Raw genomic sequence first — 57,671 nt, forward strand, 5'->3', positions numbered from 1 at the left:
TACCAATTCCGCCACCTGGGCTTTCAGATAAGCTGTTATTGTAGCGTCAACTTAACCAAGATTTTGAGCCGTGAAAGAAAAAAACCAGAACAACCTACTTGAATTTGAAGGCGTGGTCTCCGGACACCGCGACGGCCACGGTTTTGTGGTGCGCGACGACGGCGAATCCGACCTGTATTTGCCGCCCAACGAGATGCGCGCCGTGCTGCACAAGGACCGCGTCAAGGCCCGCGTGGTGCGCTACGACCGCAAGGGCCGCCCCGAGGGCCGGGTGACGGAAATCGTGGAACGCTCCAGCGCCCCCATCATCGGGCGCCTGCTGCAGGAAAACGGCCTCTGGCTGGTGGCGCCCGAGGACAAACGCTACGGCCAGGACGTGCTGGTCAACAAGCAGGCGCTGGGCAACGCCCAGCCGGGCCAGGTGGTGGTGGTGGAGCTGACCGAGCCCCCCGCGCTGTACGGCCAGCCGGTGGGCCGCATCAAGGAGGTGCTGGGCGACATCGACGACCCCGGCATGGAGATCGAAATTGCGGTGCGCAAGTACGGCGTGCCGCACGAGTTCTCAGAAGCGGCGGTGGCCCAGGTGCGCGGCTTGCCCGACCACGTGCGCACCGCCGACTGGAAGCACCGCGTGGATCTGACCGACGTACCGCTGGTGACCATCGACGGCGAGGACGCGCGCGACTTTGACGACGCGGTGTATTGCGAACCCGCCAAGGTGGGGCGCGGCAAAGGCTGGCGCCTGCTGGTGGCGATTGCCGACGTGAGCCATTATGTGGAAACCGGCTCGGCCATCGACATCGACGCCTACGACCGCGCCACCAGTGTGTACTTTCCGCGCCGCGTCATTCCCATGCTGCCGGAGAAGCTCTCCAACGGCCTGTGCTCGCTCAACCCGGGCGTGGAGCGCCTGTGCATGGTATGCGACATGCTCATCAACGCCAAAGGCGAGATCCATGCCTACCAGTTCTACCCGGCGGTGATGTTCAGCCACGGGCGCTTGACATACACCGAGGTGGCGGCGATCCTGCAAAACACCCGTGGCTCCGAGGCCCAGCAGCGCCAGCCGCTGGTGCCGCATTTGTTGAACCTGCACGACGTGTACCGTGCCTTGCTGGCCGCACGTGAGCAACGCGGTGCGGTGGACTTTGAGACCACCGAGACCCAGATTGTGTGCGACGAGTCGGGCCGGATCGAGAAGATTGTTCCGCGCACCCGCAACGACGCGCACAAGCTGATCGAGGAAGCCATGCTGGCGGCCAACGTCTGTTCCGCCGAGTTCATTGCCCACGCCAAGCACCCGGGCCTGTTCCGGGTACACGAAGGCCCCACGCCGCTCAAGATCGAGATTCTGCGCCAGTACCTCAAGGCGCTGGCGGTGCCGTACACCGTGAGCGACGAGCCCGCGCCGTCGGAATTCCAGCACATTGCCGCCGCCACCGAAGGCCGCCCCGACGCGCCGCAAATCCACCAGATGCTGTTGCGCTCGATGCAGCAGGCGATCTACTCGCCGCACAACGCCGGGCACTTTGGCTTGGCGTTCGAGGCCTACACCCACTTCACCAGCCCGATCCGGCGTTACCCGGACTTGCTGGTACACCGCGTCATCAAGTGCATCCTGGGCGAGCGCCGCTACCAGTTGCCGGTGCTGCCCACGCCGGGCGAGGCGCACGCCAAGCTGGCCAAGCGCCTGGCCACGCGCAACGCGCCGCCGTCGCTGGACGAGAAGACCGGCAAGCCCAAGAAGGTGTCGGCCGACCTGCTGGCCTGGCAGGCCGCCGGGCTGCACTGCAGCGCCAACGAGCGCCGCGCCGATGAGGCCAGCCGCGATGTCGAATCCTGGCTCAAGTGCAAGTACATGCGCGAGCACCTGGGCGAGGAATTCACCGGCGTGGTCACTTCCGTCACCAGCTTCGGCCTGTTCGTGACGCTGGACAGCCTCTATGTGGAAGGCCTGATCCACATCACCGAACTGGGCGGCGAGTACTACCGCTTTGACGAGCCCCGCCAGGAGCTGCGCGGCGAGCGCACCGGCATCCGCTATGCGTTGGGCACCAAGGTCAAGGTGCAGGTGAGCCGGGTCGATCTGGACGGGCGCCGCATCGATTTCCGCCTGGTGTCGGACGACGACGACCTGCTGAACTACAAGCTGTTGCGCGATGTGGTTCGGCCATCGCCCCGCACCACCCCCGCCCCAGCAGGCGAGGCCGACAGCCGCCCGGCGCGCAAGACAGCGCGGCCCGCTGCCGCTGCTGGCAAGGCCAAGCCAGCAGCGCCCAAGGCCACTGCCGCCACCAAGCCGCGCCGCACCGCCACCGGTGCTGCCGCCGCCAAACCTCGCAAGGGCAAGCGTTGAGATGTTGATGTCTGTCTTGTTGTTTCTGGTCGATACCGCCTTCTTCTTTTTTGTGGGGGCGGCGCTGCTGCGCGCTTGGATGAACAGCCAGCGCCTGCGCATGACGCAGCAGCCGGGCCTGTTCGTGATGGCCATGACCGACTGGCTGGTGACGCCGCTGCGCAAGGCCCTGCCCCGGCGCTGGATGCAAGCCAACACCGACTGGGGCAGTCTGATGGCCGCGCTGCTGCTGGCGCTGCTCTACGCCACGGTGTGGTTTGCGCTGGTGGGCGGGTGGGCGCAAAGCCTGAACCCGCTGGCCTGGTTGTTCAGCCTGCCGTGGATTGCGGCCAAGTTCCTGCTGCGCACCGCGCTGCAGGGCGTGATGCTGCTGGCCATTGCGTACGCGGTGCTGTCGTGGGTGCAGCCGTTTTCGCCGATGCAGGGCACGCTGTCGCGGCTGATCGACCCGGTGCTGGGCCCGATACGCCGTGTGGTGCCGCAGATTGGCGGGGTTGACCTGTCGGTGCTGGTGCTGTTTGTGCTGCTGCAGATCGGGCTGATGCTGCTGGGTTGATTCGTTGGCTCAGCTGGGCTGTGGTGCGGGTCACGGTGGCGTGATGGCCGCCGCCAGCGCCCCGGCCCGCAGCGCCTGGCCCACTGGCCACTGGTCGGCCAGCCGACCGTGCTGGTACACCGCCTGTTGCAGGGCGTGCCACGCCTGCGCTTCTGCGCGTTCTGCGCAGGGCGGTATGTTGTCTTGCGCGTGCAGCAGGCTCCAGTGTGCGCCCACCATCCCGGCCAGCACATCGCCGGTGCCTGCCGTGCCCAGCAGGGCGTTGCCGCTGGGGTTGATGCGTGCGGTGTGGCTGGGGGCTGCCAGCACGGTGCCCGAGCCCTTGAGCGCCACCAGGCACTGGTAGCGTTCGGCGAGCGTGCGCGCGGCTTGTAGCCGGTCGCGTTGCACCGTGGCGCTGGTGGTATCGAGCAGCCGGGCCGCTTCCAGCGGATGTGGCGTCAAGATGGTGTGCTGGTGCCGCGACCGGCGCTGTTGCAGCATCTGTTGCCACGCGCCGTGGCGGGCTACCATGTTCAGTGCATCGGCGTCCAGCACCAGGCGCGGGCTGTGCGCCAGCAGCGGCGCCAGCACGTGCTGCACCGCTTCGCCGCCACCGCAGCCGCACACCGTGGTGGCGTGCTGCACCAGCTCCGACTGGGCCAGTGTGGTGGCATCACGCAGCATCAGTTCCGGGTACAGAACATCCACGGTGAGGCTGGACGTGCCTGCCGTGGCACCCAGCAGGCCCACGTACACCCGCCCCGCGCCGCTGTGCAGACTGGCACGCGCGGCCAGCAAGGCGGCCCCGGTCATGCCTTGGCCGTTGACGGCAACGTCCTGCCCGCCCAGCACCAGCACGTCGCCGTGCAGACCCTTGTGTCCACTGTGCTGCTGCTGGCGCTGAGCAGCGGTGCGCTGACAGGGCGGGTTCAGCCAGGCGTCCGGTGCGAGGCCGCCGCCTGGGTAGGGGGTTGTGCCCAGGTCGTCCAGCCAGATATCGCCCGCCGCGTCGCGGCCGCTGGCGCTGAACAGCCCGGGCTTGAGCGTCAGCAGCGACAAGGTGTGACGCGGTCCCTGCGGCAGCGCAGGGCAGTCGTGCGGCCAGTGCCCGGTGTCGGCGTCCAGGCCGCTGGGCAGATCGACGCACAGCACGGGCGCCTTCGTGCCTTGCAACCGTGCCAGCCAGCGCCCCATCGGATGCTCCGCCGACAAGGGCCGGGGCTGGCTGCCCACCCCCAGCAAGGCGTCAACCGCCAGGTCAAAGTGGGCGGGCGGGGCGTCGGCAAAGCGCACACCGGCGGCCTGCGCCGTTTCCCAGGCGAAGCGGGCGTCGGCGGGCAGGCGCTCGGGGTTGCCGTGCCAGGTGATGGTCACTTCAATGCCGTGCGAGGCGTGCAATGCGTGCCAGGCAGCCGCTGCCAGCAGGCCATCGCCGCCGTTGTTGCCCGGACCGCAGGCGACCCAGATGCGGCGCGCGTGCGGGTACAGCGCGCGGCCCAGCCGGAACACCGCTTGTGCGGCGCGCCGCATCAGGGCATGGGGCGCGCTGCGGGCCAGTGCTTGCTGTTCCAGCGCGCGGCTGCGTTCCACGCCATACAGGGGCCAGGCGGTGGCGGAGGAAAGGATGCGGTGCATGGTGTTTGGCCCTGGCGAGGGTGGTACAATCAAAGAGTTTTGCAAATTATCGGCCTGCATCGATGGCAAAACGCCATTCATCCGCAAACAAACCCCACACAGGTGTTGGTCGTGTGTGCACATATTGTGCAGCGCCAATCAGGGTTTGCTTTAAGTCCTAACCTCTGGAAAAAAATCATGTCCATTTCTATGCGCGAAATGCTGGAAGCCGGTGTCCACTTCGGTCACCAAACCCGCTTCTGGAACCCCAAGATGGCCCCGTACATCTTCGGTCACCGCAACAAGATCCACATCGTCAACCTCGAAAAGACGCTGCCGATGTTCGAGGAAGCCGCCAAGTTCGTGCGCCAGCTGACCTCCAACGGCGGTACCGTGCTGATGGTGGGCACCAAGCGCCAGTCGCGCGAGATCGTGGCCCAAGAAGCCGCCCGCGCTGGCGTGCCCTGCGTCGAGCAACGCTGGCTCGGCGGCATGCTGACCAACTTCAAGACCGTCAAGACCTCCATCAAGCGCCTGAAGGACATGCAAGCCCAGAAGGAAGCTGGCCTGGACAGCATGTCCAAGAAAGAACAGCTGACCTTCAGCCGCCAGATGGAAAAGCTGGAAAAAGACATCGGTGGCATCCAGGATATGGCCGCCCTGCCGGACGCCATCTTCGTGATCGACGTCGGCTACCACAAGATTGCCATCGCCGAAGCCAAGAAGCTGGGCATTCCGCTGATCGGCGTGGTCGACACCAACCACTCGCCCGAAGGCATTGACTACGTGATCCCGGGCAACGACGACTCCGCCAAGGCCGTGGCCCTGTACGCCCGTGGCATCGCCGATGCCATCATCGAAGGCCGCAACAGCGCCACCAACGACGTGGTCAAGGCCGTGCAAGCCGCCGCCGCTGGCGACGAGTTTGTCGAAGTCGAGAACACCGCCGCCTAAGCGGTAGCGCCGAGGCAAGAAGGGGCTGACAGGCCCCTTTTTTGTCACCCGGTTTTCACCCCATCCCCCCATTATTCAGAGTCAGACGACTCAAACGGAGAAAAAAATGGCTGCAATTACCGCGAAAATGGTTGCCGATCTGCGCGCCAAGACCGACGCCCCGATGATGGAATGCAAGAAGGCCCTGACCGAAGCCGACGGCAATATGGACAAGGCCGAAGAAATCCTGCGCGTCAAGCTCGGCAGCAAGGCCGGCAAGGCCGCCAGCCGCGTGACCGCCGAAGGTGTGGTCGCCAGCTTTGTGGACGGCACCACCGGCGCGCTGGTCGAAGTCAACTGCGAGACCGACTTCGTGTCCAAGAACGAGCTGTTCCTGGCCTTCTGCAACCACGTGGCCCAGCTGGTGGCCCAGCACAACCCGGCCGACGTGGCCGCGCTGTCCGAGCTGCCGCTGGCCATGGAAGGCTTTGGCCCGACCGTGGAAGAAGTGCGCAAGGGTCTGATTGGCAAGATTGGCGAGAACATGAGCATCCGCCGCTTTAAGCGTTACAGCGAGGGTGGCCATCTGGCCGTATACCTGCACGGTGTGCGCATTGGCGTGGTGGTGGAGTTTGATGGCGACCTGACCGCCGCCAAGGACACCGCTATGCACATCGCTGCCATGAAGCCGGTGGCCCTGTCCAGTGCCGATGTGCCCGCCGATCTGGTGGCCAAAGAGCGCGTGGTGGCCGAAGCCAAGGCTGCCGAGTCTGGCAAGCCGGCTGAAATCGCCACCAAAATGATCGAAGGTGCGGTGCAAAAGTACCTGAAGGAAGTCTCGCTGCTGGATCAAGTGTTTGTGAAGGCCGCCGACGGCAAACAAACCGTGGGCGCTTACCTGAAGTCGACCAACACCAACGTCAAGGGTTTCACCATGTTTATCGTGGGCGAAGGCATTGAGAAGAAGGTGGACGATTTTGCCGCTGAAGTGGCTGCCCAAGTGGCCGCTGCCCAAACCGCCTAACCGTTGTGGTTCAGAGCCGGACGGCTCTGAGTCGGTATTTTGCTACGGCCGGCCCCGCAAAGGGTCGGCCGTAGCCACACTCAAGCCTTAAAATCTTCCCACTCACTTTATGGATGTTCCTATGCCTGTTTACAAGCGTATTCTTCTCAAACTGTCGGGCGAAGCCCTCATGGGCGACGATGCTTTTGGCATCAACCGCGCCACCATTGTTCGCATGGTTGATGAAGTGGCGGAAGTGACGCGTTTGGGCGTGGAAGTGGCGGTGGTGATTGGTGGCGGTAACATTTTCCGTGGCGTGGCGGGTGGATCGGTCGGTATGGACCGCGCTACCGCCGACTACATGGGCATGTTGGCCACCGTGATGAACGCGTTGGCTTTGGGCGATGCGATGGAGAAAGCCGGGATCAAGGCCCGTGTGATGTCGGCCATTGCCATCGACCAAGTGGTGGAGCCGTATGTGCGCCCCAAGGCGCTGCAGTACCTGGAAGAAGGCAAGGTGGTGGTGTTTGCCGCCGGTACCGGCAACCCGTTCTTCACCACCGACACCGCCGCTGCGCTGCGCGGGGCCGAGATCGGCGCCGAGATGGTGCTCAAGGCCACCAAGGTCGATGGCGTCTACACCGCCGACCCCAAGAAAGACCCCAGCGCCACGCGCTACAACACCATCACCTTTGACGAGGCCATGGCGCGCCAGCTGGAGGTGATGGACGCCACCGCATTCGCCCTGTGCCGCGACCAGAACCTGCCGATCAAGGTGTTCAGCATCTTCAAGTCCGGTGCCCTGCGCCGTGTTGTGCTGGGCGAGGACGAGGGCACGCTGGTGCACCTCTGAGGCTTGTGGGCCCCGCCACCTTCTGATCGTATCTCTGAACCCCAAGGAAACCGTCATGGAATTTGCCGATATCAAAAAGAACGCCGAGCAAAAGATGCAGCAGTCGCTCGAGGCGCTGAAGAACGCGCTGGGCCGCGTGCGCACCGGGCGCGCCAACCCGGCCCTGCTGGACGTGGTGCATGTGGACTACTACGGCTCCATGGTGCCGCTGTCGCAGGTGGCCAACCTGTCGCTGCTGGACGCGCGCACCATTGGCGTGTCGCCGTGGGAAAAGGGTCTGGGTGCCAAGATCGAGAAGGCCATCCGCGAGTCCGACCTGGGCCTGAACCCGGCCAGCCAGGGCGACCTGATCCGCGTGCCGATTCCTGCCATGACCGAAGAGCGCCGCAAGGAGCTGACCAAGGTGGTGCGCGGCGAGGGCGAGAACGCCAAGATTGCGGTGCGCAACCTGCGCCGCGACGCCAACGAGCACGCCAAGAAGCTGCTCAAGGACAAGCTGATCTCGGAGGACGACGACCGCCGCTCGCAGGATGAGGTGCAAAAGCTCACCGACCGCATGATTGCCGAGATCGACAAGCTGATCGCGGCCAAAGAGCAGGATCTGATGGTGATCTGAGCCCAGGACGGCAGGGGTGGCGTGGGTGTCGCTTCTGCCGTCGGTGTTGTTACGTATTTTTCAGGGGTTGATTTGCCGCAAGTGACCGACGACTTTTCTGTTCCACACCACGTCGCCATTGTGATGGATGGTAATGGTCGTTGGGCCAAGCGGCGTTTTCTGCCCCGTCTGGTGGGGCACCGCCAGGGCGTGGAAGTGCTGCGCCAGGTGGTGCGCTGGGCACAGGATCGCGGTGTGCGGGTGCTGACGGTGTTCGCGTTTTCGTCCGAGAACTGGCGTCGTCCTCCCGACGAGGTGTCGGGTCTGATGGCGCTGGTGGTCAAGGCGCTGGGCCGCTATGTGCCTGAGATGCGCGACCACGGCGTGCGCATCCACTTTCCGGGGCAGCGCGCGACGCTAGCGCCTGAGGTGCAGCAGGCCCTGCACCTGGCCGAGGCCGACACCGCCCACAACGACCGCCTGGTGCTCAACATCTGCTTCAACTACGGCGGGCGCTGGGACGTGGTGCAAGCCGCGCAGGCACTGGTGGCGCGTGGCGAGCCCATCACCGAGGAAGGCTTGGCCCGGGCGCTGGCGCTGGCGCACGTGCCGGATCCGGATTTGCTGATCCGCACCGGTGGCGAGCAGCGCCTGAGCAACTTTCTGCTGTGGCAGGCGGCCTACGCCGAGCTGTTTTTCTCGGACAAGTGGTGGCCCGAATTTGATGCGGCCGAATTCGACCGCGCCCTGCTGGCCTACGCCCAGCGCGAACGCCGTTTCGGGCGCATTTCGGAACAGCTGTGATGCGGCCTCCACAGCCACAACCCAGGGTGCGCCCATGTTGAAGCAACGCGTGATCACCGCCGTCGGTTTGCTGGCGGTGTTTGTGCCCGCTCTGTTTTACCCCGATCCGGCGCCTTTTGGCGTGTTGACCTTGTGCCTGATGGCGGCCTCGGGCTGGGAGTGGGCGCGCCTCAATGGCTGCAGCACGCCCGTCGCACTGGCCTGGGGCGGGGCGTTGGGCGCTGCGCTGGCGGTCGCCTGGGGCTGGTGGGGTCTGTCGGTGCCAGTGCCGCAGGTGTGGCAGCTGGCTGCGGTGGTCTGGGTGATGGTGACGGCGCGGCTGCTGCGCCGTGGCGTGCCTGGTTGGCCTTCGGTGCCGCGCGGGGTGCGCCTGGGGGGGGGGCTTCTGTCGATTGGCCTGGCCTGGTGGGCGATGGCGCAGGCGATGGCACAGGGCGTGCTGCTGCTGCTGTCGATGCTGTGCCTGGTCTGGATGGCCGACAGCGCGGCCTACTTTGGCGGCAAGGCTTTCGGGCGCCGCAAGTTGGCCCCGACTATCAGCCCGGGCAAGAGCTGGGCCGGGGTCTACAGCGGCATGGCGGGGGTGCTGCTGCTGGGTGGCGCGTGGGCGTGGGCCGAGGCGCGCTGGGGCGTGCCGGGGGCGAGTTTGTTTGGCCGCCTGTGGGCGCAAGGCCCGTGGGTGTTTGTGGCCGGCTTGCTGGGCCTGACCGCCATGGGCGTTGCGGGGGACTTGCTGGAATCGCTGGTCAAGCGCAGCGCAGGCGTCAAGGATTCGAGCGCCCTGTTGCCAGGGCATGGCGGCGTTTTGGACCGGGTGGACGCCCTGTTGCCGGTGTTGCCGCTGGCCATGTGGCTCATCACACCCTGAACACGGAATTGGAATTGATGGTAAACATGAACGCTGTGGCCACTGCCACGCCCACGGTGCAGACCCTGACCGTGCTGGGGGCCACGGGCTCGATAGGCCAGAACACGCTGGACGTGGTGGCGCGCCACCCCGGGCGTTTTGCGGTGTTCGCGCTGACCGCCGCCACCCAGGTCGAGTTGCTGCAGCAGCAGTGCCTGCGCTTTGCGCCGCGTTACGCGGTGATGGCCGACCCCACCGCCGCCACCGCGCTGCGCGCTGCGCTCCAGCAGCACGGCAGCCGCACCGAGGTCCTCAGCGGTGCGCAGGCGGTGTGCGACGTGGCCGCTGCGCCCGAGGTGGACACCGTGATGGCGGCCATCGTGGGCGCGGCCGGCCTGCCGCCGTGCGTGGCGGCCGCGCGTGCGGGCAAGAAGCTGCTGCTGGCCAACAAGGAAGCCCTGGTGGTGGGCGGCGACTGGTTCATGGCGGCGGTGCGTGCCGGTGGCGCCACGCTGCTGCCCATCGACAGCGAGCACTCAGCGGTGTTCCAGTCGTTGCCGGAAGACCCGGCCACGTGGCAGCGTCGCGTTGAGAAAATCGTGCTGACCGCCTCCGGCGGGCCATTCCGCCAGCGCAACCCTGCCACGCTGGCCAGCGTTACGCCCGAGGAGGCCTGCGCGCACCCCAACTGGGTCATGGGGCGCAAGATCTCGGTCGATTCCGCCACCATGATGAACAAGGCGCTGGAGGTGATTGAGGCGCGCTATCTGTTTGGTCTGGCGCCAGCGCAGATTGAGGTGGTGATCCATCCGCAAAGCGTGATCCATTCCATGGTGCAGTACCGCGACCGCTCGGTGGTGGCACAGTTGGGCACGCCCGACATGCGGGTGCCGATCGCCTACGGCCTGAGCTGGCCGGAGCGCATGGAGTCTGGCGCGCAGGGGCTGGACTTTGCGACTCTGGGCGCGCTGACGTTCGAGGTGGCCGACCGCGCACGCTTTCCGGGCCTGTTCCTGGCGTGGGACGCGCTGAACGCCACGCCCGGCACCACGGCGGTGCTCAACGCCGCCAACGAGGTGGCGGTGGCCGCGTTCCTGGAGCGCCGCCTGCGCTTTGACCAGATCCCGCACGTGAACCAGGCCACGCTGGCGGCCTTTGTTCCGCCGGTGCCGCAGCAATTGGACGACTTGCTGGCCATCGATGCCGAAGCCCGCGCCGTGGCGCAGCAGCACGTGGCGCGCTGTGCGGCCTGAACCCGGAACGCCACCATGTTGACCACTTTGCTGGCGTTTGTCCTGGCGCTGGGGTTGCTGATTGCCATCCACGAGTACGGCCACTACCGGGTGGCGCGGGCTTGTGGCGTCAAGGTGCTGCGCTTTTCCATCGGTTTTGGCCAGCCGCTGTGGCGCTGGGTGTCGCCGCGCACGGGCACCGAATTTGTGCTGAGTGCGCTGCCGCTGGGCGGCTATGTGCGGATGCTGGACGAGCGCGAGGGGCCGGTGCCCGCCGCCGAGCGCCACCTGTCCTTCAATGCCCAGCCGTTGCGCGCACGTGCCGCCATTGTGGCGGCGGGGCCGCTGGCCAACCTGGGGCTGGCGGTGTTGCTGTACGCGGCCGTGTTCTGGCATGGCGTGGACGAGCCGCAGCCAGTGCTGTCGCAGCCGGTCGCGGCCTCGTTGGCCGAACGCGCGGGCCTGCGTGCGGGCGACTGGGTGCTGCGCCTGGAGCCCGTGCCCGACGCCACCGCTGGCACCGCCAGCGCGCCGGAGCCGGTGCGCTCCTTTGACGACCTGCGCTGGCACCTGACGCGCGCCGCGCTGGCGCAGCAGGATGTGCGGCTGTGGGTGGGCGACAGCGCCGACGCGCCGGGCCGCGAAGTGCTGCTGCCGCTGTCGCAGGTCGATGCCAGCCAGGCCGATGCGACCCTGTTCCGCCACATTGGCATCGTGGTGCCGTGGTCGGCCCCGGTGGTGGGTGAACTGTTGCCCGACGGCGCCGCCGCCCAGGCGGGCTTGCGCGAGGGCGACCGCGTGTTGCTGCTCGATGCCCAGCCGGTGCCCGACGCCCAGACCTTGCGCGCTCGCATCCGCGCAGCGGTCGATGCCCAGGGCCGCGCACTGACGCAGCAATGGACGCTGCAGCGTGGCCAGCAGCGTCTGGTGCTGGCGGTCACGCCACGCCCCGAACGTCAAGGTGAACAATGGACGGGCCGCGTCGGTGCCTACATCGGCGCCCCACCGGCCATGGTCACGGTGTCGGAAGATGCGCTGGGGGCGGTCTGGAAGGGCCTGCAGCGCACGTGGGAGGTGTCGCTGCTGTCGGTGCAGATGATGGTCAAGATGGTGCTGGGCGAGGCCTCGCTCAAGAACCTCAGCGGCCCGCTGACGATGGCCGACTACGCGGGCCAGTCGGCGCGGCTGGGGCTGACCGCCTACGTGCTGTTCGTGGCCCTCATCAGCGTCAGCCTGGGCGTGCTCAACCTGCTGCCGCTGCCGGTGCTCGATGGCGGGCACCTGATGTATTATCTTTGGGAGGGCGTCACCGGCAGGCCGGTGTCCCCGGTCTGGATGGAGCGCTTGCAGCGCGGTGGCACGGCGGCCTTGCTGGCCCTGATGTCCGTGGCCATTTTTAACGATATCGCCCGCTTGGTGGGTTGAAATCCCGTACTTCATGAAACAACATACATACCGTTTGCGTTCGGTGGCGTGGGGCGCTGTGCTGTCCACCCTGGTGGCGGCGTTGCCCGCGTGGGCGGTCGAGCCCTTTGCCGTGCGCGACATCCGGGTCGAGGGCCTGCAGCGGGTCGAGGCCGGCACCATCTTTGCCTCGCTGCCGTTGCGCGTGGGCGACACCTACAACGACGACAAGGGCGCCAGCGCCATCCGCTCGCTGTTCGGGCTGGGGCTGTTTTCCGACGTGCGGCTGCAGGTTGATGGCGACGTGCTGGTGGTGGTGGTCGAAGAGCGGCCCACCGTGGCCGATGTCAGCTTTTCCGGCATCAAGGAGTTCGATGCCGACATGCTGAAGAAAGCCCTGCGCGACGTCGGGCTGGCCGAGGGCCGGGCTTTTGACAAGGCGTTGGCCGACCGCGCCGAGCAGGAGCTCAAGCGCCAGTACCTGGGCCGCAGCCTGTACGCGGCGCAAGTCACCACCACCGTCACGCCGATCGAGCGCAACCGCGTCAACCTCAACTTCAGCGTGGCCGAGGGCGACGTGGCCAAGATCGAGGACATCCGCATCGTGGGCAACCAGGCCTTCAGCGAATCGACCTTGCGCGGTCTGTTTGATCTGGACACCGGCGGCTGGTTGAGCTGGTACACCAAGTCTGACCGCTACTCGCGCGCCAAGCTCAACGCCGACCTGGAAACGCTGCGTTCGTACTACCTGACGCGCGGCTACCTCGAATTCCGCATCGACTCGACCCAGGTCGCCATGTCGCCCAACAAGGACGCGATGTCGATCACGATCAATGTCCACGAGGGCCAGCGTTACGTGGTCTCCGGCGTCAGGCTCGAGGGCGACTATCTGGGCAAGGACGACGAGTTCAAGGCGCTGATCGCCATCCAGCCCGGCCAGGCCTACAACGCCGAGCAGGTGGCCGACACCACCAAGGCCTTCACCGAATACTTTGGCCGTTTTGGCTACGCCTTTGCGCGCGTGGAGGCGCTGCCGCTGCTCGACCGCGACCTGCGCACGGTGGAGTTCGTGCTGCGCGCCGAGCCCTCGCGCCGCGCCTATGTGCGCCGCATCAACCTGGCGGGCAACAACCGCACCCGCGACGAGGTGATCCGGCGCGAGTTCCGCCAGCTGGAATCGGCCTGGTACGACAGCGATCGCATCCGCCTCTCGCGCGACCGCGTGGACCGGCTGGGCTTCTTCACCGACGTGGCGATTGACACCGAGGAGGTGCCCGGCGCGCCGGATCAGGTGGACTTGAACCTGACGGTGGCCGAAAAGCCGACCGGCAACCTGTCGCTGGGCGCGGGCTACTCGCAGTCGGAAAAGCTGTCGCTGATCGCGGGTATCCGCCAGGAAAACGTGTTTGGCACCGGCAACTACCTGGGGCTGGACGTCAACACCAGCAAGTACAACCGCCAGTTCGTGCTCAGCACCACCGATCCGTACTTCACCCCGGACGGCATCTCGCGCACGCTGGATGTGTACTACCGCACCACGCGCCCGCTCGACGAGCAGGAGGGCGACTACCGCCTGGTCACGCCGGGGGCCAGCATCCGCTTTGGCGTGCCGTTCACCGAGACCGATACCGTGTTCTTCGGCCTGGGCGTGGAGCAGACCAAGATCGAGCCCGGCATTGGCATGCCGCTGCGCTACTACGACGAGATCGCCGAGTTTGGCGATTCCAGCCTGTCGGTGCCGCTGACCGTGGGCTGGGCGCGTGACACCCGCGACAGCGCGCTGGTGCCCACCCAGGGCCGCCTGCAGCGCGTCAACGGCGAATGGGGCGTGGGCGGCGACACGCGCTACCTGAAGGCCAGCTACCAGTTCCAGCAGTACATCCCCCTGAACAAGAAGTTCACGCTCGCCTTCAACGCCGAGGCCGGCTGGGGCAAGGGGCTGGGCGGCAAGCGCTTCCCGCTGTTCAAGAACTTCTACGGCGGCGGCCTGGGCTCGGTGCGCGGCTTCGAGCAGGGCACGCTGGGCGAGGCGTCGCCGCTGCAGGACGATCCGGGTACGTTGTCGTACGTGGGCGGCTCGCGCAAGCTGGTGTTCAACACCGAGGTGATTGCCCCGTTCCCCGGTGCGGGCAACGACCGCACGCTGCGCCTGTTCGGCTTCTTTGACGTCGGCAACGTGTACGCCGAAGGCGCTTCGCTCGATGCATCGCAGCTGCGCGCCTCGACCGGTCTGGGCATCAGCTGGATTTCGCCGATTGGCCCGCTTAGAATCGCGTATGCCCGTCCGGTGCGCGAGCAGCCGGGCGACAAGACCCAAAGTGTTCAATTCCAGATCGGAACGAGTTTTTGATGAAACCGATTCAACGTGTGTTTGTGCGTCAGCTGGCTGCGGCCCTGGTGCTGGGTTGTGCCACCGCCGTGTCGGTGGCGCAAGATTTCAAGATCGGGTTTGTCAACACCGACCGCATCTTCCGCGAGGCCGCGCTGGCCAAGACGGCACAGGGCAAGCTGGAGCAGGAGTTCTCCAAGCGTGAGCGCGAGGTGGGGGCGCTGGCCAGCCAGCTCAAGGCCGCCTCCGACAAGTTCGAGAAGGATGCGCCCACGCTGTCCGAAACCCAGCGCGCCAGCCGCCAGCGCCAGTTGGTGGAGCTGGATCGCGACTTCCAGCGCAAGCGCCGCGAGTTCCAGGAGGATCTGGGCCAGCGCAAGAACGAGGAGCTGCAGCAGGTGCTGGAGCGTGCCAACCGCGTCATCAAGCAGGTGGCCGAGAGCGAGAAATACGATCTGGTGATCCAGGAAGCCGTGTACATCAACCCCAAGCACGACATCACCAACAAAGTCATCAGCAGCCTCAACGGCGCCAAGTAATGCCTGTATTTTCCCGCCAACTGGGCGTGTGATGGTCACGTTGCACGCCATTTGCGCCGCCTTGGGCGGCGTTTTGCATGGTGACGGCACGCTGTCGGTGGCCAGGCTGGCCTCGCTGGAAGCGGCGGGGCCGCAGGCGCTGTCGTTCGTGGCGCAGGCCCGCTACGCCAGCCAGATCGCCACCACTCAGGCTGGGGCACTGGTGGTGCCGCCGGCGCTGGTGGAGGCCGCGCGGGCGCGTGGCGCCTGTATCGAGACGCCCGACCCCTACCTTTACTTTGCCCGCCTGACGCAGTGGTGGCGCGCGCAGCGCGACGCCGCCGAGGCGCCGCCCGCCACCCGCCAGCCACAGATCCACCCCACCGCCTGCATCGACGCTTCGGCGCAACTGGGCGCGGGCGTGGTGGTGGGGCCGTACGCGGTGCTGGAAGCGGGCGTGCAGGTGGGCGAGGGCGCCCGCATCGGCGCGCATACGGTGCTGGAGCGCCATGCCCGCGTCGGCGCGCACAGCCGCTTGGCACCGCGTGTCACGCTCGGACGCGATTGCGTGGTGGGCGAACGCTGCATCCTGCACAGCGGTGTCGTCATTGGCGCCGACGGTTTTGGCTTTGCGCCGCACCAAGGCGAGTGGATCAAGATCGAGCAGTTGGGCGCGGTGCGCATCGGCGACGAGGTGGAAATTGGCGCCAACACCTGCATCGACCGGGGCGCGCTGGAAGACACCGTGATCGAGCACGGCGTCAAGCTGGACAACCTGATCCAGATTGGCCACAACGTGCACATTGGCGCGCACACCGCGCTGGCCGGTTGCGTGGGCGTGGCGGGCAGCGCGCGCATTGGTGCCCATTGCACCGTTGGCGGCGGCGCGGTGGTGCTGGGGCATTTGAGCCTGGCCGATGGCGTACACATCTCCGCCGCCTCGGTGGTGATGCGCTCCATCCGCCAGCCGGGGCAGTACAGTGGCGTGTTCCCGCTCGACGACAACGCCAGCTGGGAAAAGAACGCCGCCACCTTGCGCCAGCTGCACACCTTGCGGCAACGCATCAAGACATTGGAAAGCAAATTACCATGATGGATATCCACGAAATTCTTAAAAAACTGCCGCATCGCTACCCCATCCTGCTGGTAGACCGTGTGCTGGAGGTGGAAAAAGGCAAGTCCATCAAGGCGCTCAAGAACATCAGCATCAACGAGCCGCAGTTCACCGGTCACTTTCCGCACCGCCCCGTGTTCCCGGGCGTGCTGATGCTGGAGGCGATGGCGCAGGCCGCCGCGTTGCTGGCGTTCGAGACCCTGGGCGTGACCCCGGACGACAAGACGGTGTACTACTTCGCCGGCATCGACGGTGCGCGCTTCAAGCGTCCGGTGGAGCCGGGCGACCAGCTGGTGATGGACGTGACGCTGGAGCGCATGAAGGCCGGCATCTTCAAGTTCAAGGCGGTGGCGCGCGTGGCCGGCGAGCTGGCCTGCGAGGCCGAGCTGATGTGCACCATGCGCACCATCGCCTGACCCACGGTACACAGGAGCATCTGGCGTGACCCACATCCATTCCACCGCGTTGGTGGATCCGCAGGCGCAGCTTGACCCCTCGGTCACGGTGGGGCCTTACACCGTCATCGGCCCGCACGTCAGGATTGGCGCGGGCACCACCGTGGGCGCGCATTGCGTGATCGAAGGCCGCACCACCATCGGGCGCGACAACCGCATCTTCCAGTTCAACTCGCTGGGCGCCATTCCGCAGGACAAGAAGTACGCGGGCGAGCCGTGCGAGCTGGTGATTGGCGACCGCAACACCATCCGCGAGTTCTGCACCTTCAACATCGGCACCCCGGGCGATGCGGGCGTGACCCGGGTGGGGGACGACAACTGGATCATGGCCTACGTCCATCTGGCGCACGATGTGCAGGTGGGCCACCACACCATCTTTGCCAACAACTCGCAGCTGGCGGGCCACGTGCACGTGGGCGACTGGGTGATTCTGGGCGGCTTTACCGTGGTACACCAGTTTGTGCGCATTGGTGCCCACGCCATGACGGCCATGTGCTCGCTGCTGTTTGCCGATGTGCCACCGTTCGTGATGACACAGGGCCAGCCCGCTGGTGCGCGTTCCATGAACTTCGAGGGCCTGAAGCGCCGTGGCTTCAACGCCGATCGCATCGCCGCCGTCAAGGCCATGCACAAGGCGCTGTACCGCGACAACCTGACGCTGGAGCAGGCGCAGGCCCGCATCCAGACCCTGCCCCAGCAGTACCCCGACAGCGCGCCCGATGTGGCCATGATGGCCGAATTTCTGGCCGGTCTGTCGCCGCAGCGCGGCATTGTGCGCTGAGGGCCGGTGCGCATGGACACGTTGCGCGTGGCGCTGGTGGCGGGCGAGGCCTCGGGCGACCTGCTGGCGGCGCGCCTGCTGCAAGGTCTGCAGCATCGCTGGCCCCAGGTGCAGGCGGCGGGCATCGGCGGGCCGCAACTGTGCGCGCGCGGCTTTGACGCCTGGTGGCCCAGCGACAAGCTGGCGGTGCGCGGCTACGTGGAAGTGCTGCGCCACTACCGCGAGATCGTCGGCATCCGGCGCCAGCTGTTGCAGCGCCTGCTGGCCGCGCCGCCCGACGTGTTCATTGGCGTGGATGCGCCGGACTTTAACCTGGAGCTGGAAGGCCAGTTGAAAGCCAGCGGCATCAAGACCGTGCATTTTGTGGCGCCGGCGGTGTGGGCGTGGCGGCCCGAGCGCGTGGACAAGATCCGCCGCTGCGTGGACCATGTGCTGTGCATCTTTCCGTTTGAGCCCGAATTGCTGGCGCAGCACGGCATTGCGGCCACCTACGTCGGGCACCCGCTGGCCGAACTGGTGCCCGAAGCTCCCGACCGCGCGGCGGCCCGGCAGGCGCTGGGTCTACCGAGCGAAGGGCGGCCCCTGGTGGCGCTGTTGCCTGGCAGCCGCGCCGCTGAAATCGCGCACCTGCTGCCGCGTTTTCTGGCGGCGGTGGCCGAGATGCGCCGCCAGCGCGCCGAACTCGACTTTGTGCTGCCTGCCGTGCCCGCGCTGCAGGCCGACATTGAGCGCGCAGTGCAGCAAGCCGGTCTGGCCGACGCGGTGCGCGTCGTGCGGGGCCAATCCCACACCGTGCTGGCCGCGTGTGACGTGACGCTGATTGCCAGTGGCACCGCCACGCTGGAGGCAGCCCTGTTCAAGCGCCCGATGGTGATTGCCTACCACATGAACTGGCTGTCGTGGCAGCTCACGCAGCGCAAGCGGCTGCAGCCGTGGGTCGGATTGCCCAACATCCTGGCGCGCGACTTTGTGGTGCCAGAGCTGCTGCAGGAACAAGCCACTCCCGCCGCGCTGGCACAGGCCACGCTGGCCTGGCTGGACGACAGCACCGCTGCCGACACGCGGCGCCACGACCTCGAACACTGTTTTACGGAGATGCACCACACGCTGCGGCGTGATTCCACGGTGCTGGCCACCCATGCCATCGAAACCCTGCTGGCCCACTGAACAGGTGCCACTGCCCTGGAGCCCCGAGCCGGTGCTGCTGGCCGGGGTGGACGAGGCCGGACGTGGCCCGCTGGCCGGGCCGGTGGTGGCCGCTGCCGTGATCCTGGACGACCTGCACCCGATTGCCGGGCTGGCCGACTCCAAGAAACTCAGCGCCGCGCGCCGCGAAGCGTTGTTCGACGAGATCCGCGCCAAGGCGCTGTGCTGCAGCATTGCCGAGGCGTCGGTGGCGGAAATCGACCGCCTCAACATCCTGCAGGCTACGCTGCTGGCCATGCAGCGCGCCGTGGCCGGCTTGCGCCTGCGCCCCAGCCTGGTGCAGGTCGATGGCAACCGGCTGCCGCTGCTCGGCATCCGCGCCGAGGCCATCGTCAAGGGCGATGCCAAGGTCGCGGCGATCTCGGCGGCGTCCATCCTGGCCAAGGTCACGCGCGACCGGGGTTTGCAAGCCTTGCACGCGCAGTACCCGCAATACGGTTTTGACCGCCACAAGGGCTATGGCACGGCGGCGCACCTGGCGGCGTTGCACACCCACGGCCCCTGCGAGGCGCACCGGCGCAGTTTTGCGCCCGTGGCACAAGCGGCCGCCCTTTTTACCGACGGACACCCATGACCGAAGTGATCACCTCCCGCGACAACCCGCTGGTCAAGCGCCTGCGCGCGCTGGCGCAAGACAGCGCCGCCTACCGCAAGCTGGGCCAGATCTGGCTGGAGGGCGACCACCTGTGCCGCGCCCTGCTGGCACGGGGCCGCTGGCCCGAGATGGTGGTGTGCGCGCAGTCGCAAACCGGCGTGGCCGAGGGCTGGCAGCTGCCGCCCAGCGTGCGCCGCGTGGTGCTGGCCGATGCGCTGATGCGCCAGCTCAGCGGGCTGGAATCGCCCGCGCTGGTGGGCTTTGTGCTGGCGCTGCCTTCCGTGCCGGTGGTGCAGGCGGGCGTGCCGACCGTGGTGCTGGACCGCTTGCAGGATCCGGGCAACGTGGGCTCCATCCTGCGCAGTGCCGCCGCATTCGGGTTCAGGCAGGTGCTGGCGCTCAAGGGCACGGCGGCGTTGTGGTCGCCCAAGGTGCTGCGTGCGGGCATGGGGGCGCATTTCGGGTTGCACCTGGTCGAAGGCTGTGCGCCCGAGGTGCTGGCCGAGTTGCACACACCGGTGCTGGCCACCAGCTCGCACCAGGGCAGCTACTTGCACCAAGGTGGCCTGCCCTGGCCCTGCGCCTGGCTGTTGGGGCACGAAGGGCAGGGCGTGGCGCCGCAGCTGCTGGTGCAGGCCACCCACACCGTGCGCATTGCCCAGCCCGGCGGCGAGGAATCGCTCAACGTGGCCGCCGCCGCCGCCGTTTGTCTGCACGCCAGCGCACTGCAAATGGGCACTGCGGGCCCTTGAAATCGGGCGCCCCCCGTTATAATCTGAAGGTTTACCCTAACCTTACGTGCCCGCTTGCGTTTCCGTTGTCACCACGGGCGCAAAAGCCACAGCTCGCCCGCTCCCGGGGCGAGTGCGGGCCCGTCCAAAACTGGAGAATCCCGTGTTTCCCGTCCCCGCACAAGCCATCCTCGCGCTCGCAGACGGCACGGTCTTTACTGGCGTTTCCATCGGCGCCACCGGCCAGACCGTGGGCGAAGTGGTGTTCAACACCTCGCTCACCGGCTACCAGGAAATCCTCACCGACCCCAGCTACCGCCAGCAGCTCGTCACCCTGACGTACCCGCACATCGGCAGCTATGGCATCAACGAGGAAGACGTGGAGGCAGATTGCATCCACGCCGCCGGCCTGATCATCAAAGACCTGCCCCTGTTGGCTTCCAACTTCCGCTCGACCCTGACGCTGAGCGACTATCTCAAACGCGAAGGCACCGTGGCCATTTCGGGGATCGACACCCGCAAGCTCACCCGCCTGCTGCGCGACCACGGTGCCCAGAACGGTGCCATCATCGGCCTGGCCGAGGGCCAAGCCATCACCGACGAGGTGAAGGCCCGCGCCATCGCCGCCGCCCAAGCCGCTCCCAGCATGAAGGGGCAGGATCTGGCCCAGGTCGTCACCACCGCCCAGAGCTACGCCTGGACGCAAACCGAGTGGAAGCTGGCGCGCGCCGACGGCACCCCCGGCTACGGCGAGCAGACCGCACCGCGCTTCCACGTCGTGGCCTACGACTTTGGTGTCAAGAAAAACATCCTGCGCATGCTGGCCGAACGCGGCTGCAAGCTGACCGTGGTGCCCGCCAAGACCCCGGCTGCCGACGTGCTGGCCATGAATCCGGACGGCGTGTTCCTCTCCAACGGCCCGGGCGACCCGCAGCCGTGCGACTACGCCATTGCCGCCACGCAAGCCATCATCGAGTCCGGCGTGCCCACTTTTGGCATCTGCCTGGGGCACCAGATCATGGCCCTGGCCTCCGGCGCCAAGACCTTCAAGATGGCCAACAGCCACCATGGCGCCAACCGCCCGGTGAAGGATCTGGACACTGGCCGCGTCAGCATCACCAGCCAGAACCATGGCTTTGCGGTGGAGCTCGACTCCCTGCCCGCCCATCTGCGCCCGACCCACATCAGCCTGTTCGACGGCACGCTGCAAGGGCTGGAACGCACCGACCGGCCCGCGTTCTGCTTCCAGGGCCACCCGGAAGCTTCGCCCGGCCCGCACGACATCGCTTACCTGTTTGACCGTTTCATCGCCTTGATGGAGAAGAAGTAAATGCCCAAGCGCACCGACATCAAGAGCATTCTGATCATCGGCGCTGGCCCGATTGTGATCGGCCAGGCTTGTGAGTTCGACTATTCGGGTGTGCAGGCCTGCAAGGCGCTGCGCGAGGAAGGCTACAAGGTCATCCTGATCAACAGCAACCCCGCCACGATCATGACCGACCCGGCCACCGCCGACGTGACCTACATCGAGCCCATCACCTGGCAGACGGTTGAGAAGATCATCGCCAAGGAGCGCCCGGACGCCATCCTGCCGACCATGGGCGGCCAGACCGCGCTCAACTGTGCGCTCGACCTGTGGCACCACGGCGTGCTGGAAAAGTACAGCGTCGAGCTGATTGGCGCCACGCCCGAGGCGATCGACAAGGCCGAGGACCGTCTGAAGTTCAAGGACGCCATGACCAAGATTGGTCTGGGTTCCGCGCGCTCCGGCATTGCCCACAGCATGGAAGAGGCCTGGGCGGTGCAAAAGCAGATGGGCTTCCCGACTGTGATCCGCCCCAGCTTCACGCTGGGTGGCACGGGCGGCGGCATTGCCTACAACCCGGAAGAGTTCGAGACCATCTGCAAGCGCGGCCTGGAAGCCTCGCCCACCAACGAGCTGCTGATCGAGGAATCGCTGCTGGGCTGGAAAGAGTACGAGATGGAGGTGGTGCGCGACAAGGCGGACAACTGCATCATCATCTGCTCGATCGAGAACCTGGATCCGATGGGCGTCCACACGGGCGACTCCATCACGGTGGCCCCGGCGCAAACGCTGACCGACAAGGAGTACCAGATCATGCGCAACGCCTCGCTGGCGGTGCTGCGTGAGATCGGTGTGGATACCGGCGGCTCCAACGTGCAGTTCTCCATCAACCCGAAAGACGGCCGCATGGTGGTGATTGAGATGAACCCGCGTGTGTCGCGTTCGTCAGCGCTGGCCTCCAAGGCCACCGGTTTCCCGATTGCCAAGGTGGCGGCCAAGCTGGCCGTGGGTTATACGTTGGACGAATTGAAGAACGAAATTACCGGTGGCGCGACCCCGGCTTCGTTTGAGCCTTCCATCGACTACGTGGTGACCAAGATCCCGCGTTTTGCGTTCGAAAAATTCCCGACCGCCGACAACCGCCTGACGACGCAAATGAAGTCGGTGGGCGAAGTGATGGCCATGGGCCGCACGTTCCAGGAGTCGTTCCAGAAAGCCCTGCGTGGCTTGGAAGTCGGCGTGGACGGCATGAACGAGAAAACCCAGGACCGCGAGATTCTGGAGCGCGAGCTGGGCGAGCCTGGCCCGGACCGCATTTGGTACGTGGGCGATGCGTTTGCCGCTGGCTGGTCGCTGGAGGAAGTCCACCAGTTCACCAAAATTGACCCGTGGTTTTTGGTGCAGATCGAGGAAATCGTCAAGATCGAGCTGCAACTGGACAAGCAAGCGGAAGAACAAGGTGAGGGGGCGTTGGCATCCTTGAGCGCCGACACGCTGCGCACGCTGAAGAAAAAAGGTTTCAGCGACCGCCGTTTGGCCAAGCTGCTCAAAACCACTGAAAAAGCCGTGCGCGACCAACGCCGCGCGCTGAACGTGCGTCCGGTCTACAAGCGCGTGGATACCTGCGCCGCCGAATTCGCCACCAACACCGCCTACATGTACTCGACCTACGAGGAAGAGTGCGAGGCGCAGCCGACGGACAAGAAAAAGATCATGGTGCTGGGTGGTGGCCCCAACCGTATCGGCCAAGGCATCGAGTTCGATTACTGCTGCGTCCACGCGGCGCTGGCCATGCGTGAGGACGGTTACGAGACCATCATGGTCAACTGCAACCCGGAAACCGTGTCCACCGACTACGACACCTCGGATCGCCTGTACTTTGAGCCGCTGACGCTGGAAGACGTGCTGGAAATCGTGGACAAGGAAAAGCCGGCGGGCGTGATCGTGCAGTACGGCGGTCAGACCCCCTTGAAGCTCGCGCTGGGCCTGGAAGCCGAAGGCGTGCCGATCATTGGCACCAGCCCGGACATGATTGACGCGGCCGAAGACCGCGAACGCTTCCAGAAGCTGTTGCACGCGCTGGGCCTGAAGCAACCGCCCAACGCCACCGCCCGCACCGAAGCCGAAGCACTGGAAAAAGCCGCCGAGCTGGGTTACCCGCTGGTGGTGCGCCCCAGTTATGTGCTGGGTGGTCGTGCGATGGAAATCGTACACGAGCAGCGCGACCTGGAACGCTACATGCGCGAGGCCGTGAAGGTGAGCAACGACAGCCCCGTGCTGCTGGACCGCTTCCTGAACGATGCCATCGAATGCGACGTGGATTGCCTGCGCGACAGCGACGGCCAGACCCTGATCGGTGGCGTGATGGAGCACATTGAGCAGGCGGGCGTGCACTCGGGCGACTCCGCGTGCTCGCTGCCGCCGTACAGCCTGAGCGCCGAGACCGTGGCCGAAATCAAGCGCCAGACCAAGGCCATGGCCGCGTCGTTGAACGTGGTGGGTCTGATGAACGTGCAGTTCGCGGTGCAAAAGCGCGACGGCCAGGACGTGATCTACGTGCTGGAAGTCAACCCGCGCGCCTCGCGCACGGTGCCGTTTGTGTCCAAGGCCACCGGCATCCAGCTGGCCAAGGTGGCGGCGCGCTGCATGGCGGGCCAGACGCTGGCGCAGCAGGGCATCACCGAAGAGGTGACGCCGCCGTACTACAGCGTCAAGGAAGCGGTGTTCCCGTTCGTCAAGTTCCCGGGCGTGGACACCATCCTCGGCCCGGAAATGAAATCGACCGGCGAAGTGATGGGCGTGGGCGCCACCTTTGGCGAGGCGTTCGTCAAGAGCCAGCTCGGCGCGGGCACCAAGCTGCCGCGCCCGACCGACGCCGTCAACCGCGTGTTCCTGTCGATCAAGCAAAACGACAAGCCGCGCGCGGTGGAAGTGGCACGCGAACTGGCGGCGATGGGCTTTGAGCTGGTGGCCACCCGTGGCACTGCCGCCGCCATCACCGCCGCCGGCATTGCCTGTGGCACCGTGAATAAGGTGGCCGAAGGCCGCCCCAACATCGTGGACATGATCAAGAACGGCGAGATCGCCATGGTCATCAACACGGTGGAAGAGCGCCGCAACGCCATCGCCGACTCGCGCTACATCCGCACCTCGGCGCTGCTCAACCGCGTGACCACCTTCACCACCATCGCCGGTGCCGAAGCGGCGGTGCAGGGCATGAAGCACCTGGACCAGCTGCCGGTGATCTCGGTGCAGGAGATGCACGCCCAACTGGCGGCCTGAGTCCTGCGGGGTTGTGCCGCGCTTGAGGCATAATCAACCCCAATCCCCACCGCCGACCGGCAACGCTCGGCGGTTTCTTTTTGTCTGGAGTACAACAACATGGCTACCATTCCTGTGACCAAACGCGGCGCGGAGCTGCTCAAGGACGAGCTGCAACGTCTCAAGACCGTCGAGCGCCCGGCGGTCATCAACGCGATTTCGGAGGCGCGCGCGCAAGGCGACCTGAGCGAGAACGCCGACTACGACGCGGCCAAGGAGCGCCAGGGCTTCATCGAGGGCCGCATTGCCGAAATCGAGAGCAAGCTGTCGATGGCGCAGGTGATTGACCCGGCGGCGCTGGACGCTGGCGGACGCGTGGTGTTTGGCGCCACGGTGGAGCTGGAAGAGGAAGCCAGCGGCGAGGCCGTGACGTACCAGATCGTGGGCGAGGACGAAGCCGATCTCAAGCTCGGTCGCATCAACATCTCCAGCCCGATTGCGCGCGCGCTGATCGGCAAGGAGGAGGGCGACGTGGCCGAGGTGCAGGCGCCGGGTGGGGTCAAGCGGTTCGAGATCGTGGCGGTGAGCTACATCTGATGCGCCCCGGCGGTGGGCGTTGGCCGTTGCTGGCCGCCTCGTTGTGGTGGGGCGGCATGACGGCGCTGAGTTTTGTGGCGGTGCCGGTGCTGTTCGCCCAGTTGGGCAGCCCGGCGGTGGCCGGGCCGGTGGCGGCCAAGTTGTTCCAGTTGCAAAGCTGGGCCAGCGTGGTGCTGGCGTTGGGTTTGCTGCTGTGGTGCCGTTTCAAGGCCGTGCCTGCGTTGTGGCAGACGCTTTTGCCATGGCTGCTGCTGGCGGCGCTGGCCGGATTGGTGCAGGAGTTTGGCGTGGCGCAGCGCATCCTGCACGCGCGCGCCGCGGGCAACAGCGTGGCCCTGTGGCACCGCATCGGCACCGGGCTGGTGCTGGTGCAGTGGCTGTGCGCGTTGCGGGTGTGGTGGCGGCTGGCCGCCGATCCACACTGCCGCAGTGTCTGAAAGCGCCTGACGCTGCGCCGCCGGTGCAGTGGTGGCGGCTCGGAAGCCGGCTGAACCGGGCGGGCCCGGTGTGGCTCAATCCGGGGCGCTGTCGTTGCCGTCGTTGTTGGTGTCTGGCCCGGGCGGGAACCACTGCGCCAGCGTGGCCCGGGCCTTGGCCACGTGTTCGTCCTTGATGTGCGCCGCCGTAACGGCCGCTGCCGCCACCAGCGCGCCCAGGTCGTCGCTGTAGCCCACGGCGGGCACCAGGTCGGGCACGGCATCGACCGGAAAAATGAAATAGCCCAGCGCCGTGAACAGCGTGGTCTTGGCCCACGCGGGGGTGTCGGGGTCGCGCGTGGCGTAGTACATCTTCAGCGCCGAGGCCAGCACGGTCTCGCCCGCCGCGCGCGCGTACGTCTTGACCTTGTGCCAGAAGCCGTCCTCGGAGTACGCGGCGCTGAACTTGTCTTGTGGCACGGGGCGCTCTCCGGGGTTTACGCCTGCGCGGCCAGGCTGCGTTCGGCGGATTCGAGCGTGTTGACCATCAGCATGGTGATGGTCATGGGGCCCACGCCGCCAGGCACGGGGGTGATGTAGCCCGCCACTTCTTTCACGCCGTCAAAGTCCACGTCGCCGCAGAGTTTGCCTTCGTCGTTGCGGTTCATGCCCACGTCCAGCACCACGGCGCCGGGCTTGACCATGTCGGCGGTCAGCACGTTGCGCTTGCCCACAGCGGCCACGATCACGTCGGCTTGCAGGGTCTGGGCCTTCAGGTCGGCGGTGCGCGAATGGCAGACGGTGACGGTGGCATCCTGTTGCAGCAGCATCATGGCCATGGGTTTGCCCACAATGTTGCTGCGCCCGATGACGACGGCGTGCTTGCCGCGCAGGTCGTAGCCGATGGATTCGAGCATCTTCATGCAGCCGTAGGGCGTGCAGGGCCAAAAGCCCGGCTGGCCCACCATCAGCGCGCCGGCGCTGGCCACGTGGAAGCCGTCCACGTCCTTGGCGGGGCTGATGGCTTCAATGACCTTGTGGGCGTCGATGTGTGCGGGCAGCGGCAGCTGCACCAGGATGCCGTGGATGGCCGGGTCGTTGTTGAGCGCCTCGACGCGGGCCAGCAGTTCGGCTTCGGTCAGGCTGGCGTCGTACTTTTCCAGCACGGAGTGCATGCCGGTGTCCTCGCAGGCCTTGACCTTGTTGCGCACGTACACCTGGCTGGCCGGGTTGTCGCCCACCAGCACCACGGCCAGACCGGGCGTCAGGCCCTGGGCCTTGAGGGCGGCCACACGTTCAGAAACCTGGGTGCGCAATTGGCGCGAGAGGGCGTTGCCGTCGATGAGTTGGGCGGTCATGGGGTAAAAAAGAGCAAAGAGGGAAAGAAGGGAGGAATCAAGCCTTGGCCGGTGCGGGGGCCAGCGCGACCTTGAGCAGGTCGGCCACGGTGTTGGCGTTGAGCTTTTCCATGATGTTGGCGCGGTGCGCCTCCACGGTCTTGATGCTGATGCCCAGGTCGTCGGCGATCTGCTTGTTCAGGCGCCCGGCCACGATGCGTTCCAGCACCTGGGTCTCGCGCGAGGTGAGCTTGGCCAGCAGCGCCTCGCGGCTGGCGGCCTGCTGGTGGACGGAGAAGGTCTCGTGCGCCTTGGCCAGCATGCGCTCCACCAGCCCCAGCAATTGCGCTTCGTCAAACGGCTTCTGGATGAAGTCGAGCGCGCCCTTTTTCATCGATTCGACCGCCATGGGCACGTCGCCGTGGCCGGTGATGAAGACGATGGGCAGCGGCGACTGGCGCTCCAGCAGGCGCTCTTGCAGCTCCATGCCGCTCATGCCGTCCATGCGGATGTCGGCGATCAGGCAGGCGACTTCGCGCGCCTCGTAGCGGCTCAAAAAGGCTTCGGCGGATTCAAAGGTGCGCACGCGGTAGTCCTGGCCTTCGAGCAACCATTGCAGGGAATCGCGTACCGCTTCATCGTCGTCCACGACGTACACAGTGCCTTTTTTCGGGGTCAAACTCATTGCGTTCCTTCGGGGGGGCAGGTGGGGTGCGAGGGGGCCGGCGTGGGCGCTGCGGCAGTGGCAGCGGGCACCGGCACGGGGATCCAGAAGCTGAACTCGCACCCGACGATCTCGTCGCCATTGTAGAGGTTGCGCGCCTGCAGCCGGCCGTGGTGCGACTCGACGATGGAGCGGCACAGCTTGAGCCCGATGCCCATGCCATTGGTCTTGGTGCTGTAGAAGGCCTCGTAGATGCGCTCGAGCATCTCGGCGGGCACGCCGGTGCCGCTGTCCTGCACGCAGAATTCCACCACCGGCAGGTGGTCGATGCACTTGGGCCCTACGACGCGCAACTCCATGCGGCGCTGCTGGCTGGGGCGCTGCGCCTGGGCGATGGCCTCGCCGCCGTTCTTGAGCAGGTTGATGAGCACCTGCTCGATCAGGATCGGATCGACCATGAGCGCGGGCAGGCGCGCCGCCACGTAGCTGTGCAGGCGCACCATGTGGCGGCGCAGCTCGATGTCGGCCAGCTCGGTGGCGTTGGCCACCATCTGCGCCACATCCGACAGGGTGGGGTTGGGCTCGCTGCGTTTGACGAAGGCGCGGATGCGCTGGATGATCTGGCCCGCGCGCTGTGCCTGGCGCGCGGTTTTTTCCAGTGCGGCCAGCAAGTCCTCCTCGGCCATCTGGTGCTTTTGCAGGCGCGAGATCATGCCGCTGCAGTAGTTGCTGATGGCGGTCAGCGGCTGGTTGAGCTCGTGCGCCACGCTGGAGGCCATCTCGCCCATGGTGATGAGGCGGCTGGCGTTCTGCGCGCGTTCGGCCTGGCGTGCGGCCTGCTCTTCGGCCTGGCGCCGCGCGGTGATGTCGGTGGCAATCACCATCTGGGCCAGGCGGCCATCGACCCAGGTCAGGTAGCGCGTGCGCACTTCGAGCCACTTGTCCAGGCCCGGCATCAGGATTTCGGCGTTACCGCTGCTGGCATCGAGCAGCGAGTCGGTGGGCAGGCCGACCAGGGCATCGACCTGGTCGTGGTTGTCGTGGGTGTCGGCGTGCGGGGGCAGCGCCGAGCCCAGATCGACCAGCGAGCGGTGACCTTCGCCGCCGGTGCCAAACCAGGCGCGGTACATCTTGCTGGCAAACAGCAGTTCGGTGCTGCCCAGCGGCGCCACCGAGATGGCGGCGTCCACGCTGTCGAGCACGGTGGTGAAGCGTTCGTAGGAGGCGCTCAGGGCCTCGCGGATGCGGCGCGGCTCGGTGATGTCGGTGATGGAGGACATCCAGCCCGCCTGCTGGCCGTCGGGCGCAATCAGCGGCGAGATGTACATGCGCGCGTAGAAGCGGCTGCCGTCCTTGCGCTGCACCGTCATCTCGAAGCCGCCGGGGCTGGGGCCTTCGCGCAGCTCGTTGCTCAGGCGCTGGCTCAGGGTGTCGTAGTCGGTCTCGGGCCAGTAGGGAAAAGGCGCACTCTGGCCCATCAGTTCTTCCTCGCTCCAGCCGGTCATGCGGCAAAAGGCGGGGTTGACGTAGGTGATGTGACCGTCCATGTCGAGCGTGCGCATGCCGGTGAGCATGGAGTTTTCCATCGCACGGCGGAAGTTGGTCTCGGCCACCAGCGCCTGCTGGGCCTCGATGCGCCGGCGGGTGTGGCGCCAGGTGCCCAGCAGCATCCAGACCGTCAAGGCGCTGAGTGCCCCCACCAGCCAGAAGAAGGCCTGGCCCATCTTGTCCTGTGCGGTGCGGTAGCTTTCGGCGCGCAGCAGCAGGCTGTCGCCCAAGGGCGAGACCGCCACCTCGTGCGCCTGTGGCTGGGCGGACCACGGCAGGCGCTGCGGGCTGTGGCGGTAGGTGCCCTGCAGGCTGCCTGCCACCACCTGGCGCTGGCGGTTGACCAACGCCACCGCGTAGCGCGCCATCACCTCGGGCGGTACGCCAAAGCGCAGCAGGCTGTCGATGCTGTATTCCACCATCAGTGCGCCCCGGAAGTGGTCGGTGTCGTGCAGCGGCACCCACAGCAGCAGGCGGTAGGTGTCCTGCTCGGCATCCTGCCCGTAGCGCGTGGGCTCGGAGTAGATGGGCTGGCGCATGTCGCGCGCCAGCGCAAAGCTGGCGGTCGCCTCGGGCGTGTTGAGCGCCTGTTCGCGCTCGCGCTGCAACTGCTCGGGCGCGCTGGTGGCGCTGTGGCTGGACTGTATTTCGCGTCGCGGTCCCAGCCACGAGATGGCCACCACCTCGGGGAACTGGCCCAGCAGCGACTCGGCCTGGAACATGAAGTCGTTGTCGGGGTGTGCGCTGTGGGCCAGGCTGCGCGCCATGCGCATGAGCTGCTCCTGGCGCTCCAGCAGGCGCAGGCGCAGGCGCTGCTGCGCGTACTCGACGTCGCGCGTCACGGTCTCGCGCTCGCGCTCGCGTTCTTCCAATGAGAAGTAGCTGATGGCGGCTACGATGGTGGCCAGGAACAGCAGTACCGACAGCAGCGGCCCCAGCGCCGCAAAGCGGTCCTGGCGCGACGGTGGCAAACGCCGCCACCAGCGGCTCCACCAGCTGGGACGGTGGTGGGTGGCAGGAGATTGCAAGGGGTTGTGTCTGGGCATGGGGGCCCGAGTCTAAATCCAAAGCGGCACGGCAGCGCACCAGGCCATTCCTTGTATTTCATAATAAGAAATGTTTGTGCATATCTTGAAAAATAAAAAAAACCGTGCGACACTCACGAATTGAAACGTTCTTTTACGTTTAACCTTACATCAGCCTTTCCCTTCAAACCTGCAACAAGGAGACAACCTAATGTCGGACAATCTGCAACAAACGGGCGCCACAGCATCGGATGTGGACACCCAGGAAACCCGCGAGTGGCTCGATGCCCTCAAGGCGGTGATTGAAAAAGAAGGCGGCGAGCGCGCCCACTTCCTGCTGGAGCAACTGCTGGAAGAAGCGCGCCAGAACAGCATCGACATGCCGTTCTCAGCCAACACCGCTTACGTCAACACCATTGAAACCAACGAAGAAGCGCGTTGCCCCGGTAACTTGGAAATTGAAGAGCGCCTGCGCGCCTACATGCGCTGGAACGCGATGGCGATGGTGGTGAAGGCCAATCGCCACAACCCCGAAGACGGGGGCGATTTGGGTGGCCACATTGGCTCCTTTGCCTCGCTGGCCACCATGTTTGGCACCGGTTTCAACCACTTCTGGCAAGCTGAGAGCGAGAGCCACGGTGGTGACTGCGTGTATTTCCAAGGACACGTTTCGCCCGGTATCTACGCCCGTGCCTATTTGGAAGGCCGCCTGACCGAAGAACAGCTGCTCAACTTCCGCCAAGAAGTGGACGGCAAGGGGCTGTCGAGCTACCCCCATCCCAAGCTGATGCCCGGTTTCTGGCAGTTCCCGACCGTGTCGATGGGCTTGGGCCCGCTGATGGCGATCTACCAAGCCCGTTTCCTCAAGTATTTGCACGCCCGTGGCATTGCCGACACCAGCAACCGCAAGGTCTGGGTGTTCTGCGGCGATGGCGAAATGGACGAGCCGGAAAGCCTGGGCGCGATTGGCTTGGCCGCACGCGAAGGTTTGGACAACCTGATCTTTGTGATCAACTGCAACCTGCAACGCCTGGATGGCCCGGTGCGCGGCAACGGCAAAATCGTGCAAGAGTTGGAAGGCGAGTTCCGTGGCGCTGGCTGGAACGTCATCAAGCTGCTGTGGAGCGGCGACTGGGATCCGCTGCTGGCCCGCGACAAAGACGGCGCGTTGCGCAAGCTGATGATGGACACGTTGGACGGCGATTACCAGTCCTTCAAAGCGTTTGATGGCGCTTACGTGCGCAAGAACTTCTTTGGCCGCGACCCGCGCACGCTGGAGATGGTGTCGCACATGAGTGACGACGACATCTGGAACCTGCGCCGTGGTGGCCACGATCCGCAAAAAGTGTTTGCCGCTTTCGACAAGGCCACCAAGCACCAAGGCCAGCCGACCGTGCTGTTGATCAAGACCGTCAAGGGCTACGGCATGGGCAAGGCCGGTGAAGCCAAGAACACCGTCCACCAGACCAAAAAACTGACCGACGAAGACATCAAGTACATCCGCGACCGCTTCAACATTCCGGTGCCTGACAGCGAACTGGCCAACATCCCGTTTTACAAGCCCGCCGACGACACCCCGGAGATGCAGTACCTGCACGAGCGTCGCAAAGCACTGGGCGGCTACCTGCCCAAACGCCGCGTCAAGGCCGACGAAAACTTTACCGTCCCGGCGTTGGAGAACTTCAAGGCCGTGTTGGAACCGACCGCCGAAGGCCGTGAGATCTCCACCACGCAAGCCTACGTGCGCTTCCTGACCCAGCTGCTGCGCGACCAAGCCATCGGCCCGCGCGTGGTGCCGATTCTGGTCGATGAAGCCCGCACCTTCGGCATGGAAGGTCTGTTCCGCCAGATCGGTATCTACAACCCCTTGGGTCAGCAGTACACCCCTGTGGACCGCGACCAGGTGATGTACTACAAGGAAGACAAGGCGGGCCAGATCCTGCAAGAAGGCATCAACGAAGCCGGTGGCATGAGCAGCTGGATTGCCGCCGCCACGTCGTACAGCACGAGCAACCGGATCATGATCCCGTTCTATGTGTACTACTCGATGTTCGGCTTCCAGCGCATTGGCGACTTGGCTTGGGCAGCGGGTGACATGCAGGCGCGTGGCTTCCTGCTGGGCGGCACTTCCGGGCGCACCACGCTCAACGGCGAAGGCCTGCAGCACGAAGATGGTCACAGCCAGATCCTGGCCAACACCATCCCCAACTGCGTCAGTTACGACCCGACCTTCGCGCACGAAGTGGGCGTGATCCTGCACCACGGCTTGAAGCGCATGGTCGAGCGCCAGGAAAACGTCTTCTACTACCTGACGCTGCTCAACGAGAACTACGCGATGCCCGGCCTGACCGCTGGCACCGAAGAGCAGATCATCAAGGGCATGTACCTGTGCAAGCCGGGCGCCGAAGGCGACAAGCGCGTGCAGCTGCTGGGCTCGGGCACCATCCTGCGCGAAAGCATTGCCGCTCAGGCCCTGCTGGCCACCGACTGGGGCGTGCAGGCCGACGTGTGGAGCTGCCCGTCGTTCAACGAACTGACCCGCGACGGCCAGGACGCCGACCGCTGGAACCTGCTGCACCCGCTGGAAACGCCCAAGGTGCCGTTCGTGGCGCAACAGCTGAACACCAGCACCGGCCCGGTGGTGGCATCGACCGACTACATGAAGGCCTACGCCGAACAGATCCGTCCGTTCATTCCGGCGGGCCGCACCTACAAGGTGCTGGGTACCGACGGCTTTGGCCGCTCCGACTTCCGCAGCAAGCTGCGCGAGCACTTCGAGATCAACCGCCACTACATTGTGCTGGCCGCACTCAAGTCGCTGGCCGACGAAGGCCAGCTGCCGCTGGCCAAGGTGGCCGAAGCGATTGCCAAGTACGGCATCAACACCGAAAAAGTGAACCCCCTGTACGCCTAATCCCCACGGAGACACAACATGGCATTGGTAGAAATCAAGGTTCCCGACATTGGCGACTTCGACGAAGTGGCCGTGATTGAGCTGCTGGTCAAGCCCGGCGACACGGTGGCGGCTGAGCAATCGCTCATCACCGTCGAGTCCGACAAGGCGTCGATGGAAATCCCGTCGTCCGCTGCGGGCGTGGTCAAGGAGCTCAAGGTCAAGCTGGGCGACAAGGTCAAGGAAGGTTCGGTGGTGTTGCTGCTCGAAGCCGAAGGTGGCGCCGCTGCAGCACCGGCCCCGGCCGCTGCTGCGCCTGCACCCGCCGCTGCTCCGGCAGCTGTTGCAGCCCCGGCTCCGGTGGCCGCTGTGGCAGCAACCGCTGGCCCGGTGGAAGTGCACGTGCCCGACATCGGTGACTTCAAGGACGTGGCCGTGATCGAGGTCTTCGTCAAGCCCGGCGACGCGATCAAGGTCGAGCAGTCCCTGATCACCGTGGAGTCCGACAAGGCGTCGATGGAGATCCCGTCCAGCCACGCTGGCGTGCTCAAGGAGCTCAAGGTCAAGGTCGGCGACAAGGTCAACATTGGTGACCTGTTGGCGATCCTGGAAGGCGCCGCTGGCGCTGTGGCACCTGTGGCCGCCGCACCTGCCGCATCCGCTGCTCCGGCGGTGGCTGCTCCGGCAGCTGTGACCCCGGTGGCTGCTGCCGTGGCCGCCGCACCGGCGCACAACCCCACCGCCACGCCGGCGCTGGGCCTGCCGCACGCTTCTCCGTCGGTGCGCAAGTTCGCCCGCGAACTGGGCGTGCCGCTGGACGAGCTCAAGGGCACCGGCCTCAAGGGCCGCATCACCGCCGAAGACATCCAGAACTTCACCAAGGCCGTCATGGGCGGCGCGGTGCAGACCAAGGCGATCGCGGCTGCGGCGCCCAAGGCGGCGGCGGGTGGTGGCGGTTCCGAGCTGGGCCTGATTCCGTGGCCCAAGGTGGACTTCGCCAAGTTCGGCCCGATCGAGCGCAAGGAGATGGGCCGCATCAAGAAGATCAGCGGTGCCAACCTGCTGCGCAACGCCGTGATGATCCCGGCCGTCACCAACTTTGACGATGCCGACATCACCGACCTCGAAGCCTTCCGCGTCTCCACCAACAAGGAAAACGAGAAGAGCGGTGTCAAGGTCACGATGCTGGCCTTCCTGATCAAAGCCTGTGTGGCCGCGCTCAAGAAGTTTCCCGAGTTCAACAGCTCGCTGGACGGCGACGCGCTGGTCTACAAGCAGTACTACCACATCGGTTTTGCCGCCGACACCCCCAACGGTCTGGTCGTGCCGGTGATCAAGGACGCCGACAAGAAGGGCGTGCTGCAGATCAGCCAGGAAATGGGCGAACTGGCCAAGAAGGCGCGCGACGGCAAGCTTGGCCCGGCCGACATGTCCGGCGCCACCTTCACCATTTCGTCGCTGGGCGGCATTGGTGGGCGTTACTTCACCCCCATCATCAACGCGCCTGAAGTGGCCATTTTGGGTGTGTGCAAGAGCGAAATGGCCCCCAAGTGGGATGGCAAGCAGTTTGTGCCGCGCCTGATGCTGCCGCTGTCGCTGACGTGGGACCACCGCGTGATCGACGGTGCCGCTGCCGCGCGCTTCAACGCTTTCCTGGGTCAGATTCTGGCGGACTTCCGCCGCGTGCTGCTCTGATGCGAGACAGGGCAGGGCGGCCTCTGCCGTCCTGCCCGCTACAGAATAGGAACAAAAATGGCACTGATTGATATCAAAGTCCCCGACATTGGCGACTTTTCTGAAGTGGCGGTGATTGAGCTGCTGGTCAAACCCGGCGACAGCATCAAGGCCGAACAAAGCCTGATCACCGTGGAATCCGACAAAGCTTCGATGGAAATCCCGTCGTCGCACGCCGGTGTGGTGAAGGAACTCAAGGTCGCGCTGGGCGACAAGGTCAGCGAAGGCACGGTGGTGCTGATGCTGGAAGCCGACGGTGCTGGCGCTGCTGCCCCCGCCGCCGCTCCCGCACCGGCCCCGGCAGCGGCGGCACCCGCTGCAGCCCCTGCAGCGCCGGTGGTGGCCCCGACCGCCGCCAGCTTCGGCGGCAACGCCGATGTGGAATGCGACCTGCTGGTGCTGGGCGCTGGCCCGGGCGGCTACTCCGCCGCTTTCCGCGCCGCCGACCTCGGCCTGAAAGTGGTGATTGTGGAACGTTATGCCACCCTGGGCGGCGTGTGCCTGAACGTGGGTTGCATCCCGTCGAAGGCGCTGTTGCACGTGGCCGCCGTGATGGACGAAGTCAGCCACATGGCCGATTTGGGCGTGGATTTTGGCGCTCCCAGCGTCAACATCGACAAGCTGCGCGGCCACAAGGAAAAGGTCATCACCAAGCTGACCGGTGGTTTGGCCGCTATGGCCAAGATGCGCAAAGTCACCATCGTACGCGGCCTGGGCCAGTTTGTGGGGGCCAACCACGTCGAGGTGGAAGAAACCACCGGCACCGGCCAAGACACAACCGGCAGCAAGAAAGTGGTGGCGTTCAAGCGTTGCATCATCGCGGCGGGTTCGCAAGCCGTGCGCCTGCCCTTCATGCCGAACGACCCGCGCGTGGTGGACTCCACCGGCGCGCTGGCGCTGCAAAGCGTGCCCAAGAAGATGCTGATTGTGGGTGGCGGCATCATCGGTCTGGAAATGGGCACCGTGTACAGCACGCTGGGCGCACGCCTGGACGTGGTCGAGATGATGGACGGCCTGATGCAGGGCGCAGACCGCGATTTGGTCAAGGTGTGGCAGAAGATGAACGCCAAGCGCTTCGACAATATCATGTTGAAGACCAAGACCGTGGGTGCCGAGGCCACGCCCGAAGGCATCAAGGTGCAGTTCGAGGGGCTGGACGGCACCAAGAGCGAAGGCGTGTACGACCTGGTGCTTCAAGCCGTGGGCCGCACGCCCAACGGCAAGAAAATCGCCGCCGACAAAGCGGGTGTGGCCGTGACCGACCGAGGCTTCATCAACGTCGATATCCAGATGCGCACCAACGTGCCGCACATCTTCGCCATTGGCGACATCGTGGGCCAGCCCATGCTGGCGCACAAGGCGGTGCACGAGGCCCATGTGGCGGCAGAAGTCATCGCCGGTGAGCTGCAGGGCAACAAGGAACTGGCTTCGGCCGCCTTCAACGCCCGTGTGATTCCGAGCGTGGCTTACACCGACCCCGAAGTGGCGTGGGTCGGCCTGACCGAAGACCAAGCCAAGGCGCAGGGCATCAAGGTCAAGAAGGGCCTGTTCCCGTGGACGGCTTCGGGCCGCGCCATTGCCAATGGCCGTGACGAAGGATTCACCAAGCTGTTGTTCGACGACAGTCCCGAAGCACATGGCCACGGCAAGATCCTGGGCGGCGGCATGGTGGGCACCCACGCGGGCGACATGATCGGCGAGATCGCGCTGGCCATTGAAATGGGCGCCGACGCGGTGGACATCGGCAAAACCATCCACCCGCACCCCACGCTGGGCGAAAGCATCGGCATGGCAGCGGAAGTGGCGCACGGCTCCTGCACCGACTTGCCGCCGGCGAAGAAGTAAGCCGACTCCAAGCCAAACCCACAAAGCCCGATCTGCCAACGGATCGGGCTTTGTGCTTTGCGCGATCAAATAACCGCCGCCGAATACTGTGTTTTTATACACAATGGACTTGTGAATATGGGTTGCTAGGTTCTAAAAAGGGCATAATGTCCGCTACAATTCCCAGAGAAACGAGGCAGGCAAAATGGCAACAAAACTCAGAACCGGTCCAGACATGGATATCGACGTGGTGCTGAAGTACCTCGCCATTGCCAGGCAGCACCACACCCAAGCCGAGATCGCCAAGTACCTCGAAGTCGACGTCAAGACCATCCGTCGCTGGGAGGCAGGCGAAAGCCAGCCCAAACCCTACACCGCCCACGCACTGCGTCAGCTCATTCTGCCGTTCGGTGCGCCCGATATCGGAAATGCCGCATTCAGATTCATCGATTTGTTCGCTGGCATTGGCGGCATCCGCGCCGCTTTCGAGGGCATTGGTGGCCAGTGCGTGTTCACCAGCGAGTGGGACAGCTACGCGCAGAAAACCTACGCCGAGAACTTCCACGACGGCCACCTGATCGCCGGTGACATCACCAAGGTCGAAGCTAGGGACGTGCCGGATCATGACGTGTTGCTGGCAGGCTTCCCCTGTCAGCCCTTCTCGATTGCAGGAGTGAGCAAGAAAAACGCGCTAGGCCGCGCTCATGGCTTCCACGACGAAACGCAGGGGACCCTGTTCTTCGATGTTTGCCGCATCATCGAAGCCAAACGTCCGCGCGCCTTCCTGCTGGAGAACGTCAAGAACCTCATGTCGCATGACAAGGGTCGCACTTTCGATGTGATCCGCCGCGCGCTGACCGACAACCTCGGCTACCAGATTCACTACCGCATCATCGACGGTGCCCACTTCACCCCCCAGCACCGCGAGCGGATCATCATTGTCGGCTTCCGCGACGAAGCCGCCGCAAGCGCCTTCAAGTTCGATGCCGTTCCGCTGCAGCCCAAGGGCAAGGTGGTGATGCGCCACATCTTGCACAAGACCGATGGTTCCGAGCCCCGTATCGAAGCCGACGGCGACAAGTATTTCAACCATGATCTAGCCTGTGTGCCGGCCAAATACACCCTGACCGACAAGCTCTGGGCTTATTTGCAGAGTTACGCCGCCAAACACAAGGCTGCAGGCAACGGCTTTGGTTTCGGGCTGGTGTATCCGGACAGCGTTTCGCGCACCCTCTCGGCCCGCTACTACAAGGACGGCTCCGAGATTCTGGTGTGGCAGGGCGAAGGGCAAAATCCGCGCCGCCTGACGCCGCGTGAGTGCGCGAGGCTGATGGGTTTTCCGGATACTTACCGGATTCCGGTGTCGGATACCAAGGCCTATGAGCAATTTTCGCAAGCCGCTGTCATGCCTATGATCGAAGCAGTCGCTAAACTGATGGCTCCGCATCTGACCGCGAAGGAGATGGCGCCGACGCTGCGCGTCGAGGAGCCGAGGATCATGGCGACATCGAAGAACTGGACGAGGGAACAGCTCAAGCTGGCGTTTCACCTGTATTGCCAACTGCCGTTCGGCAAGTTGCACAAGGGCAATCAGGAGATCATTCATCTCGCCAAGCTGATTGGTCGCACGCCTTCAGCTGTCGCCATGAAGCTCGTCAATTTCGCCAGTCTCGATCCGGCGATTACCTCGACAGGACGCAAGGGTTTGGATGGCGCGTCCAATCTGGATCGGGAAGTCTGGGCCGAGTTTCATGCCGACTGGGAAGGGCTAGCCGTCGAGTCCGAAATGCTCCGGCGCAGCTTTGATCATGTGCCCGCCGTCGATGAATCTGACGAGCTGCTTATACCGGAAGATTTCACCGGCGAGACGCGCAAGGTCGTCACGGAGCAGCGCATCAAGCAAAACTTCTTCCGCCGCGCGGTACTCAGTGGTTACGGCGGACGCTGCTGCATGTCCGGCGTTTCCGAACTGCGTCTGCTCATCGCCAGCCATATCGTTCCGTGGAGCAAAGACAAGCAGAATCGCCTGAATCCAAGCAACGGCCTGTGCTTGTCGGCGATCCACGACCGCGCTTTCGACAAAGGTCTGATCTCGGTATCTGACGATTTCAGGATCTTGGTTTCTCGTCCGCTACGGCTCAGCAAAGATGATTTCTTACAGCGCAGCCTGTGTGCGTTAGAGGGAACAGAGATTGCCTTGCCCGAGCGCTTTCAGCCTGAGCCTGCATTTCTTGCTCAGCATCGCGCTGATATTTTTCTCGGCGATTGAGCACCATGCAACAGCCCGTCGATTACAGCTTCGCCTTGAACCAGATTGCACGCGCTCAAGCCAGCATTCTGCTGGCTCAGACCGATGATTTGAGTGCTTGCCTGACTGAGTTCATCAAGCGTGGACTTAAAGAAATTCCGCCGGATTACCTGATGGCGTCGCACGAAGAGCATCAATTGCTTGCACGCCACACGCACGATGAAAGCCCCCGGCACCCCGGCATGTACCTCAAGTTGCTTCACGGACGACGCAGTACACACGAAGACATGAACGACTGGGGGCCTGATGGGCCGTGGATTGGGCCGCTTAAATGGTTTCATTGCACTTACCTGTCCACGATTGGGATTGGTTTTGAAGATGGCAGTGAAATCGCGCCGATGATGCCGGGCGGCGACTTGCCTTCTCCGATGTTTATTTCTGAAGGCTTGCTGTACTTCAACGGCATGTATTACGGGGATTGGGAGCTTCAAAAGCAAGGTGGTTTTGGCGTTTGATGCCGCTTTTCAGCGACTGGCTGGTTACGCCTTTGGCTAACCCGCCCCACGCCTACTGGCGGCATGTACTGCGAACAAGGGGTAAAAGCGTTCGTTACAAAATTCGGCTCTCCCACTGGAAACGATACGTTGTACTTCACCGGCACCCACCGCGCAGGTATGCGCAACGAAAAAACTGGGTTGAGCCTCGTCGTGCGCGGCTTCAACCTATCCCGAAAACTCATCGAGGATGTGAACGGGGCGGTGGAGCTTCAAACCGACGATGGCGACTGTGCAGCCGGGTGGTCGTTTGCCGACTTGATGATTGGCTGGAACAGGAAGCACGCACAAGCGGCGTACGTCTCGTATGAAAGCGAAAAATTGCTCGCGCCGGTCTACCGCTACTTCAGCCCGGCGCTCCTCGGAGAAGGCACGGACTTCAATCGCTATCTGAACGCGCTGGCAAGCGGCATCATCATCTTTGATCCCGGATCTAAGGTCATGAACGCCACTACCGATAAATCCACCGTCAAGGCACGCAGTCAGTTCAGGACTTCCACGCAGCACCTCGCGGCCTTGTACGAAAAATTCGGACCGGAGGCGTTTTGATCATGCTGCGCGCGATCCAGATGCGCACCAACGTGCCGCACATCTTCGCCATCGGCGACATCGTGGGCCAGCCCATGTTGGCGCACAAGGCGGTGCACGAGGCACACGTGGCGGCAGAAGTGATTGCCGGCGAACTGCAAGGCAACAAGGAACTGGCTTCGGCGGCGTTCGACGCCCGTGTGATTCCGAGCGTCGCTTACACCGATCCCGAAGTGGCGTGGGTTGGCCTGACCGAAGACCATCCCAAGGCGCAGGGCATCAAGGTCAAGAAGGGCTTGTTCCCGTGGACGGCCTCGGGTTGCGCCATTGCCAATGGCCGCGACGAAGGCTTCACCAAGCTGCTGTTCGACGACAGCCCCGAAGCACACGGCCACGGCAAGATCCTGGGCGGTGGCATGGTGGGCACCCACGCGGGCGACATGATCGGCGAGATCGCACTGGCCATTGAAATGGGTGCCGACGCGGTGGACATTGGCAAGACGATTCACCCGCACCCCACGCTGGGCGAAAGCATCGGCATGGCAGCGGAAGTGGCGCACGGCTCCTGCACCGACTTGCCCCCGAGCAAAAAGTAAGCGTGATGCGCTGATTTGGCCTTCGGGCCAATGAGCCAGCAAAAAGCCCGGAACGTGTGAAGCGTCCCGGGCTTTTGTCCGTTGAGAACGTGTGCGGTATTCAGCGCACCAACAGCACCGGCACCTTGCAATGGGCCAGCACCTGGGTGGCCACGGATCCCATCACCAGATTGGCCAGGGCGCTGTGGCCGTGCGATCCCATGACCACCAGATCAAACTGGCCCGCCGTGGCCTCCTGGGCGATCAACTCGCCAGCGGGGCCAGCTTGGTACTTCACCTCGGGCGTGATGCCGTGTTGTGCCAAGAACGCCACCGCCGGCGCAGCGACCTTGGCGGCCTCGTCGGCGTAATACCCGTGGGCCACCTCGGCCCCCACCGCCGCGCGCGCACGCGGGGGCAGAGCCAGCACGGCGGTGAACACGGTGAACTGGTTGTGGGGCCCGAACAGCTCCGGGTGCCCGGTCAGGTAGTCGAGCATCTTTTGCGTGAACGGACTGCCATCGACGGCCAGCAGGATTTTCATGGGGGGCTCCTCCAGTGGGTTGAACAACAGCAAATCGGGGCAGATCGGGCATCACGAGTTGGGCGGGGTCTTGACGCTCCACACCATGGTGATGGCCAGGATGCCCAGCACCACGCCCAGCGACACCGCCACCGGAATCTTGAAGATGTCGATCAGCATCATCTTGGTGCCGATGAACACCAGAATCACCGCCAGGCCGTAGTTGAGCAGGTGGAAGCGGCTGGCCGCAGCTTGCAGCAGGAAAAACATCGCGCGCAAGCCCAGGATGGCAAACACATTGCTGGTCAGCACAATGAACGGGTCTTGCGTGATGGCAAAGATGGCCGGGATCGAGTCCACCGCAAAGATCACGTCGGTCAGGCCCACCAGCGCCACCACCATCAGCAGCGGGGTGGCGATCTTCTTGCCGTTCTCCACCGTCCAGAACTTCTCGCCGTCGTAGTGCTGGCTCACGGGCAGCAGCTTGCGCAGCAGTCTCAGTGCCGGGTTGTCTTCCAGGTCGGATTCTTTGCCAGCGGCCCACCACATCTTGACGCCGGTGAGCACCAGGAAAGCGCCAAACAGGTACAGGATCCAGTGGAACTGTGCCAGCAGCCAGCCGCCCACCAGGATCATGACGGTGCGCAGCACGATAGCGCCCACCACACCGATCATCAGCACGCGCTTCTGGAACGTGGGCGGCACGGCAAAGTAGGTGAAGATGAGCAGGAACACGAAGATGTTGTCCACCGCCAGGCTCTTCTCGATCAGGTAGCCGGTGAGGAACTCCAGCGACTTCTCGTTGGCCAGCGCGGTGGAGCCGGTGGTGTCGCGCACGGCCCACCACAGCAGGCCGTTGAACATCAGGCTGAGGGCGACCCAGACCAGCGACCAGTTGATCGCCTCTTTGACGCCCACCACGTGGGAGCCCTGCTTGCTGAGCACCACAAAATCGACGAACAGCGAGGCCAGCACAATGCCAACAAACGCCAGCCACAGCCACAGGGGCGCAACGGTTTCCATACACAGATCCTTGGGTGAAAGGTGTTGTGAAACAACCGCAAGGTCTCGCACCGCGCAGCCTTTCAGGTCACTGCGCAGGGCAGATCCGGCGCCCAGCCGGGGCCAGGTCACGTATTGGCGGATGCTGCCACCAGCGCACCCCGGTGCAAGGGGGGCACACTGGCCTGCTACTCCCCTTGGGGGGAAGCCCGATTATCTGCCTGCAGCCCCCAGCGCCACAAGCCTGGGTGCTGATGAAAATTTCGGAAAAATCTGAAGATCGGCCTCGCACCAAAACAAAAAAGCCGCAGGCCCGTGGAGGCGCTGCGGCTTTTGCGGGGCCCTTGGCCCGGTACGTCTGGTGCGATCAGACTGGAATCAGCTTGACGCTGTAGCCCTGGCCGGTGGCCATCACCTCCAGCAGGCGGTCGATGTTGGGGTGCTTGCCCGGGTGGGCGCGCGCGTCGGTGGTGTGTTCGGCAAACAGCGCCAGGCCTTGCTCGGCGGCGGCCACGTTGATGCTGCCGTGCTGGGCGGCCAGGGCGTGGTACACCGCCAGCGAGCCAGCCTTGCCGGGCTGGTTCTCGATGGTAGCCACCAGCTCGCCGGCGGTGTTGCGCAGCTCCAGCGCGCTGAGTTGGCCGATGGAGGGGAGTTGCTTCAGATTGTCGGCAAAAGCCATGTTCAAGGCGTCTTTCTGATCAGGTGGAAAGGGATTGCAGCGCGTTATTGTGCCCGCTGCCGTGGCCCCGCAGGGGCTGGTGCGGGCGGTGCCGGGTTTTTTTGATGCAGGTCAAGTGCCGCTTGGCCGCCTTGCGGCACAGTCGGGAGCCTTGTTGTGCAGCCTTTCCGGAGACCCGCCTTGAGCCATGTGATTGACGACGATTTGTTGCAGCGTTTTGACGTGCCGGGGCCGCGCTACACCTCCTACCCCACCGCCGACCGCTTTGTCGAAGCCTTTGGCGAGGCCGATTACATCCAGGCGCTGCAACAGCGCCGCGCCGGGTCGATGGCGCTGCCCTTGTCGCTGTACGTCCACATCCCGTTCTGCGACTCGCTGTGCTACTACTGCGCCTGCAACAAGGTCATCACCAAGCACCACAGCAAGGCGGCGGAATACTTGCGCTACCTCTCGCATGAGCTGGACTTGCAGGTGGCGCACCTGGGCAGCGGGCAGAGTGTGTCGCAGCTGCACCTGGGTGGCGGCACGCCCACCTTTTTGAGCGACGAGGAGCTGGCCGACCTGATGGCCATGATCCGGCGCCACTTCCAGTTGGTGCCGGGCGGCGAGTATTCGGTCGAGGTCGATCCGCGCACCGTCACGCCGCAGCGGCTGGCGCACCTGTACCAGCTCGGGTTCAACCGCCTCAGCTTTGGCGTGCAGGACTTTGACCCCACGGTGCAAAAAGCCGTACACCGTGTGCAGCCCGCCGAGCAGGTGTTTGCGCTGGTGCAGGCCGCGCGCAACCTTGGTTTTGAATCCATCAACGTGGATCTGATCTACGGCCTGCCGCAGCAGACGCCCGAATCCTTCGCGCACACGCTGGAGCAGGTCAGCACGCTGCGGCCCGACCGCATCGCCCTGTACGCCTACGCCCACCTGCCCGCGCGCTTCAAGCCGCAGCGCCGCATTGTGACGGCGGAACTGCCTGCCGCTGCCGACAAGCTCAGCATGCTGACGCAGGCGCTCGACCGCTTTGACGACGCGGGTTACGTCTATGTGGGGATGGACCACTTTGCACTGCCCAACGACGCGCTGGCGGTGGCCAAGCGCCAGGGTCGCCTGCACCGCAACTTCCAGGGCTACAGCACGCAGCCCGATTGCGACTTGCTGGCGCTGGGCGTGTCGGCCATTGGCCGCGTGGGGGCCACTTACAGCCAGAACGCCAAGACGCTGGAGGAATACTACGACGCGCTCGATCAGGGCCGCCTGCCGATTGTGCGCGGACTGGCCATCAACCGCGACGACGTGCTGCGCCGCTCCGTCATCATGGCCATCATGTGCCAGGGCGAGGTCGATTTCGAGTCCATCGGGCTGGCGCACCTGATCGACTTCAAAAGCTACTTTGCGCGTGAGCTGGAGCAGCTGCAGCCGCTGCAGGAATGGGGCCTGGTGCGCTGCCACCCCGACAGCATCAAGGTCACGGCCAGTGGCTGGTACGTGGTGCGTGCGATTGCGATGGTGTTTGACCGCTACCTGCAGGCCGACCACGACCGGGCGCGCTTTTCCCGCATCATCTGAGCGCACCGCGTCAAAACCAGCGCGGGCAGCGCCGCCCAGGTGCCAGCACTGCTACAGTCTGGCCCCATGTTAGCTTCCATGACGGTATCGGCCCTGGTGATGGGCCTGGTGGGTGGCCCGCACTGCGTGGCCATGTGTGGCGCGGCGTGCGCCGGCATTGCCCGCGCCGGTGCCCCGCACAGCACGCTGGCGCTGCTCAAGTTCCAACTCAGCCGCTTGCTGGGCTACAGCCTGTTGGGGGCCGTGGCCGGTGGCACTGTGCAAGGCCTGGCCTGGATGGGCACGCAAACGGCGGTGCTGCGCCCGTTGTGGACCATGCTGCACGTGGCCGCGCTGCTGCTGGGCCTGGTGCTGGTGTGGCAGGCGCGCCAGCCCGCTTTTATCGAGGACTGGGGCCAGTGGCTGTGGCGCCGCGCCCGCCCGCTCATGCAAAAGCTGGGCCGCCAGGCGCCAGTGGTGCTGGGCGTGGGCTGGGCGCTGATGCCGTGTGGCCTGCTGTATTCCGCGTTGCTGGTGGCCTCGCTGTCGGCGGGGGCGCTCGATGGCGCGGTCATCATGGCGTCATTTGCGCTGGGCACGATGGTCTCATTGGCCGCTGCGCCTTGGCTGCTGTTGCGCCTGAACCAGGCGCGTTCTGGTGGCTGGGGCATACGGCTGGCGGGGCTGGCGCTGGTGGCCACCTCGGGCTGGGCGCTGTGGATGGGCGTCACCAACCCGACCGGCTTGTGGTGTGCTTGATTCCGTAGTATGAAATCAATATTTCACATCAAGAAAATCTGGATGTGGTGTGGCAGCCTGCAAGACCTGAATGCTGGCCAAAAACCTGTTGCCAAGCCCTTGTTTTGTAGATATAAAAATTCAAGTTGTTGATTTTCAAAAATAAAATAAATAGTCTTGTATAAGACATAAGATGTGTAAATAGTCTTCTATAAGACTTAAACTAGAGTCCAACAACACCGCAGTGGCCAGCACCTGCAGCCAGCCACCCGGTACCCCCGATTTCTGTGATTGAAACAAGGAGTTTCTGATGTCCCAAAACCTGACCCGTGAACAGCAAATTGCCGCCCTGGAAAAAGACTGGGCCGAAAACCCCCGCTGGAAGGGCGTCAAGCGTGGTTACAGCGCCGCCGACGTGGTGCGTCTGCGTGGCAGCCTGCAACCCGAGTACACCCTGGCCCAACGTGGTGCCAAGGTGCTGTGGGACAAGGTCAACGGTGGTGCCAAGAAGGGCTACGTGAACGCTTTTGGCGCTATCACTGCCGGTCAAGCCATGCAACAAGCCAAGGCAGGCCTGGAAGCCGTGTACCTGTCGGGCTGGCAAGTGGCCGCCGACGGCAACACCAGCGAGACCATGTACCCCGACCAGTCGTTGTACGCCTACGACTCGGTGCCGACCATGGTGCGCCGCATCAACAACACTTTCAAGCGCGCTGACGAAATCCAGTGGAGCCGTGGCATCAACCCCGGCGACGAAGGCTTCATCGACTACTTCCTGCCGATCGTGGCCGATGCTGAAGCCGGTTTCGGTGGTGTGCTCAACGCCTTCGAGCTGATGAAGAACATGATCGCCTCCGGTGCCGCTGGCGTTCACTTCGAAGACCAACTGGCCGCTGCCAAGAAGTGCGGCCACATGGGTGGCAAGGTGCTGGTTCCGACCCGTGAAGCCTGCGAAAAGCTGATCTCCGCCCGTTTTGCCGCCGACGTGATGGGCGTGCCCACCCTGATCCTGGCCCGCACCGACGCTGAAGCCGCCAACCTGATCACCTCCGACTACGACGAGAACGACAAGCCGTTCCTGACTGGCGAGCGCACCCAAGAAGGCTTCTTCCGCGTCCGCAACGGCCTGGAGCAATCCATCAGCCGTGGCGTGGCTTACGCTCCGTACGCCGACTTGGTGTGGTGCGAAACCGGCGTGCCGGACATCGGCTTTGCCCGCGAATTTGCCCAAGCCGTGCTGGCCGCTTGCCCCGGCAAGCTGCTGTCGTACAACTGCTCGCCTTCCTTCAACTGGAAGAAGAACCTCAACGACAGCCAAATCGCTTCCTTCCAGGAAGAACTGTCGGCACTGGGTTACAAGTACCAATTCATCACTTTGGCCGGTATCCACGTCAACTGGTACAACACCTTCAAGTTTGCCAAGGCCTACGCCGGCGGCGAAGGCATGAAGCACTACGTTGAAATGGTGCAAGAGCCCGAATTCGCGGCCCGCGAACAAGGCTACACCTTCGTGTCGCACCAACAAGAAGTCGGTACCGGCTACTTCGACGACGTGACCACCGTGATTCAGGGCGGTTCCTCTTCCGTCAAGGCCCTGACCGGTTCCACCGAAGAAGAACAGTTCCATTGATCGCCCGGGTGCCCTGCGGGGCACCGGTGTGATGCGTTGAACATACAGAAGGCCGTCTCTCCTGGGGGATGGCCTTTTGCTTTTTTTTGGGTTTTGGTTTTTTGGAGCAGTCACATGGACACCACGGCACCGTTGTTGCAGGCGCTGGCCCCTACGGGGCGTTTGCGTGCCGTCATCAATTTGGGCAACCCAATTTTGGCCGGGCGCGATGCGTCCAGCGGTGCGCCGGTGGGGGTATCGGTCGATTTGGCCACCGCGCTGGCGCAGCGTTTGGGCGTGCCTGCCGAGTTGTTGGTGGTCGAGAAAGCCGCCGATTCGGTGGCGGCCGTCACCGAAGGCCGCGCCGACATCGGCTTTTTTGCGGTCGATCCGGCGCGTGGGCAGGACATCGCCTTTACCGCACCCTACCTGCTGATCGAGGGCGCGTACATGGTGCGCCATGCCTCGCCGCTGCAGCACAACGACGAGGTGGATGCGCTCAACCACCGCGTTGTGGTCGGCCAGGGCAGCGCCTACGATTTGTTCCTGAGCCGCGCCTTGCAGCACGCCACCATCGTGCGGGCGCCGTCGTCCCCTGCCGTGGTGGAGGTGTTCTTGGCGCAAGGCTGCGAGGTGGCGGCCGGCGTCAAGCAGCAGCTGGAGGCCGACGCGCAACGCCTGCCGGGCCTGCGCGTGCTGCCCGGGCGCTTCATGGTGATCCAGCAGGCGATGGGCACCGCCAAGGCCGCGGGCACGCAAGCTGCGGCCTACGTGGCGGCGTTCGTCGAGGAGGCCAAGGCCTCGGGCTGGGTGGCGCAAGCCCTGCAGCGGCACGGCATCAGCGGGGCGTCGGTGGCGGGCGCGGCCTGAAAATTCCGGTCAGCCCGGCTGCGGGCAGAGCGGCGCTGGGTGGGGTTTTGGTTCAGAATGGTGGCCATTGCGTTCTGTGGCCGTTTCAGCGGCCTTGTTTGTTCCCATGAGCCTGCTTCACAAATTGACCGCCGCCGAGGTGGCACACTTGGCCCACCGCGCCGGGCACCACGCCTGTTGCGCGCAGTGCCAGCCTTACGCCAGCCCGGGCTGGGAATCCTTCCCCAGCACCGTCAGCGACGCCGCTCTGCGTCCCGTCGGCGCACTGTGGCTGGCGGGCGAAGACGAGCCCACTCTGGAAGAGCCTACCCGCGCGCCCGGGGTGGATGTGTGGTCGGCACTGGCGCCGGTGGACTTGGCGCTGCACCCGTACAACCGCTGCCAGGTGTGGGCCTGCCGCCAGTGCGGCAAGCCGTTCTTGCGCTACACCGAATACGGCGGCTACTACGAGGATCAGCGCATCCGCGAACTGCAACCCGAGCGCTTGGTGGGGGCGGCATGAGCATCTGGTTTCAACCTTGGGACTTGGCCGAGGCCAACCAGCGCGGCGCCAGTTTTGCCAATGGCCATCTGGGCATCGAATTGACCGAAGTGGGCGCCGATTGCTTGCAGGGCCGCATGCCGGTTGATGCCCGCACCCAGCAACCGGCGGGCATTCTGCACGGTGGCGCCTCCGTGCTGTTTGCCGAGACCCTGGCCTCGGTGGCGGCGCTGTACGTGGTGGACCGCACGCGCTTTGTGTGCGTGGGGCAGGAGATCAACGCCAACCACGTGCGCTCGGTGCGCAGCGGTTGGGTCACGGGCGTGGCGCGGCCTTTGCACCTGGGCCGCACCAGCCAGGTGTGGGATGTGCGCATCAGCGACGAGCAGGGGCGGCTGGTGTGCGTCTCGCGCGTGACGATGGCGGTGCTGGCGCGTTCAGCGCAATGATCGCAACACCGCGCGCACCGGGCTGGCATCCGCCGTCATCCACTTGAGCGGCAGCGCGATCAGCTCGTAATCGCCGGCGGGTATGTCGTCCAGGTACAGGTTCTCCAGCACGCGCAGGTCGCGCTGGCGGGCCACTTGGTGGCTGGGCAGCGCGGTGCTGTCGGCGGGATCGAGGCTGGCGCTGTCGGTGCCCACCAGGCGCACCCCGGCATCGGCCAGACGCTGCAGCAGCTCCGGCGCGAGCGCCACCAGGGCGTTATCCCAATGCCGCTGCGGCATGCGTTGGCAGGTGCGCACCAGCACGCGCGGAGGCAGTGGGCCTGCGCCACCTTGCAGCGCAGCCGCAACGTGCGCCCACTGCACCACCGGCCCCACCCCGATGGCGTGTACCACCCGGCACGGCCCGATGAACGGCTCCAGCGCCAGGGCGCCCACCGCCGCGCCGTCCAAGGCGTAATGCAGCGGGGCGTCGGCGTGTGCGCCCAGGTGCGTGCTGGCGCTGACGCAACCCACGTTCACCACACTGCCGCGCTGGCCGATCTGCGCGTCCCAGTGCTGGCGGTAGGGGCTGTCGCCCGGATAGACCGGGCTGCTGGCATCGACCGGGGGCGAGATGTCCCACAGGCGGGGCGTGGCGGGCAGTGTGGTGGTGTGCATGAACGTGTGGCAATGTGGATGGAACAGCGGCGGTGCCGTACCATGCGAACCCAACCCACAACCCAGATTGAGGCAGGAGCAGACATGGCCGCACAGTATTTTGATTTTGTCGTGATTGGTGGCGGCGTGGCCGGGGCCACCGCCGTCGAAACCTTGCGCAGCGAAGGTGCCACCGGCAGCATTGTGCTGCTGTCGGCAGAAAACCAGCTGCCCTACCAGCGTGGGCCGCTGTCCAAGGCCTTTTTGACCAGCAAGCACATGCCCCCGCCCAGCTTGGTGCTCAGCGCGGACAAGTACGAGGAACTGGCGGTGCAGACTTGGCTGAGCACCTGCGTCACGGCCATCGAGCCACAGCGCAAGCTGTTGCACACCGCGCCGCATGGCGAAATCGCCTACGGCAAGCTGCTGATTGCCACCGGCATCACGCCCCGGCGCCTCAACCTGCCCGGCGAGGGGCTGGCGCGCATCCACTGCCTGCACACCTTGCCCGACGACGAGGCCATCCGCAGCAGCGCCCAGAGCACGCAACACGCGGTGGTGGTGGGCGGCAGCTTCACCGGGCTGGAGGTGGCGGCATCGCTGTGCCAGCGCGGCATTGCCGTGACCGTGATCGAGCGCCAGGACCTGCTGCACAAGCTGCACACGCCCGACATTTCGGCCTTCTTCCGCCAGCGATTACAAGAGCAGGGCGTGGAGGTGCTGGTGGACGACGCACCCGCCGAATTCCTGGGCACCGAGCACGTGGAGGCCGTGCGCGCCTACGGCGGGCGCACCATTGCGTGCGACATGGTGGTGATCGGTGCCGGTTCCCTGCCCAAGATCGACTTCCTGGCCAGCAGCGGCATCGAGGTGCAGGACGGCATCGTGGTAGACCGCTTCTTGCAAACCAACCAGCCCGACGTGTTTGCGGCAGGCGACGTGGCCAACTTCTTCGACCCGGTGTTCAACCGCCGCCGCCGCATCGAGCACTGGGACAACGCCGTCAAGCAAGGGCGCCTGGCTGCGCGCAACATGTTGGGCCGCCACCTGCCGTACGACGAGGTCAGCTACTTCTACAGCCACATCTTCAACCTCAGCTTCAACCTGCTGGGGCTGATCGAGCCGCCCTACGAGCGCATCGACCGGGGCTCGCTGGCGTCGGGCTCCTTTGCGTCGTTCTACTTGCGCGACGATGTGCCGATGGCCCTGTTTGCGCTGGGCCGCCCGTCGGAGGAAACCCGCGCCATGGAAGACCTCATCAAGCACAAGGTCAACCTCAAGCGCAGCAAGCACCGCCTGCACGACCCCGACTTCCAGCTCACCGAGATCCCGACCCAGACCATCTTCATCCTGCAGGGCGGCGGCGCGCTGGGGGCGTTCGAGTACGGTGCCGTGCAGGCGCTGGACGAGGCCGGCATCCGCCCGGATGTGGTGGCGGGGGTGTCGATCGGGGCCTTCAACGGTGCCGTCATCGCCTCCCACCCCGAGCGCCCGGCGCAGGCGCTGCAGGCGTTCTGGGCCGACCTGGCCACGCAAACCCCCGACTGGCCCGACGACAACCTGCGGCGCTGGATGGTGTCGGCCCAGATCGCCTTGTACGGGGTGCAGAACTTCTTCCAGCCGCGCTGGCTCATGCCCGCGTACAGCCCCGAGCAATGGCCCCACCGCTGGACCAGCTTCTACGATACCAACGCCGCGCGCCAGTTGCTGCTCAAGCACGTGGACTTTGCGCGCCTCAAGACCAGCCCGATCCGGCTCATGGTCAGCGCGGTGGACATCGAAACCAGCGAGCTGGTGGTGTTCGACAGCTACGTGGACGAGCTCACGCCCGAGCACATCCTGGCCAGCGGCAGCCTGCCGCCGTCGTTTCCGTGGACCACCATCCACGGGCGCCACTACTGGGACGGTGGCATCGTCAGCAACTCGCCACTGGAGCGCGTGGTGGAACGCTGCGGCTCAGCGGGCAAACAAGTCTTTATCATCGACCTGTTCCCCGGCAAACGCACCGCTTTGCCGCAAAACTTGGCCGAAGTCATGGCCCGGCGCGATGAAATTGTCTATTCCGAACGCATCCGCAGCGACGTGCGCAGCCGCGACATGGTGCGCGACTTCCAGACGCTGGTGCAGGAAGTCATGAAAGAATTGCCCCCTGAGACCGCTGCGCGCGTGCGGCACGAGCCGCGCTTCATCCAAATGATGAGTGAACAAGCCCCCATGACCATCACCCGCATCGTGCGCGAGCACGCCGAAGAACAACCCGCTTCGGGCGACTACGATTTTTCCGCGCGCACCATCGCGCTGCTGGGCCGCTCGGGCTACGACATGGCGCGCAAGGCGTTGGGCCTGTAGGTTTTGTGGGAAAATCCGCCCACTGCACATCCACACAAGAGCGAGAAAGGCAACCTGGTTATGACACCGCGAACGGCCACCGAGGAGTTGGTCACGCCCCATTGAGGGGGCGGCAGTTCGCGCCTGCACCGTTTTTGCTTTCTGTTTGGTTTTTTCAGCGCGGCCCCGAGCCGCGTTTTTCGTTTCTGGACTTTATTCATGTTGAACATCACGCTCCCCGACGGCTCGCAACGTCAATTCCCTGGCCCGGTCACGGTGGCCGAAGTGGCCGCCTCCATTGGTGCTGGGCTGGCCAAGGCCGCGCTGGCGGGCAAGGTCGATGGCAAGGTGGTGGACACCTCGTACCGGATGGAACAGGATGCCGCTTTGGCCATCGTCACCGCCAAAGATGCCGATGGCTTGGATGTGATCCGCCATTCCACCGCCCACTTGCTGGCCTATGCGGTCAAGACCCTGTTCCCCGAAGCCCAAGTCACCATCGGCCCGGTCATCGACAACGGCTTTTACTACGACTTTTCGTACAAGCGTCCGTTCACGCCCGAAGACCTGACGGCCATCGAAAAGAAAATGACCGAACTGGCCAACAAGGACGAGCCGGTGGTGCGCCGTGTGCTGCCACGCGACGAGGCCGTGGCCTACTTCAAAGCACTGGGGGAGCACTACAAAGCCGAACTGATTGCCAGCATCCCCAGCAACGAGGACGTCAGCCTGTACCGCGAAGGTGATTTTGAAGACCTGTGCCGTGGCCCGCACGTGCCCAGCACCGGCAAGCTCAAGCACTTCAAGCTCATGAAAGTGGCCGGTGCCTACTGGCGTGGCGACCACCGCAACGAAATGCTGCAACGTGTCTATGGCACCGCCTGGGCCACCAAGGACGAGCTGCAACAGTACCTGACCCGGCTGGAAGAGGCCGAAAAGCGCGACCACCGCAAGCTGGGCCGCGAACTCGACCTGTTCCACATGGACGAACATGCCCCCGGCCTGGTGTTCTGGCACCCCAAGGGCTGGACGGTGTGGCAGGAAGTCGAGCAATACATGCGCCGTGTCTACCGCGACAACGGTTACCAGGAAGTCAAGGGCCCGCAGATCCTGGAAAAGACCCTGTGGGAAAAGACCGGCCACTGGGACAAGTACCGCGACAACATGTTTGTCACCGAATCGGAAAAGCGCGACTACGCCTTGAAGCCGATGAACTGCCCCGGCCACATCCTGATCTTCAAGCAAGGCATCAAGAGCTACCGCGACCTGCCGCTGCGCTACGGTGAATTTGGCCAATGCCACCGCAACGAGCCCTCTGGCGGCCTGCACGGCATCATGCGCGTGCGCGGTTTCACGCAAGACGACGGTCACATCTTCTGCACCGAAGACCAAATTTTGGCCGAATGCGACACCTTCACCAAGGTGCTCAAGCAGGTGTACGCCGACTTTGGTTTCTCCGACATTTTGTACAAAGTGTCCACCCGCCCGGCGGCGCGCATCGGTTCCGACGAGCTGTGGGACAAAGCCGAACAGGCACTGATGGACAGCCTGCGCCATTCGGGTTGCGAGTTCGTCATTTCTGAAGGCGATGGCGCGTTCTACGGCCCCAAGATCGAATACACCCTGAAAGATGCGATTGGCCGCGAATGGCAATGCGGCACCATTCAGGTGGACTTCAACCTCAGCGAACGCCTGGACGCGGAGTACGTGGCCGAAGATGGCAGCCGCCAGCGCCCGGTGATTCTGCACCGTGCTATCGTGGGCAGCTTGGAGCGTTTCATCGGTATTTTGATCGAGCAGCACGCCGGTGCCTTGCCCACGTGGCTGGCCCCGGTGCAGGTGTCGGTGCTCAACATCACCGACGCGCAGGCCGACTACTGTCGCGAAATTGTCGCAACGCTGCAACGCCAGGGTCTGCGGGTTCATCTGGATCTGCGCAACGAAAAAATCACGTATAAAATACGTGAGCAATCGCTGCAAAAGCCGCCTTACATCCTCGTGGTGGGCGACAAGGAAAAAGCATCCGGTGCTGTTGCCGTCCGCGCGCGGGGCAACCAAGACCTGGGTGTCATGTCGCTGCAGGACTTCGTCCAACGCATTCAGGCCGACGTGCAGGCTCGACGTTAAACACCTCGCGTGTTGACCGCCGCCCGTCGCCATGCAATCGCGCAAGGCGCTCGGCTGGCGGTTTTCGCTGCCTTGCAGCTGATTTTGACCAAAGGAAACTACCATCGCTACCAACTTTCGTGACCGCCGTCAGCGTGATGAGCGCGCTCACCGTTTGAACCGTGAAATCATGGCCCCCGAAGTGCGCCTGTCTGGCCCTGAAGGCGAAGCCATTGGCATTGTCAGCATCCAAGAAGCCCTGCGCATGGCCGGTGACTTGGACGTGGATTTGGTGGAAATTGCCGCCAACGCCAGCCCGCCGGTGTGCCGCCTGATCGACTACGGCAAGTTCAAATACGCTGAGCAGAAAAAAGCGGCGGAAGCCAAGTCCAAGCAAAAAGTCATCGAAGTCAAGGAAATCAAGTTCCGTCCTGGCACCGATGATGGCGACTACAACATCAAAATGCGCAACATTCGCCGCTTTCTGGAAGATGGCGACAAGTGCAAAATCACGTTGCGTTTCCGTGGCCGCGAAATCACCCACCAAGAGTTGGGGCTGGCGCTGCTCAACCGCATCCGCGACGAGCTGGCCGATTCGATCATGGTGGAGCAGTTCCCCAAGCTCGAAGGCCGCCAGATGATCATGATGATTGCACCGGGCCGCAAGAAAACCGGTGGCGGTGGCAACAAACCCGTTGCCGACGCTGGCGCAGAGCCCACAGCTGCGGCATAATCTCGGTTTCTTCAATGCACCCCTGCCTGTTTGGGTCGGGGTGCGTTGTTTTGGGGTGGTTGTTACGTACGCAGCCACACCGCGCCGCCCATGTGGGCGGCAGCGTTTGGGTCAACCTGACCCAGGCGCTACCCAAGTGGCTCGGGGCCAACAAGACTGCGATGGGGTTCGCAGCGCCTCACGAGCACAAATCATAAGGAGCAGTGACATGCCCAAGATGAAGACCAAGAGCAGTGCGAAGAAACGTTTTCGCGTTCGTCCGGGTGGTACCGTCAAGCGCGGTCAAGCCTTCAAGCGTCACATTCTGACCAAGAAGACCACCAAAAACAAACGCCACCTGCGTGGTGCAGTGAATGTGCATGAGACCAACATGGGTCACATGGCGCAAATGCTGCCCGGCATGGGCATTTAATCAACGACGAACCAGGAGAATACTATGCCTCGCGTCAAACGTGGTGTTACCGCACGTGCCCGTCACAAAAAAGTTCTGAAACTCGCCAAGGGCTTCCGTGGCCGCCGTGGCAATGTCTACCGCATCGCCAAGCAGGCGGTGATGAAGGCAGGCCAATACGCCTACCGTGACCGCCGTGCCAAGAAGCGCGTGTTCCGCCGCCTGTGGATCGCCCGTATCAACGCCGCTGCACGTGGCCTGGGCCTGACCTACAGCCAGTTCGCCAACGGCCTGAAGAAGGCTGCGATCCAGATCGACCGCAAGATGCTGGCCGATCTGGCTGTGCACGACGAAGCGGCTTTTGCCGCCATCGTGGCACAAGTCAAGGCCAAGCTGGCCGCTTGATGGCCGCCTGGTTGTTGTAACCAGACCTCCATCCGCCATACAAGGCCAGTGCTGCAAGGCTCTGGCCTTTTTCATTGGCATTCTTATTTGCATTCCAGCCCTTGTGGCTCCCGTTGGACCGCCAAGATGAACGACCTTGATGCCCTGGTCAGTGCTGCGCGCGAGTTGTTTGCGCAAGCCGCCACCCCCGCCGATCTGGAAAACGCCAAAGCCCAGTTTCTGGGCAAGAGCGGTCGTGTGACCGAACTGATGAAGGGCATGGCCGCCCTGAGCGTGGAAGACAAGAAAACCCGTGGCGCAGCGGTCAACGTGGCCAAGCAGGCCATTGAAGCGGCCTTGAACGAGCGCCGCGCCGCCTTGGCCGAGGCCGAGTTGCAGCGCCAGTTGCAGGCCGAGGCGTTGGACGTGACGTTGCCGGGTCGCCAGCGTGGTGTGGGCGGTTTGCACCCCGTGAGCCTGACGCTGGAGCGCATTGAGGCGATTTTTGGCTCGATGGGGTTTGAGGTGGCCGATGGCCCGGAAATCGAGTGCGATTGGTACAACTTTACCGCCCTGAACACGCCCGAAGACCACCCGGCGCGCTCCATGCACGACACGTTTTACGTGGAAGGCGGCAGCCCTGAAGCGCCCAACCTGCTGCGTACCCACACCAGTCCGATGCAAGTGCGCCATGCGGTGCAGCATGTGCAGCGCCACCGTGGTGCCAGCGAAGGCCTGTTTGCGGGCGAGATGCCCGAAATCCGCGTGATTGTGCCGGGCCGCACCTACCGCGTGGACAGCGATGCGACCCATTCGCCGATGTTCCACCAGTGCGAAGGCTTGTGGATAGGTGAGAACATCAGCTTCAAGGATCTGAAGTTCGTGTTCACGGATTTTTGCCGCACCTTTTTCGAATCGGACGATTTGGTGTTGCGGTTCCGCCCCAGTTTCTTCCCGTTCACAGAGCCGAGCGCGGAAATCGACATTGCGTTTGCCAGCGGGCCGCTGGCCGGGCGCTGGCTGGAGGTGGGTGGTTGTGGCCAAGTCCACCCAAACGTGGTGCGCAACATGGGCCTCGACCCCGAGCGCTACATTGGCTTTGCCTTTGGCATGGGGCCGGACCGCCTGACCATGCTGCGCTATGGTGTGAACGATTTGCGCCTGTTCTTTGACGGCGACATCCGTTTCCTGAGCCAATTCCGCTGATTGTTGCGCCACCGTTACTGGAGAGTTTTGTCATGCAATTTCCTGAGTCCTGGTTGCGAGAATTTTGCAACCCGCCGCTGAACACCCAGCAATTGGCCGATGCGTTGACGATGGCCGGTCTGGAAGTCGAAGAATATGTGCCGGTGGCCCCGCCGTTTGCCAAGATTGTGGTGGGCGCGATTGTGGCCGCCGAACAGCACCCCAACGCTGACCGCCTGCGCGTGTGTCAGGTGGATGCGGGGCAAGGCGAGCCGCTGCAAATTGTGTGCGGTGCGCCCAATGCGCGCGTCGGCATCAAGGTGCCCGCTGCTTTGGTGGGGGCCGAATTGCCGCCCGGCGACGACGGCAAACCGTTTGCCATCAAGGTGGGCAAGCTGCGCGGCGTGGAAAGCTACGGCATGTTGTGTTCGGCGCGTGAGCTCAAGTTGTCCAACGAGAACGCTGGCCTGCTGGAGTTGCCTGAAGATGCACCGGTGGGCACCAGCATCCGCGATTATTTGCAGCTGGACGACCAATTGTTCACGCTCAAACTGACACCGAATTTGGCGCATTGCCTGAGTGTGTTCGGGATTGCGCGCGAAGTGGCGGCCTTGACCGGCGCACCGTTGCAAACGCCGACCTTTGCGGCGCAGCCGGTGCAGCACGATCAGGTGTTGCCGGTCCAGGTGCAAGCCCCCGATTTGTGTGGCCGCTTTGCCGGTCGCGTGGTCAAGGGCATCAACCCGCAGGCCCAAACGCCGCAGTGGATGGTGGACAGGTTGGCACGTTGTGGCCAGCGCAGTGTGTCGGCGTTGGTGGACATTTCAAACTACGTGATGTTTGAGCTGGGCCGTCCGTCGCACATTTTTGATTTGGACAAAATCCACGGCGGCTTACAGGTGCGCTGGGGCCGTGTGGGTGAACAGGTCAAGCTGCTCAATGGCAACACCGTGACGGTGGACGAGACCGTGGGCGTGCTGGCCGACGACCAGGGCGTGGAAGCCTTGGCGGGCATCATGGGCGGCGATGCCACCGCCGTGGGCGACGACACCCGCAATGTGTTCATTGAGGCCGCGTTCTGGTGGCCCAAGGCGGTGGCGGGGCGTTCGCGCCGCTTCAACTTCAGCACCGACGCGGGGCACCGCTTTGAGCGGGGTGTGGATCCGCAGCCGTTGGTGGAGCACATCGAGCGCATCACCCAACTGGTGCTGGAGATTTGCGGTGGCGAAGCTGGCCCGGTGCAAGACCAGCTGGTGAACGTACCGCAGCCGCAACCCGTGACGCTGCGTGTGGCCCGCGCCAACAAGGTGATAGGCATGGCGTTGACGCAACAGCAATGCGCCGACGCGCTGCGCAGCCTGAGTCTGCCGGTGGTGGAAGGCGAGGGCACCGTGACCGTGACGCCGCCGTCGTTCCGCTTTGACTTGCAGATCGAGGAAGACCTGATCGAAGAGGTGGCGCGCGTCATCGGTTATGAGAATTTGCCGCATACGCCACCGCAAGCGCCGGTGACGGCCAAGATTCGCCCAGAAAACCGCCGTGGCCCGTTTGCGGTGCGCCGCCAACTGGCGCAGTTGGGGTACCAGGAAACCATCAA

General features: G+C 64.5%; 48 protein-coding genes and 4 pseudogenes (1 of these 52 running past the window's edge). 43 read left to right on the plus strand and 9 right to left on the minus strand.

Annotation, left to right across the window (positions count from 1 at the left end):
* Nucleotides 1-70 precede the first annotated feature (70 nt).
* Nucleotides 71-2,356 carry a ribonuclease R gene (gene rnr / locus CON76_RS02415; RefSeq protein ID WP_101101734.1) on the plus strand — a complete coding sequence of 762 codons (2,286 nt, stop codon included), beginning with the start codon at nucleotides 71-73 and terminating at the stop codon, nucleotides 2,354-2,356.
* 7 nt (nucleotides 2,357-2,363) lie between these two features.
* Nucleotides 2,364-2,912 carry a YggT family protein gene (locus CON76_RS02420; protein WP_240592728.1) on the plus strand — a complete coding sequence of 183 codons (549 nt, stop codon included), beginning with the start codon at nucleotides 2,364-2,366 and terminating at the stop codon, nucleotides 2,910-2,912.
* A gap of 30 nt (nucleotides 2,913-2,942) precedes the next feature.
* Here CON76_RS02420 and CON76_RS02425 read toward each other — a convergent pair whose 3' ends face one another.
* Nucleotides 2,943-4,529 (minus strand): NAD(P)H-hydrate dehydratase, encoded by a 1,587-nt coding sequence (locus CON76_RS02425; RefSeq protein WP_101101738.1) that lies wholly within the window; start codon nucleotides 4,527-4,529, stop codon nucleotides 2,943-2,945.
* A 177-nt stretch (nucleotides 4,530-4,706) separates the two neighbouring features.
* On the opposite strand from CON76_RS02425, the gene rpsB reads away from it, so the two are divergent.
* The 20 genes from rpsB (at nucleotide 4,707) to CON76_RS02525 (ending at nucleotide 25,509) form a co-directional block, all read left to right on the plus strand.
* Nucleotides 4,707-5,462 carry a 30S ribosomal protein S2 gene (gene rpsB / locus CON76_RS02430; RefSeq protein WP_101101740.1) on the plus strand — a complete coding sequence of 252 codons (756 nt, stop codon included), beginning with the start codon at nucleotides 4,707-4,709 and terminating at the stop codon, nucleotides 5,460-5,462.
* A gap of 106 nt (nucleotides 5,463-5,568) precedes the next feature.
* Complete coding sequence (gene tsf / locus CON76_RS02435) at nucleotides 5,569-6,465, plus strand: translation elongation factor Ts (RefSeq protein ID WP_101101743.1); 897 nt, start codon at nucleotides 5,569-5,571, stop codon at nucleotides 6,463-6,465.
* Between the two features lie 121 nt (nucleotides 6,466-6,586).
* Nucleotides 6,587-7,297: a UMP kinase gene (gene pyrH, locus CON76_RS02440; protein ID WP_101101745.1), complete on the plus strand. Its 711-nt coding sequence runs from the start codon at nucleotides 6,587-6,589 to the stop codon at nucleotides 7,295-7,297.
* A gap of 55 nt (nucleotides 7,298-7,352) precedes the next feature.
* Nucleotides 7,353-7,913, plus strand: coding sequence for a ribosome recycling factor (frr, locus tag CON76_RS02445; protein ID WP_101101747.1), 561 nt, complete (start codon nucleotides 7,353-7,355; stop codon nucleotides 7,911-7,913).
* A 72-nt stretch (nucleotides 7,914-7,985) separates the two neighbouring features.
* A complete protein-coding gene (gene uppS, locus CON76_RS02450) occupies nucleotides 7,986-8,696 on the plus strand; it encodes a polyprenyl diphosphate synthase (protein WP_420812889.1) in 711 nt (236 codons plus the stop codon).
* Between the two features lie 34 nt (nucleotides 8,697-8,730).
* A complete protein-coding gene (locus CON76_RS02455; RefSeq protein WP_101101749.1) occupies nucleotides 8,731-9,564 on the plus strand; it encodes a phosphatidate cytidylyltransferase in 834 nt (277 codons plus the stop codon).
* A 26-nt stretch (nucleotides 9,565-9,590) separates the two neighbouring features.
* Nucleotides 9,591-10,796, plus strand: coding sequence for a 1-deoxy-D-xylulose-5-phosphate reductoisomerase (ispC, locus tag CON76_RS02460; RefSeq protein ID WP_101101750.1), 1,206 nt, complete (start codon nucleotides 9,591-9,593; stop codon nucleotides 10,794-10,796).
* A gap of 15 nt (nucleotides 10,797-10,811) precedes the next feature.
* Complete coding sequence (gene rseP / locus CON76_RS02465; RefSeq protein ID WP_101101752.1) at nucleotides 10,812-12,200, plus strand: RIP metalloprotease RseP; 1,389 nt, start codon at nucleotides 10,812-10,814, stop codon at nucleotides 12,198-12,200.
* A gap of 13 nt (nucleotides 12,201-12,213) precedes the next feature.
* On the plus strand, nucleotides 12,214-14,529 hold the full coding sequence (bamA, locus tag CON76_RS02470) for an outer membrane protein assembly factor BamA (RefSeq protein WP_101101754.1): 2,316 nt from the start codon (nucleotides 12,214-12,216) through the stop codon (nucleotides 14,527-14,529).
* Nucleotides 14,529-15,047 carry an OmpH/Skp family outer membrane protein gene (locus CON76_RS02475; protein ID WP_101101756.1) on the plus strand — a complete coding sequence of 173 codons (519 nt, stop codon included), beginning with the start codon at nucleotides 14,529-14,531 and terminating at the stop codon, nucleotides 15,045-15,047. Before bamA ends, CON76_RS02475 begins: the two co-directional genes overlap by 1 nt.
* 28 nt (nucleotides 15,048-15,075) lie before the next feature.
* Nucleotides 15,076-16,119: a UDP-3-O-(3-hydroxymyristoyl)glucosamine N-acyltransferase gene (gene lpxD, locus CON76_RS02480; RefSeq protein ID WP_101101758.1), complete on the plus strand. Its 1,044-nt coding sequence runs from the start codon at nucleotides 15,076-15,078 to the stop codon at nucleotides 16,117-16,119.
* Nucleotides 16,116-16,556, plus strand: coding sequence for a 3-hydroxyacyl-ACP dehydratase FabZ (fabZ, locus tag CON76_RS02485; protein WP_101101760.1), 441 nt, complete (start codon nucleotides 16,116-16,118; stop codon nucleotides 16,554-16,556). The genes lpxD and fabZ overlap by 4 nt, the downstream gene beginning before the upstream one ends.
* 25 nt (nucleotides 16,557-16,581) lie before the next feature.
* On the plus strand, nucleotides 16,582-17,376 hold the full coding sequence (lpxA, locus tag CON76_RS02490) for an acyl-ACP--UDP-N-acetylglucosamine O-acyltransferase (protein WP_101101762.1): 795 nt from the start codon (nucleotides 16,582-16,584) through the stop codon (nucleotides 17,374-17,376).
* 12 nt (nucleotides 17,377-17,388) lie between these two features.
* The gene (gene lpxB / locus CON76_RS02495; RefSeq protein WP_205758164.1) at nucleotides 17,389-18,543 is read left to right on the plus strand and encodes a lipid-A-disaccharide synthase; all 1,155 of its coding nucleotides are present in this window, start codon (nucleotides 17,389-17,391) and stop codon (nucleotides 18,541-18,543) included.
* Nucleotides 18,515-19,156, plus strand: a complete 642-nt coding sequence (gene rnhB / locus CON76_RS02500; protein WP_101101764.1) for a ribonuclease HII — start codon at nucleotides 18,515-18,517, stop codon at nucleotides 19,154-19,156. Before lpxB ends, rnhB begins: the two co-directional genes overlap by 29 nt.
* On the plus strand, nucleotides 19,153-19,929 hold the full coding sequence (locus CON76_RS02505; RefSeq protein ID WP_101101766.1) for a TrmH family RNA methyltransferase: 777 nt from the start codon (nucleotides 19,153-19,155) through the stop codon (nucleotides 19,927-19,929). Before rnhB ends, CON76_RS02505 begins: the two co-directional genes overlap by 4 nt.
* A 142-nt stretch (nucleotides 19,930-20,071) precedes the next feature.
* The gene (carA, locus tag CON76_RS02510) at nucleotides 20,072-21,238 is read left to right on the plus strand and encodes a glutamine-hydrolyzing carbamoyl-phosphate synthase small subunit (RefSeq protein ID WP_101101768.1); all 1,167 of its coding nucleotides are present in this window, start codon (nucleotides 20,072-20,074) and stop codon (nucleotides 21,236-21,238) included.
* Entirely contained in the window at nucleotides 21,239-24,496 is a 3,258-nt protein-coding gene (gene carB, locus CON76_RS02515; RefSeq protein ID WP_101101770.1) for a carbamoyl-phosphate synthase large subunit, read from the plus strand. It abuts the gene before it with no gap.
* A gap of 99 nt (nucleotides 24,497-24,595) precedes the next feature.
* On the plus strand, nucleotides 24,596-25,072 hold the full coding sequence (gene greA / locus CON76_RS02520) for a transcription elongation factor GreA (protein WP_101101772.1): 477 nt from the start codon (nucleotides 24,596-24,598) through the stop codon (nucleotides 25,070-25,072).
* Nucleotides 25,072-25,509, plus strand: coding sequence for a DUF4149 domain-containing protein (locus tag CON76_RS02525; RefSeq protein ID WP_101101774.1), 438 nt, complete (start codon nucleotides 25,072-25,074; stop codon nucleotides 25,507-25,509). The genes greA and CON76_RS02525 overlap by 1 nt, the downstream gene beginning before the upstream one ends.
* A 75-nt stretch (nucleotides 25,510-25,584) precedes the next feature.
* On the opposite strand, the gene CON76_RS02530 is transcribed toward CON76_RS02525, so the two are convergent.
* Genes CON76_RS02530 through CON76_RS02545 form a run of 4 tightly spaced genes read right to left on the minus strand, consistent with a single transcriptional unit; the run spans nucleotide 25,585 to nucleotide 30,083 of the window.
* Nucleotides 25,585-25,968 carry a YkvA family protein gene (locus CON76_RS02530; RefSeq protein WP_101101776.1) on the minus strand — a complete coding sequence of 128 codons (384 nt, stop codon included), beginning with the start codon at nucleotides 25,966-25,968 and terminating at the stop codon, nucleotides 25,585-25,587.
* Between the two features lie 17 nt (nucleotides 25,969-25,985).
* Nucleotides 25,986-26,846, minus strand: coding sequence for a bifunctional methylenetetrahydrofolate dehydrogenase/methenyltetrahydrofolate cyclohydrolase FolD (gene folD / locus CON76_RS02535; RefSeq protein WP_101101778.1), 861 nt, complete (start codon nucleotides 26,844-26,846; stop codon nucleotides 25,986-25,988).
* A 37-nt stretch (nucleotides 26,847-26,883) separates the two neighbouring features.
* Nucleotides 26,884-27,510, minus strand: coding sequence for a response regulator transcription factor (locus tag CON76_RS02540; RefSeq protein WP_101101780.1), 627 nt, complete (start codon nucleotides 27,508-27,510; stop codon nucleotides 26,884-26,886).
* Nucleotides 27,507-30,083 (minus strand): PAS domain-containing sensor histidine kinase, encoded by a 2,577-nt coding sequence (locus tag CON76_RS02545; protein WP_101101782.1) that lies wholly within the window; start codon nucleotides 30,081-30,083, stop codon nucleotides 27,507-27,509. The genes CON76_RS02540 and CON76_RS02545 overlap by 4 nt, the downstream gene beginning before the upstream one ends.
* 190 nt (nucleotides 30,084-30,273) lie before the next feature.
* Between CON76_RS02545 and aceE the strand changes: the two genes are divergently transcribed.
* The 8 genes and pseudogenes from aceE to CON76_RS02580 all read left to right on the plus strand — a co-directional run.
* On the plus strand, nucleotides 30,274-32,976 hold the full coding sequence (aceE, locus tag CON76_RS02550) for a pyruvate dehydrogenase (acetyl-transferring), homodimeric type (protein WP_101101784.1): 2,703 nt from the start codon (nucleotides 30,274-30,276) through the stop codon (nucleotides 32,974-32,976).
* Nucleotides 32,977-32,994: 18 nt separating this feature from the next.
* A complete protein-coding gene (aceF, locus tag CON76_RS02555) occupies nucleotides 32,995-34,650 on the plus strand; it encodes a dihydrolipoyllysine-residue acetyltransferase (protein WP_101101786.1) in 1,656 nt (551 codons plus the stop codon).
* 57 nt (nucleotides 34,651-34,707) lie between these two features.
* Entirely contained in the window at nucleotides 34,708-36,534 is a 1,827-nt protein-coding gene (gene lpdA / locus CON76_RS02560; RefSeq protein WP_101101788.1) for a dihydrolipoyl dehydrogenase, read from the plus strand.
* Between the two features lie 214 nt (nucleotides 36,535-36,748).
* Nucleotides 36,749-37,975: pseudogene (gene dcm / locus CON76_RS13455) on the plus strand (DNA (cytosine-5-)-methyltransferase); the annotation flags it as partial.
* 495 nt (nucleotides 37,976-38,470) lie between these two features.
* Nucleotides 38,471-38,782 (plus strand): annotated as a pseudogene (locus CON76_RS13460) (HNH endonuclease); the annotation flags it as partial.
* Between the two features lie 5 nt (nucleotides 38,783-38,787).
* Complete coding sequence (locus CON76_RS02570; RefSeq protein WP_101101790.1) at nucleotides 38,788-39,276, plus strand: hypothetical protein; 489 nt, start codon at nucleotides 38,788-38,790, stop codon at nucleotides 39,274-39,276.
* 48 nt (nucleotides 39,277-39,324) lie between these two features.
* Nucleotides 39,325-39,864, plus strand: a pseudogene (locus tag CON76_RS02575) (MvaI/BcnI family restriction endonuclease); the annotation flags it as partial.
* 14 nt (nucleotides 39,865-39,878) lie between these two features.
* Nucleotides 39,879-40,439 (plus strand): annotated as a pseudogene (locus CON76_RS02580) (FAD-dependent oxidoreductase); the annotation flags it as partial.
* A 100-nt stretch (nucleotides 40,440-40,539) separates the two neighbouring features.
* Here the strand turns inward: CON76_RS02580 and CON76_RS02585 are convergent.
* The 3 genes from CON76_RS02585 to CON76_RS02595 all read right to left on the minus strand — a co-directional run bounded on the left by CON76_RS02585 (nucleotide 40,540) and on the right by CON76_RS02595 (nucleotide 42,625).
* Nucleotides 40,540-40,962 carry a universal stress protein gene (locus CON76_RS02585; protein WP_101101794.1) on the minus strand — a complete coding sequence of 141 codons (423 nt, stop codon included), beginning with the start codon at nucleotides 40,960-40,962 and terminating at the stop codon, nucleotides 40,540-40,542.
* Between the two features lie 51 nt (nucleotides 40,963-41,013).
* Nucleotides 41,014-41,964: a TerC family protein gene (locus tag CON76_RS02590; protein WP_101101796.1), complete on the minus strand. Its 951-nt coding sequence runs from the start codon at nucleotides 41,962-41,964 to the stop codon at nucleotides 41,014-41,016.
* Nucleotides 41,965-42,310: 346 nt separating this feature from the next.
* Complete coding sequence (locus CON76_RS02595; RefSeq protein WP_101101798.1) at nucleotides 42,311-42,625, minus strand: DUF2322 family protein; 315 nt, start codon at nucleotides 42,623-42,625, stop codon at nucleotides 42,311-42,313.
* A gap of 180 nt (nucleotides 42,626-42,805) precedes the next feature.
* On the opposite strand from CON76_RS02595, the gene hemN reads away from it, so the two are divergent.
* The 6 genes from hemN (at nucleotide 42,806) to CON76_RS02625 (ending at nucleotide 48,311) form a co-directional block, all read left to right on the plus strand.
* Nucleotides 42,806-44,185 carry an oxygen-independent coproporphyrinogen III oxidase gene (gene hemN, locus CON76_RS02600; RefSeq protein WP_101101800.1) on the plus strand — a complete coding sequence of 460 codons (1,380 nt, stop codon included), beginning with the start codon at nucleotides 42,806-42,808 and terminating at the stop codon, nucleotides 44,183-44,185.
* Between the two features lie 66 nt (nucleotides 44,186-44,251).
* Nucleotides 44,252-44,923, plus strand: a complete 672-nt coding sequence (locus CON76_RS02605; RefSeq protein ID WP_101101802.1) for a sulfite exporter TauE/SafE family protein — start codon at nucleotides 44,252-44,254, stop codon at nucleotides 44,921-44,923.
* Nucleotides 44,924-45,212: 289 nt separating this feature from the next.
* Complete coding sequence (gene aceA, locus CON76_RS02610) at nucleotides 45,213-46,532, plus strand: isocitrate lyase (RefSeq protein WP_101101804.1); 1,320 nt, start codon at nucleotides 45,213-45,215, stop codon at nucleotides 46,530-46,532.
* A 114-nt stretch (nucleotides 46,533-46,646) separates the two neighbouring features.
* Nucleotides 46,647-47,381, plus strand: coding sequence for an ABC transporter substrate-binding protein (locus tag CON76_RS02615; protein ID WP_101101806.1), 735 nt, complete (start codon nucleotides 46,647-46,649; stop codon nucleotides 47,379-47,381).
* A gap of 106 nt (nucleotides 47,382-47,487) precedes the next feature.
* A complete protein-coding gene (locus CON76_RS02620; protein WP_101101808.1) occupies nucleotides 47,488-47,883 on the plus strand; it encodes a hypothetical protein in 396 nt (131 codons plus the stop codon).
* Nucleotides 47,880-48,311, plus strand: coding sequence for a hotdog fold thioesterase (locus CON76_RS02625; protein WP_101101810.1), 432 nt, complete (start codon nucleotides 47,880-47,882; stop codon nucleotides 48,309-48,311). The genes CON76_RS02620 and CON76_RS02625 overlap by 4 nt, the downstream gene beginning before the upstream one ends.
* Here the strand turns inward: CON76_RS02625 and kynB are convergent.
* A complete protein-coding gene (kynB, locus tag CON76_RS02630) occupies nucleotides 48,300-48,968 on the minus strand; it encodes an arylformamidase (protein ID WP_101101812.1) in 669 nt (222 codons plus the stop codon). The genes CON76_RS02625 and kynB overlap by 12 nt on opposite strands.
* Nucleotides 48,969-49,052: 84 nt before the next feature.
* Between kynB and CON76_RS02635 the strand changes: the two genes are divergently transcribed.
* From CON76_RS02635 to pheT, 7 genes are all read left to right on the plus strand, one after another.
* Nucleotides 49,053-51,296, plus strand: coding sequence for an FAD-dependent oxidoreductase (locus CON76_RS02635; RefSeq protein WP_240592730.1), 2,244 nt, complete (start codon nucleotides 49,053-49,055; stop codon nucleotides 51,294-51,296).
* A 198-nt stretch (nucleotides 51,297-51,494) separates the two neighbouring features.
* Nucleotides 51,495-53,402, plus strand: a complete 1,908-nt coding sequence (thrS, locus tag CON76_RS02640; protein WP_101101815.1) for a threonine--tRNA ligase — start codon at nucleotides 51,495-51,497, stop codon at nucleotides 53,400-53,402.
* A gap of 103 nt (nucleotides 53,403-53,505) precedes the next feature.
* Complete coding sequence (gene infC, locus CON76_RS02645) at nucleotides 53,506-54,114, plus strand: translation initiation factor IF-3 (protein ID WP_101101817.1); 609 nt, start codon at nucleotides 53,506-53,508, stop codon at nucleotides 54,112-54,114.
* Between the two features lie 208 nt (nucleotides 54,115-54,322).
* On the plus strand, nucleotides 54,323-54,526 hold the full coding sequence (gene rpmI / locus CON76_RS02650) for a 50S ribosomal protein L35 (protein ID WP_101101819.1): 204 nt from the start codon (nucleotides 54,323-54,325) through the stop codon (nucleotides 54,524-54,526).
* A gap of 24 nt (nucleotides 54,527-54,550) precedes the next feature.
* The gene (rplT, locus tag CON76_RS02655; protein ID WP_101101820.1) at nucleotides 54,551-54,910 is read left to right on the plus strand and encodes a 50S ribosomal protein L20; all 360 of its coding nucleotides are present in this window, start codon (nucleotides 54,551-54,553) and stop codon (nucleotides 54,908-54,910) included.
* A 126-nt stretch (nucleotides 54,911-55,036) separates the two neighbouring features.
* Nucleotides 55,037-56,095 (plus strand): phenylalanine--tRNA ligase subunit alpha, encoded by a 1,059-nt coding sequence (gene pheS, locus CON76_RS02660; protein WP_101101821.1) that lies wholly within the window; start codon nucleotides 55,037-55,039, stop codon nucleotides 56,093-56,095.
* A gap of 32 nt (nucleotides 56,096-56,127) precedes the next feature.
* Nucleotides 56,128-57,671, plus strand: partial view of a phenylalanine--tRNA ligase subunit beta gene (pheT, locus tag CON76_RS02665; protein WP_101101822.1) — the 5' portion only. Its footprint extends 880 nt past the window's final position; only the first 1,544 of its 2,424 coding nucleotides appear in the window; the start codon lies at nucleotides 56,128-56,130; its stop codon lies off the right edge, out of view.

The sequence above is a fragment of the Macromonas bipunctata genome (assembly GCF_002837135.1).
Classification (GTDB): domain Bacteria; phylum Pseudomonadota; class Gammaproteobacteria; order Burkholderiales; family Burkholderiaceae_C; genus Macromonas_A; species Macromonas_A bipunctata.

Bases quoted from the DNA above. Each gene is read 5' to 3' on its own strand.
- CON76_RS02420 (WP_240592728.1), top strand. From the start codon at position 2,364: ATGTCTGTCTTGTTGTTTCTGGTCGATACCGCCTTCTTCTTTTTTGTG.
- CON76_RS02425 (WP_101101738.1), bottom strand. From the start codon at position 4,529: ATGCACCGCATCCTTTCCTCCGCCACCGCCTGGCCCCTGTATGGCGTG.
- rpsB (WP_101101740.1), top strand. From the start codon at position 4,707: ATGTCCATTTCTATGCGCGAAATGCTGGAAGCCGGTGTCCACTTCGGT.
- tsf (WP_101101743.1), top strand. From the start codon at position 5,569: ATGGCTGCAATTACCGCGAAAATGGTTGCCGATCTGCGCGCCAAGACC.
- pyrH (WP_101101745.1), top strand. From the start codon at position 6,587: ATGCCTGTTTACAAGCGTATTCTTCTCAAACTGTCGGGCGAAGCCCTC.
- frr (WP_101101747.1), top strand. From the start codon at position 7,353: ATGGAATTTGCCGATATCAAAAAGAACGCCGAGCAAAAGATGCAGCAG.
- CON76_RS02455 (WP_101101749.1), top strand. From the start codon at position 8,731: ATGTTGAAGCAACGCGTGATCACCGCCGTCGGTTTGCTGGCGGTGTTT.
- ispC (WP_101101750.1), top strand. From the start codon at position 9,591: ATGAACGCTGTGGCCACTGCCACGCCCACGGTGCAGACCCTGACCGTG.
- rseP (WP_101101752.1), top strand. From the start codon at position 10,812: ATGTTGACCACTTTGCTGGCGTTTGTCCTGGCGCTGGGGTTGCTGATT.
- bamA (WP_101101754.1), top strand. From the start codon at position 12,214: ATGAAACAACATACATACCGTTTGCGTTCGGTGGCGTGGGGCGCTGTG.
- CON76_RS02475 (WP_101101756.1), top strand. From the start codon at position 14,529: ATGAAACCGATTCAACGTGTGTTTGTGCGTCAGCTGGCTGCGGCCCTG.
- fabZ (WP_101101760.1), top strand. From the start codon at position 16,116: ATGATGGATATCCACGAAATTCTTAAAAAACTGCCGCATCGCTACCCC.
- lpxB (WP_205758164.1), top strand. From the start codon at position 17,389: ATGGACACGTTGCGCGTGGCGCTGGTGGCGGGCGAGGCCTCGGGCGAC.
- rnhB (WP_101101764.1), top strand. From the start codon at position 18,515: ATGCCATCGAAACCCTGCTGGCCCACTGAACAGGTGCCACTGCCCTGG.
- CON76_RS02505 (WP_101101766.1), top strand. From the start codon at position 19,153: ATGACCGAAGTGATCACCTCCCGCGACAACCCGCTGGTCAAGCGCCTG.
- carB (WP_101101770.1), top strand. From the start codon at position 21,239: ATGCCCAAGCGCACCGACATCAAGAGCATTCTGATCATCGGCGCTGGC.
- greA (WP_101101772.1), top strand. From the start codon at position 24,596: ATGGCTACCATTCCTGTGACCAAACGCGGCGCGGAGCTGCTCAAGGAC.
- CON76_RS02525 (WP_101101774.1), top strand. From the start codon at position 25,072: ATGCGCCCCGGCGGTGGGCGTTGGCCGTTGCTGGCCGCCTCGTTGTGG.
- folD (WP_101101778.1), bottom strand. From the start codon at position 26,846: ATGACCGCCCAACTCATCGACGGCAACGCCCTCTCGCGCCAATTGCGC.
- CON76_RS02540 (WP_101101780.1), bottom strand. From the start codon at position 27,510: ATGAGTTTGACCCCGAAAAAAGGCACTGTGTACGTCGTGGACGACGAT.
- CON76_RS02545 (WP_101101782.1), bottom strand. From the start codon at position 30,083: ATGCCCAGACACAACCCCTTGCAATCTCCTGCCACCCACCACCGTCCC.
- aceE (WP_101101784.1), top strand. From the start codon at position 30,274: ATGTCGGACAATCTGCAACAAACGGGCGCCACAGCATCGGATGTGGAC.
- aceF (WP_101101786.1), top strand. From the start codon at position 32,995: ATGGCATTGGTAGAAATCAAGGTTCCCGACATTGGCGACTTCGACGAA.
- lpdA (WP_101101788.1), top strand. From the start codon at position 34,708: ATGGCACTGATTGATATCAAAGTCCCCGACATTGGCGACTTTTCTGAA.
- CON76_RS02570 (WP_101101790.1), top strand. From the start codon at position 38,788: ATGCAACAGCCCGTCGATTACAGCTTCGCCTTGAACCAGATTGCACGC.
- CON76_RS02585 (WP_101101794.1), bottom strand. From the start codon at position 40,962: ATGAAAATCCTGCTGGCCGTCGATGGCAGTCCGTTCACGCAAAAGATG.
- CON76_RS02590 (WP_101101796.1), bottom strand. From the start codon at position 41,964: ATGGAAACCGTTGCGCCCCTGTGGCTGTGGCTGGCGTTTGTTGGCATT.
- CON76_RS02595 (WP_101101798.1), bottom strand. From the start codon at position 42,625: ATGGCTTTTGCCGACAATCTGAAGCAACTCCCCTCCATCGGCCAACTC.
- CON76_RS02605 (WP_101101802.1), top strand. From the start codon at position 44,252: ATGTTAGCTTCCATGACGGTATCGGCCCTGGTGATGGGCCTGGTGGGT.
- aceA (WP_101101804.1), top strand. From the start codon at position 45,213: ATGTCCCAAAACCTGACCCGTGAACAGCAAATTGCCGCCCTGGAAAAA.
- CON76_RS02615 (WP_101101806.1), top strand. From the start codon at position 46,647: ATGGACACCACGGCACCGTTGTTGCAGGCGCTGGCCCCTACGGGGCGT.
- CON76_RS02620 (WP_101101808.1), top strand. From the start codon at position 47,488: ATGAGCCTGCTTCACAAATTGACCGCCGCCGAGGTGGCACACTTGGCC.
- CON76_RS02625 (WP_101101810.1), top strand. From the start codon at position 47,880: ATGAGCATCTGGTTTCAACCTTGGGACTTGGCCGAGGCCAACCAGCGC.
- kynB (WP_101101812.1), bottom strand. From the start codon at position 48,968: ATGCACACCACCACACTGCCCGCCACGCCCCGCCTGTGGGACATCTCG.
- CON76_RS02635 (WP_240592730.1), top strand. From the start codon at position 49,053: ATGGCCGCACAGTATTTTGATTTTGTCGTGATTGGTGGCGGCGTGGCC.
- thrS (WP_101101815.1), top strand. From the start codon at position 51,495: ATGTTGAACATCACGCTCCCCGACGGCTCGCAACGTCAATTCCCTGGC.
- rpmI (WP_101101819.1), top strand. From the start codon at position 54,323: ATGCCCAAGATGAAGACCAAGAGCAGTGCGAAGAAACGTTTTCGCGTT.
- rplT (WP_101101820.1), top strand. From the start codon at position 54,551: ATGCCTCGCGTCAAACGTGGTGTTACCGCACGTGCCCGTCACAAAAAA.
- pheS (WP_101101821.1), top strand. From the start codon at position 55,037: ATGAACGACCTTGATGCCCTGGTCAGTGCTGCGCGCGAGTTGTTTGCG.